This window comes from Mucilaginibacter sp. P2_A4 (assembly GCF_056405015.1).
In genome coordinates, this window is sequence record NZ_JBFUCX010000022.1 from 115,343 (window position 1) to 155,752 (window position 40,410).

Here is a 40,410-nt window from a genome sequence, read left to right on the forward strand (position 1 = left end):
TAAATGAGTAAATGGCTACAAGCGCGGCAATACCAAACACAATGGCCGAGATGAAGAGGAATAACCTTGACCGATTTTTCCTGCTATCGCGCCAGGCCATATTGAACAGCCAGCTTATGTTTATTTTTCGTTTATAATTAACCGGATCTATCCCCATAACTTACCCGTTAATTGTTTTTTCGTTGGATATGAGTTTGCCTCCTTTTATCCTGATGATGCGTTGTGTTTTGGCTGCAAGGTCAAGATCATGCGTTACCAGCACCAGCGTGGTGCCAGCTTCTTTATTGAGGTCGAAGATTAATTTTACTACCTTTTCACTGGTTTCTGCATCCAGGTTGCCGGTAGGTTCATCGGCAAAAAGAATTTTAGGAGCATTGGAAAATGCCCTTGCCAGCGAAACACGTTGTTGCTCGCCACCCGATAGTTGAGAGGGGTAGTGATGGCCACGATCGGCCAGGCCAACTTTATCCAGCAGATCTAATGCCCTTGCTTTTATGTTTTTTTCGTTCCGGAGCTCTAAGGGCACCATCACATTTTCAAGTGCGGTAAGCGTTGGCAATAATTGAAAATTCTGGAATATAAAACCGACAAACTGGTTGCGCACCTGTGCCCGCTGATCTTCGGTTAAGTTACCAAGATTAATACCGTTAAGCTCTACAGAGCCACTGCTTGAGCGATCAAGGCCGGCACATAAACCCAGCAGGGTAGTTTTGCCACTGCCCGATGGCCCAACAATGGCGTTGGTTGAGCCCTCTGTAATATTAAAGTTGATATCATTAAGCACCGTGAGCATACGGCCGGCACTTTGGTATGTTTTACTGAGATTTAAAATATTAAGGATAGTTTCCAAGGGATGATTTTTTTTATGCTATGATGATTTACAAACCAATTTGTTACCGTAAGGGTTTGTATAAATATCCGGGAATTGGGTTATTTATAGGTATAGAATGGCGGATTTTTAATTTAATGACATAGCCGTGGCTTTTGTTTATACTCAAAGGGCAGCTTATACAAACTGTGATTAGGGTTATCTTTTAATGTGATTAGACGTGTTTTTTTAAATAATACCCGTCATTTTTTTATTTGTCCTTATTTAAGATGTTTGTTAATCAGATACTTAAAAAAAAACTGAGCGGTATGAAGATTTTATTTCAGGCTAATCAAATTAAAAAATGCCATATAAATGATCGGGAGTTTGCCGCCATTTATTTACATGCAATTGAAAAAAAATATCAGGAATATTTTACGCAGGCAAATTTATCCATATTAAATTGCGTAGCTATAAAAGGAATCCATAAAGCAAGCGTACACGTGGTCAATAAAGATCTGCCGCCCCAAATACGATATGATATTGAAGAAATGTTTTGGGTTGACTAACAAAATCAATCTTTAATATAAAACAAAACCTTATTTTAATCTCGCTTTCAAATTCTCCTTAACGCCGTTTTCCCATTCTTCTTTTAAAATGCTCAACACAATAGAATCGCGCCGGCCGCCATCTTCCAGCGGCATATTGCTGCGCAAAATACCTTCAACCTGGCAGCCTATGCTTTTCATGGCAGCTATACTGCGCTCGTTGCGTGCATCGGCCCTAAATTCTACCCGGGCCATATTCAATTCCTCAAAAGCAAATTGCAGCAGTAAAAATTTACAGCGTTTGTTTAAGCCCGTTCCCCTGAATTTTTCGGCGTACCAGGTGTAGCCCAGCTGTAAGCTGTTAAGTTTTGGTTGGATGTCGTAATAACGGGTACTGCCAGCATACTGGCCTGTTTGTTTGTCAATAACTACAAAAGCATATTCACGGCCTTCGTTACGGGCGTTAAGAGCGGCCGTTACATATTGTGCCATGCCATCTTCGCCCCGGGCGCTTACGTTGGAGTATCGCCATGTATCAGGCTCATGAATAGCATAAGGCAGCAGATTTTGCAGGTCATCTGCCTCCAGGGGGCGCAGTAAAACTTTTTCATCCTCTAAAATATAGTTGGCGCCAGGGTCAAAATAGGAGATCATAGGTAATGATTTTATTAATGGACATGAAAGTAAATAAACAATTTGTCATCTAACTGATTAAGCCCTGTTAATGCCGTAAAATCTTTCAGGCATGTTAAAATGTATTGCCCTTTTAATCGTCATCATAAATAAGGAATAATTTAATACGATGAAGTTCCTTTAATTTTTACTTTTACTAAACTAATATAAATGCGGCCTGCTTTTGAAATAGTATAGCAGCCAACTATCAAATAAAATATGCAAGCCTCAACTAAACCACAGTCAACCAGTAAACCTCCGGGTGTTTTTAGTCTGCTTAAGCCGTATGTAGGCTTGGTTTCGTTGCTGTTATTGTTCGCGTTATTGGGTAACGGTATCAACCTTTGGTTACCCAAAATCATCGCAAACGGAATTGATGCTTATACCCATAAACAATTTGTGCTGAATGATATTGTTAAAAAATTCACTATAGCTACTTTGCTCATCTTTGTTTTCGGCTATCTGCAAACCATTATACAAACTTATGCTTCAGAGCGCGTGGCAAGAGATCTGCGCCAAAGACTATCGGATAAGATTTCCCGCCAAAGCTATGCCTTTATTGAGCAGGCCAATCCATCCAAGCTATTAACCAACCTTACTGCCGATGTTGAATCTATAAAGCTGTTTGTATCGCAGGCCCTGGTTTCTATCGTATCATCGCTGTTTATTATTATAGGTTGTAGTGTAATGTTGCTTACTATTAATTGGAAACTGGCATTGGCGGTTATTGTTATTATCCCCATTATTGGCGGTACGTTTGCGTATGTTTTAAAACATGTACGGGCCCTATTCATGAAAAGCCGCGGCGTTATTGATCAACTGAACAAGGTAATTAACGAAAGTATCCTGGGAGCGGCGCTCATCAGGGTTATTAACTCTCAGCAACTGGAGTACAATAAATTTTTGAGCGCGAATACCGAAGCCCGCGATTATGGTTTAAAAATATTGGGCTTTTTTGCCGGCTTAATACCCATAGTTACTTTTACCGCAAATATGGCTGCATTAACCATTTTAGTAATGGGCGGCCACTTTGTAATAACCGGCAGTATGAGTTTGGGCAGTTTTGCTGCTTTTAACAGTTACTTATCGCTGCTTATATTCCCCATATTTATTTTAGGCTTCATGAGCAACCTGATAGCGCAGGCCAGCGCATCGTTCACGCGTATCAGCGTTGTTTTGGATGCACCGGATGTGGCCGAAGGCGGTAGTTTGAAAGCAAACCTTCGGGGGGATGTTGAGCTCAAAAATGTATCTGTACTTTACGGGCAAAAGTTTGCATTAAAAAATATATCCCTCAAAGTAACGGCAGGATCAAAAATAGCTATCATTGGGCCAACATCAGCCGGTAAATCACAATTGCTTTATTTGCTCACCGGGCTTATAAATACTACTGAGGGCGAGGTATTGTTTGATGGGAAAAGCATTGCCACCTATGATAGTGAATCGTTCCATAGCCAGGTTGGTTTTGTTTTTCAGGATAGCATCATATTTAATATGAGCATCCGCGAGAATATTGCCTTTAGCGATACCGTAACGGACGAATCATTACAGAAAGCTATTGATACTGCCGAGCTGGGCGATTTTATTGGTAGTTTACCTGAGCAATTAAATACCATCGTATCAGAACGTGGATCGAGTTTATCAGGCGGCCAAAAGCAGCGGATTATGCTGGCTCGGGCCCTGGCTGTAAATCCTAAAGTTTTATTGCTGGATGATTTTACGGCTAGGGTTGATGGCAACACCGAAAAGAAGATACTTACCAATATTCAAAAAAATTACCCTGGTTTAACGCTGATATCTGTAACACAGAAAATAGCCTCAGTTGAGCATTATGATCAGATAATCCTGCTGATGCAAAGCGAAATTGTGGCCAGCGGTGTACATGACGATCTGATGAAAACCAGTCCGGATTATGTACAGATCTTCAATTCGCAGAAAAGTACCAGTAATTACGAATCGGGCGTTGCTCACTAAACACAAAAGCTAAGGCCTAAAAATATTATATAAAATGAACTACGATCTTAACCAGCTTAGTAAAACCGCGCAAAAAACGTCAACCTTTGCGGGGCTAAAAAAGCTGATACAACTCATATCACACGAAAAGCGAACGCTCATCATCGCGGTCGTTGCCATACTCATCAATTCAACATTAAACCTGTTGGGGCCGCTTATTATTGGGCATACTATTGATAATTATGTGCTGCATAAAAATTTTAACGGCGTTATCCATAACGCTATTTTATTGCTGTGTATGTATACTACCGCCCTGTTTACCAGTTACAAGCAAACTACGCTGATGGGTGGAGTAGGGCAACGCATGCTGTTTACGCTGCGTAACTCTATTTTTAACAAGCTGCAACAACTTCCGGTTGGCTTTTTTAACCAGAACAAGGCCGGCGATCTCATATCAAGGGTAAACAATGATACCGATAAGCTCAACCAGTTTTTTTCGCAATCGCTGATGCAGTTTATAGGCAATATATCTACCATGATTGGTGCCGGTATATTTTTATTGCTGATACACCTGGAGCTTGGTGCCGCGGCTTTATCACCGGCCCTGCTTATCCTGTTTTTAACGCTGATATTATCGCAGTGGATCAAAAGCAAAAATGCAGCTAACCTTAAAAGTACCGGTGGGTTAAGCGGCGAAATCCAGGAAAGCCTGAGTAATTTTAAAGTGATCATCGCCTTTAACCGTCGCGATTATTTCAGAAAACGCTTTGATATTGCAAATGGACAAAATTATGAAACGGCCATTGGCGCGGGTTTGGCTAATAATGTTTTTGTGCCGGTTTATGGTTTATTTGCCAGTATTGCACAATTGATAGTACTTGCTTTTGGTATTTACCTTATTGGCCACAGGCAGTTTTCTATGGGGTTATTGGTAAGTTATTTATCATACACCACACTTTTTTATAATCCCTTGCGGCAATTGGCTGCATTGTGGTCGAACTTTCAATTGGCTATGGCGGGGTGGGACAGGATATCGCAGATTTTGGCACTTGAAAGTGATCTGCCGCTGATTGAGGCAGGTATCACAGACCCTAAAGCAGCTTTGCTTGAATTTAGGGATGTGAATTTTAGTTATGACGAAAGCAAAGAAATATTGCATCATATTAACTTTAAATTGGAGCAAGGTAAAACATATGCGCTGGTTGGGCCTACAGGCGGTGGTAAAACCACTACAGCATCATTAATAGCCCGTTTATATGATCCATCAAAAGGATTGATCCTGCTTGATGGCAAAGACATCAGAACCTACACTGCCGAAGAGCGCAGCCTGAGGATTGGGTTTATTTTACAGGAACCTTTCCTGTTTAGCGGTACTGTGAAAGATAATATTTTATACAGTAATGATGTATATGAGCATTACAGTAATGAACAACTGGAGCAGGTTATAAAAGATGCCAACCTGGGCAGCCTGCTGGCCATTTTTGAAAACGGACTGGAAACCCCGGTATTATCAAGCGGAGATAGCATCAGCCTTGGGCAAAAACAATTGATAGCTTTTATGCGGGCCGTTTTACGTAACCCACAAATATTGATATTGGACGAGGCCACAGCCAATATTGATACCATTACAGAGAAGTTGCTGAGTGATATCCTTAATAAACTGCCTGCAACCACAACGCGGGTAATTATTGCCCACCGCCTTAATACCATTGAAAATGCCGACGAGATCTTTTTTGTTAACTCGGGCGAGGTGATCCGCGCCGGATCACTGGATGATGCTATGGATATGTTGTTGAAGGGGAGAAGGGTGAGTTAGGGATACTGCTTTTGGGGGCTCATGTTTTAAGGTGCATTAAAAAGTCTTTTCCTGCCGGGATTGAGTTAAGAGTTTTTCTTAGAAAAAAATAGTTGTCCATTTAACACTAAAAAATTGCATAATTATTTTTACACTTGTAAATAAACTCTTAACTAAATTATGCAGAAGTATAGCGGTCAGAAACGCATTTTGGTGGCAACCGATTGTATTATATTTGGGTTTGATGGCTGGAACATTAAGCTGTTACTTGTACAGCGCGGCCTTGAACCCGAAAAAAATAAATGGAGCCTGATGGGCGGGTTTATCCAGCCGTCAGAATCGGCAGATGATGCCGCTAACCGGGTGCTGGAGTTACGTACGGGGCTTAAAAATGTGTATATGGAGCAGTTTCAGGTGTTCGGTCGCCCGGATCGTGACCCTGTTGAACGTACCTTATCTATTGCTTACTTTGCGCTGATTGATATTCATCAATACGAAAAACAACTAAGTGAAGAGTATCACCCGGAATGGTTTTTACTGGATGAAATGCCTGAACTGATATTTGACCATGCCGAAATGGTAAGGTTGGCCTTAAGGCAACTGCGTTATAAAGCCGCGCTTCACCCTTTATTGTTCCAGTTGCTGCCTGAGAAATTTACCATTCCGCAATTACAGGCTTTGTATGAAGGCGTTTATCAAACAAAATTTGATGACAGGAACTTTAGCCGCAAACTGTTATCCACAGGTTTACTGATAAAACAACCCGAAAAAGATAAGTTATCGTCAAAAAAAGGGGCATTTTATTATAAGCTCGATCAATCAAACTACGCCGAAAATTTTGAATCATTCCTGAACCTGGTGCCAAACCCCGAGAAGTTTTTTTAATAGTAAGGTATATATCAGGTTAAACTTTTGGGTAGCTGTATCTTAAAGGTTGTGCCTTTACCGGGTGATGATATAACATCAATGCTGCCATGGTGCTTTTCAATAATTCCAAATACAATTGATAAGCCTAAGCCAGTGCCTTCGCCTACGTTTTTGGTAGTAAAAAAGGGCTCAAATATGCGATGTTTGGTATCATTGGTCATGCCCACGCCCGTATCTGTAATTTCAATAGCAACATGACCGGTAACATCACGTGTAATAATTGTTATTGTATCATCGTTGGGTTGTTCCTTTGCCTTAATGGCGTATATGCTGTTGGCTATCAGGTTAATCAATACCTGGTTAATACTACCCGGGTAGCATTTTATGGGTTCAATATTATCAAAAACTGTTTTAATTTCAATAAAATAGGGCGTTGTACTTTTTAAAATAAGTATGTTGGCAAGTATGGCTTTATTGATATCGAGCATTTTTAGTTCCTGCCCATCTGTACTGCTAAAGGTAAACAGGCTTTTTACTATTTCGGTAGTACGCCGGGCTCCTTCTTCAATACCATTGAGTAAAATGGCAATTTCCTCTTTTATAAAATCTGGATCAATACTTTGCCTGTAAGTATGGGCAGTTTGACCAAATTCTGTACGATCGGGGTTATTTAGTACCTCTTCGTATTTATTCAGTAATAAAAATAACTCATCAAAATTGAGCCTGAGCGGGTTAACATTTGAACTTACAAAGTTTATGGGGTTATTAATTTCATGGGCAACACCGGCGGTAAGCCTGCCCAACGAGGCCATTTTTTCGGTATCAATTAACCGGTGCTGTGTGCTCTTAAGATCATCAATAGTGGTGGAAAGGTATTTATTGGCATTGATGAGTTCATTGGTGCGTTCTTTAACCTTGTTTTCTAACAGGATGTTCTGCTCTTTAATTAAGCGCTCATTTTCTCTTGCAACCGCAACAACAAAATTTTGAAGGCCCATTTTTTCATTTCGGTAAAAATTGATCTTATCGGCCAATGCAGCCGAAAATAATATGAGCTCAATTACCAAAGCAAAAGGTATAATATTAGCGGTGAAAATATTATAGGGAATAAGATCTTTACTACGTGCAAAGGAAAGTAATAAACCTATTAAGAATAAGCTCCAGGCCAGCATAAATAGTTTGGCCGGTTTAAACCCCTTTAGGTAAAGTAGTGCGCCAATATAGAGCAGGTATATTGCCGTAATACCTATGCTCCAATTAATTAAATTGTAAGCAAAGGCCACAAAATTGCCTAAAATGGCTACAAAAACTACAGCGAATAATGCGTACAACAGTAAATAAATTTTGTATTCCTTATTTAAGGTTTGTTTTAGCTTTAAAAATTCATCGGTAAAAAGTAGTACTGATAAGCCAAAACACATCCTTACCAATGGTATAACATAGCTGTTAATAAAAATTTTGTTGTCGGTGAAGTAATTTCCATACCCACGCAGCAGGGTTTGCGAGGCTCCAAGAAAAACAATGTAAAATACGTAATACAGGTAACTCATATCGTCAACTATAAAAAGCAACAGTAAGTTATAAAATGCGCTGATAAGCAATATGCCCATAAATGCACCATAAACTACGTTTTCAATATTTCTGCTTTTTATAAAGGCTACCTCGCTATACACTATTACTGGTATCACAGCGGGAGTATTACTTTTAATACGCAGATAAATGGTGTTTGATGTTCCCGGTGCAATTGGGCACCTTATATAGGTAATATTTCGGGATTCAAGCTCATTCTGCTGGTCTGCTGCCGTAAAATGATGTATTTGAATGGGTTTGCCGTCAAGATAATAAAGATCAAACTCATCAATAACACTTGGGTCTATACTGATGACGATAAAAGGTTTGTTATCCTTGTTTTTTAAATTAAACCTTACCCATGTTGCCGATTTTGAATATTTTAATAGGGGCAGGGAGGTGCTGCCAGGATGAAAGCCGGTACTTTTTAAAACCTGGTTGATAGATAAATCGGCGCGTGGATCTTCCAATTCATAAAAATAGCGGCTGTTTAACAGTTCCGATCTGTTTTCATGAATAGTCAACGTATCAGTATTGTAGGCATGAGCAATCGTGTTCAGGAATAGTAAATACGCGATTGTCAATATTTTATTCATATTTACATGTTGGAATTTTATACTCAGGCATAATTATAATAAAAATGCGCAAAAATTAAAACTTTCAATACATTTACTTTTATAACCAATTGTTAAAAACCGATTTAATCTAAGTTTATTGCTATGCCCGTAGGAGTGTTGTATGTTGACGATGAAATAAATAATCTGATTAGTTTTAAGGCGGCTTTCAGGAGGAATTTTAATATTTATACTGCTCAGTCGGCTGCGGAAGGGATCCAGGTATTGGCGGCCCATGAAATTGGTGTGATCATTACTGATCAGCGTATGCCGGTTACCACAGGTATTGAATTTTTAGAGTCGATTTTACCTTTATATCCCGATACCATCAGGATACTTTTAACAGGTTTTTCGGATGTTAACGCCGTAATGGACGCTATTAACAGGGGGCAGGTGTATAAATACCTTGTAAAGCCATGGCAAAATGACGAGCTTAAAATTTATATTCAAAATGCCATTGAAATATATCAATTACGAAAAGATAATAAAGAGCTTACCTACAAACTGCAAATAGCCAACCTTGAACTTGAAGCGCTCACAAAAAAAAACAACAGGTATTGAGATTGGCGGCTTTTGAACATAGCCGCGGCATGTAATAGTATCACAAACCAGGCTTCAACTTAGTTTCATATCTCCTATTTATAACATTACGTTTTTTAAAAAAGTAGTTTTATATTTAACGTGTACATAAACAAGACCAAATAAACATTTATATCAGGGTGAAATTTTTACGGGCGATAATTTCGGTCTTTATTTTGCTGTGCTGTAGTTTAGGTGCCGGTGCTCAGGGCGGCTTTTCAAACCAGGGAACCGAGTTTTGGACGGTTTATATGGATCACATTACTCCCCCAACTACAACAGATCCTAATGGTAATGTGAGCAAAATGAACCTTTATATTACTGCAGATGTTAATACCACAGTAAACGTTTCTATTGCCGATGGCTCTTTTTCTGAAAACTATGATGTAACTGCCAGGGGGATACTTACAGTTACCATACCGGCAAGTGCCTTTATTGATCAGCAAGGTTTTTCAACTAAGGGAATCCATATCACTTCACAAAAACCTATAGCCGTATATGCCCATATTTTTGCGCAGAGTGTTTCGGGCGCAACGCTTTTGCTGCCGGTAAATGTGCTTGGTAAGGATTATGTATCTATTAATTACACGCAGTTATCCAATGCTCTCCTAACAGAAAAAAAACCGTCCTATTCCACATTTGCAGTTGTTGGCACCGAGGATAAAACTACCGTTGAAATAACACCCACCACATATTTACTCGACGGAGAGGCCCCGGGAAAACCTTTCACCATCATTTTAAACAAAGGCCAGGTATACCAGGCGCTTGCCGTTAATGATCTTACTGGTACACGCATCCGCACAATAAGCACGCAGGCCGGCTCCTGTAAAAAAGTAGCTGTATTTTCCGGAAGTTCAAAAATACTTATAGGTTGCAACACTGTAAATAATACCTCTGATAATCTTTTTCAGCAGGTATACCCAACGGCTTCCTGGGGGAAGAATTATATAACAGCGCCATTAAAAAGCCGCAATTATGATGTTTTCAGGATTATATTGAGCGACCCAAACACTATTGTAAATTTAAACGGGCGTAATATTTCGCCATCTGAATTTACAGGAGGGCTTTATTACGAATTTAATTCAAATACCCCCAACGTTATTAGTGCCAATAAACAGGTACAGGTTGTTCAGTATGCCGTAACACAATTTAAAACTATTAATTGCGTGGATGCAAACCTGGATACGGGCGATCCGGAAATGATATACCTTAACCCACTTGAACAAACGCTTGATCATGTCACCTTAAATTCAACGGGTAATTTCAGGATCATTTATAATTTTATTAATGTGATTATCAAAACGAGCGCGGTGCCCACTTTTGCGCTCGATGGCAATCCTTATACTAATTTTGTGCCTGTGGCGGGTAATCCTGTTTATTCATATGCACAAATTGAGGTTAATAAGGGCGTACATCATATTAGTGCTTCTGATGGTTTTAATGCCATAGCCTATGGTTTTGGTACAGCCGAATCATACGGTTATGCCGCCGGGGCCAATCTGAAAAACCTCACCGAGTTTATAGCTCTTAAAGATCCTCAAAAAAGTACAACGCAGCTAAATGGGTGTACAGATGCAACTTATAAATTACAGTTAACCCTGCCATTTAAAACAACCAGTATTAAATGGGATTTTAAAAATGGCACCACTTTTCTCGATAATAATCCAATTGTTAAATCAACAACAGTTAAAGGAGATCAAACACTCTACTCGTATGAATATCGGGATGATAAAATTTACGCAACCGGAAATTACAGCGTAGTAGCAACTGTATTTAACCCGGTTGCCGATGAGTGCGGTTCAAATGAGGATGTTGAACTTGATTTTAACATTTCATCGCTACCGATCACAAAATTCAATTTCGTGGGCTCATGTTTAGGTGATGCTACCGTTTTTAAAGATGTATCAGAAACCTTTGGCCGGGAAACCAAAACCTGGCTTTGGGATTTTGGCGATGGGCATTCTGATGTTGTACAAAATCCATCGCACGTTTATGAGCACGCCGGTAATTATAATGTGAGGCTTACTATTACCAACGAAAACGGTTGTGAGGATGTGTCAGATCCGGTGGTTGTTAGCATCACAAATTTACCTGTTGCTAATTTTGATTTTTTGGCCCCCTCCTGCGCAGGGCAGGACATTACCTTCACAGATCACTCTACAAGCGCTGATGGTGTCATTACAAAATGGCTTTGGGATTTTGGCGATGGTGCCGCCATTGTTCAAAAGTCTGATAATAATCAATTTACACATCTTTATGAGGCTCCGGGTATTTATGCCGTGAAATTATCCGTGGTTAATGCAAATGGCTGTGTGGGCTTGCCTCAAACCAAAACAATAACCATAAGTGATTTGGCTGTAGTTGATTTTATTTTGCCTGATGCCTGTGTTGATGATATTGTTCAGTTTAAAGATAATAGCTCCATTACAGACCATAGTGAAGCCGGTTTTACTTATGAATGGAATTTTGGTGATATGCATGCCAGTGCCGCAAATAATTCATCTACCGAAAAAAATCCAAGGCATCATTATACCGAGGCTAGGAGTGACTACCAGGTTACTTTAAAAGTTACAACTAAATATGGCTGTGTGTACACCAAAACCCAAACTTTGGTTGTTAACGGCGATATGCTTAAAGCCAATGTTGTAGTGCTTGATCCTGCCGCTTTGTGCAGCAACAAAGAAGTGTTTTTTGAAAATCGGTCAACGGTTAATTTCGGCAGCATCACCCGGCTCGAAGTTACTTTTGATATGACCAATGCCGCATCATTAAAGGTATATGAACACCCGGCTTTTGGGCAACAGCTGCGGTACACTTACCCACAATTTACTGATGGCAACCATACTTTTAATGTACATGTAGCTGCATATTCTGGTGGTACATGTGCAAATACGCAGGATTTTTCTGTTGTTGTAAAAGCCACACACCTAATAACCTTTGCTCAGTCGCCATCTTTTTGCCCGGAGGATAACCCTTTTCAGCTTAAGCCTTTAACTATTACCGGCCCTGCAGGTAATGGTGTATATATTGGTAATGGTATAAGCTCCGGCGGATTGTTCAGCCCTTCGGTTGCGGGTACCGGCATAGCAAATATCAGTTATATTTATAGTACAGCCAACAGTTGCCCGGATACAGTAAAGCAGCAAATTACAGTTTACGCTTCACCAACAGTAACTACGGATGCCGCCCAAACGGTACTTGAAGGGGGGCAGCTCACATTAAAGGCATCGGCGAGCGGGCATGCTTTAAGTTATAAATGGTACCCTTCAACCGGTTTGGATCATGACGATATTTTAAATCCGGTAGCAAGCCCTACAGAAACCACATCATACAGGCTTACAGTAACTTCGGCTGAGGGATGCTCAAGCTCGGCCGATGTTACCGTTAAAGTATTGAAATATCTGGTGATACCCAACGCGTTTACGCCAAATGGCGATGGTAAAAATGATATATGGGATATTAAATACTTAGATAGTTACCCCAGCAATACGGTTGAAATATTTAACAGGTACGGCGAAAAGATATTTTTTTCCATGGGGTACACCATCCCATGGGATGGGAGGTATAAGGGCACCTATCTTTCTTCGGGCACCTATTATTATATCATAAATCCTAAAAACGGGCGTAAGGCTGTTTCAGGGAGCATTACTATAATCAGGTAATTGTTTTAGAGTCATCATTCCTCACCGGACGTTATATTTGATAAGCCGGCAAAGAATTTACCCGCTCATATAGCTATTATCAGGTAAGGTAAATCGAAATTTTACAAATAATACAGTTGAGGCATAAAACAGATACGGAGAAAGGTTATATTCGTCAGTTGGTTATTATATTCCATAGGGGGGGGCTGGACAAAGAAGATAAACTTCTGTTTGCAACCTGTTATTATGTAATAAATCCTAAAAACGAACGTAGGGTTATTTCGGGATATGTAGCCACCATCATTAGATAAATTAATGAAGAGAATTTTATACGCAATTGTATTTTTTATAGCGGCTGCGCAGTCATCACATGCGCAGCAAAAACCGCAGTACACCCAATATATTTTCAATAACTACCTTTTGAACCCTGCTTTAACAGGTATTGAAAATTATACAGATGTAAAAGCGGGTTATCGCAGCCAGTGGACAGGGCTTGAAGGTGCCCCCGTAACCGGTTATTTAACTATAAATGCACCTATTGGAGATAAGTTTCTGCAGGGTGACGCAACGGCTTTCCCGGCAGGCGGGGGGCTTAATCCATCAAGCAGATCATACACCCAGCAATACCAGGCTGCCGAGCCACACCATGGTATCGGGCTAACTTTGGTATCTGATAAAACCGGCCCTATTACACAAACCAATATTGATGCTACCTATGCTTATCATCTTGGTATTACCAACAGGCTTAACCTGGCGGTTGGTGTATCTGCAGGGGTGAGTCACAATGTGTTAAATCTTTCCCAGGTTCATTTTGCCGATCCAACGGATCCTATATTAAACAATATCAATAATAATCAATGGAAACCCGATTTGGGGATAGGGGTATGGGCCTATGCATCTGATTACTTTTTTGGCGTATCGGTACAACAGGTATTACCGCAAAACCTTTATGTATCTACTTCAACCAGTGCAACACAAAATAAAACCGTACCGCATTACTTCTTTACGGCGGGCACCAAGCTCTTTTTATCAGATGATGTAACGCTTATGCCATCGGTGCTGGTAAAAGTGATACAGCCGGTGCCTACAACGTTTGACTTGAATTTGAAGATGTCATTCCAGGATAAATTCTGGATAGGAAGTTCCTATCGTCGTAATGATTCATTTGCAGCTCTGGTAGGTTTTAACCTTAGCTCATTTGTAAACGTTGGATATTCTTATGATTTTACTACCTCGGCACTAAATACAGTAAGCAACGGCTCGCACGAAATTGTAATCGGTATCCTGCTTAATAACCGTTACAAGGTTACCTGCCCGCAGCACACCTTTTAGTTTGCAGTTAGCAGTTTGCAGTTAGCAGTTAGCAGTTAGCAGTTTGCAGTTTGCAGTTTGCAGTTTGCAGTTTGCAGTTTGCAGTTTGCAGTTTGCAGTTTGCAGTTTTTCAAAAGGACAATCAAGTTCGCAAATAATTCTGGAAATATCTTAAATAAAAATAGCGATGAATCTCAAACTCATCGCTATTTTTATTTAAGTATTTTACTATCTGCCCACTGCTAACTGCCCACCGGCAACTGCCTACAGCTCTCTTCTTAATCTGGCAACCGGGATGTTCATTTGTTCGCGGTATTTGGCTACGGTACGGCGGGCTATGTTATAGCCGGCATCCTTGAGTATGTCGGTAAGTTTTTCATCGGCCAGCGGATGATGTTTGTCTTCATTGCCGATGTGTTCTTCCAGTATCTTTTTAACTTCTTTGTTTGAAACCTCTTCGCCGCTTTCTGTTTGAATCGCTTCAGAAAAGAAGGACTTTAGCAGGAAGGTGCCAAATTCGGTTTGTACATATTTTGAGTTGGCCACACGAGATACGGTAGATATATCCATATTTATCCTGTCGGCAATATCCTTCAGGATCATGGGCTTTAAATTTTTATCGTCGCCGGTAAGGAAAAACTCGTACTGGTACTGCATAATGGCATTCATTGTTTTAAGCAACGTTTGCTGGCGTTGTTTAATGGCATCAATAAACCACTTTGCCGAATCGAGTTTTTGCTTTACAAACTGTACTGCCTCTTTTAATTTTTTATCCTTTTGAGCAGCCTTATCATAATGCTGAAACATTTCCTGGTATGATCTGCTTACGCGTAATTCAGGAGCGTTTTTGGAGTTTAGTGTAAGTATTAACACACTATCATTGTTGATGATATGAAAATCAGGTATAACCTGCATTTGCTTGGTGTTAACTTCATTCGAATCTCCTGGTTTGGGATTCAGCTTTAAAATTTCATTGATAACACCGCGTAACTCGTCAGAGTCCATGTTTAATGATTTCTCCAGCTTGTCATAATGCTTGCGGGTAAATTCATCAAGGTATTGTTCAACAACAATAATCGCTTTTTTTATGATAGGGTCATTGGGGTCCTTTTTACGGAGCTGGATCAGCAGGCACTCCTGCAGGCTGCGTGCACCTACACCGGCTGGGTCAAAACCCTGTATCACCCTCAGCATGTCTTCAACTTCTTCGTCCTCGGCCATTACATTTTGTGAGAAGGCCAGGTCATCAGTAAGCGACATAATGGGTCTGCGCAGATAGCCGTCATCATCTAAACTGCCGATGATCTGTTTACCTATCCTGAAATCTTTATCACTTAAAGGGAGTAAATCCAGCTGTAGCTGCAGGCTTTCAAAAAAAGAGCTTTGAACCGCGATAGGGATCTCTTTACGCTCATCTTCATCATCACCATTTTGATCATAACGGGAGCCGTAATCGTTCACGCTATCATCCTGAAGGTAATCGTCAATGTTAAATTCATCCATCTCTCCCTTTTCTTCGTCACCGTTAAAAGTGTCTTCGTCGGGGTCGCGGTCGGGGTATTCTTCAACAGGATCATTCAAATTAGTTAAACTAAGATCTTCGAGTGCCGGGTTCTCTTCCAGCTCCTCTTTAATACGGGTATCAAGGGAAACGGTAGGCACCTGCAGCAATTTTATAAATTGTATTTGCTGCGGCGAAAGCTTTTGTAAAAGTTTTTGTTGAAGATTCTGTTTAAGCATAGTTAACTAAGTGTTCAAAAATACATCAATTACCATTAACTTTAAAATAACTTATAGTAATTGGGACAATGAAGTTAAATACCGAATGAAATAATTTGTTTGAATACGATAAAAATTTATTTATTACCTTAGATAAACTAAATATAAATCTTATGGCTATCGTAAAAGAATTTAAGGAATTCGCTATGCGCGGCAACGTTGTTGACCTCGCAGTGGGTGTTATTATCGGTGCGGCCTTTGGTAAAATTGTGACGTCATTGGTAACTGATATTATTATGCCTCCCATTGGCATGATGACCGGCGGCATCGATTTTAAAAACCTTAAGTATGTACTTAAACCAGCAGTGGATAAAGTCCCGGAAACCGCTATCAACTACGGTTTATTTATCAACAATGTAATCGATTTTGTGATTGTGGCTTTCTGTATATTTCTTATTGTTAAAGGAATAAATTCCCTTAAAAAACAAGAAGAAGCTGCCCCGGCAGAACCAGCTGCACCAACAAAAGAAGAAGTTTTACTTACCGAGATCCGAGATCTGTTAGCGGCGAAGAAATAAACTGTTGCGGGTGGCGGGGTTCGTGTTGCGAGGGGCGGGATGCGAGGGTCGGCAGATGAAATAAAAATATTTTAAATATCAATCCCCCGAACCTCGCATCCCGCCCCTCGAACCCCGACACCCGCAACCCGAACCCCAATCAAAAGCTCCGCGGCAGCTTCGGATCGGTTAAAATAATGTAATCTGCCAGTTGTTTAAATTTGCTCCAATCGGGGTTGTTAAAATTGTCATCGGCATAGGCTGCTACGGTGATTGACCTTGCATTGGGTGCATATTTTTTTAGCTGGGCCACAGTGCCCAGTTTTTCTTCGCTGTGGAAACCACCATTAAGCTGCAGTATTTTAAAACCTGAATGATTTTTATAAAATTTGGCAATTGACCAGCCCATGGTAGCATCCCAAAGGTTTTGCGATTGATAAATTTGCATACCCGCCATGGCGCTGTGCCCACCCATAACTTTTACAAATTTATCATAATATAAACCTGTAGCTGTATCAATAGGTAGCGGGGCGAGGTAGGTTTTGGCCTGGGCATCCAGTTCCTGTAAGCTGGTTAAACCGCCGCGTGTAACCATATTGGTATACCGGGAGGGTGCGTTAGCTGCTATAACGGGAGCCTCGCTTTGTTTGGCAAGTTCAACAAGCGGCCTGTAATCTTTATAATTAGGCCAGGTGCGGGCATCGCTGATTAAGTTTTTCTCGCGGATGAGGCCTGCCAGGTATTCATTTAACACCAGTTGGCAATCGGTGCTAAACATTTCCATAGATAAGGCCGTTTTATGTGGATATTGTTGTTCCAGCTCTTTAAATAGCTCAAATTCCAATATATGCCCTGTGGAGTCATTGTGTTCTTCGCCAAAAAACAATACATCAGCCTTGTTCATACTGTTAATAATATCACTAACTGTTGCCTGTTTTTGAGTTGATGTGTTATATATTTTATAATGGGAAGCGGCTATTTCCTGCCCCATGGTTATAAAAGGTAGGCAGATAAGTAAAAGGATGCCGGCTGATTTCATATTATGGTTTTAAAACGTTTAATTTACACCAACAAAAACAGAATGACAAATAAGAAAAATAGTGTTTGAAAAGTTTCAAAATATTACTACATTTGCGCTCTTGTTTTTAAAACGACGAATAGAATAAAATAGCCATGAAAAGAACGTTTCAGCCTTCTCAAAGAAAAAGAAGAAATAAACACGGATTCCGTGAACGCATGTCAACTGCTAACGGTAGGAGAATATTAGCAGCCAGAAGAGCTAAAGGCAGAAAAAGATTATCAGTTTCTGACGAGGGTAGTCACAAAGCATAAACCGGTTGCGATGGTTTGCCAGTAGGTAAACCAATGGATACCGATTACCTGCTTAAACCCCGGTTCCAATAAGGCAACTATGTATACTTTTAAAAAAGAAGAACGGTTATGTAATAAAAGGCTTATTGATAAGCTTTTTCATAGCGGCTCTTCTTTTTTGTGTTATCCTTTTAAGGTGTCCTGGTTGTATAATGCCGAGCCACAGCAGTATCCTGTACAGGTATTATTTGCGGTACCCAAACGGCGCTATAAGCGCGCGGTTGATCGTAATTTAATAAAGCGCTGTATGCGTGAAGCGTACAGGCTGCACAAGCAACAAAGTCTTTACCATTTGCTGCAAGCTGCCGATAAAACAATTGTGTTATCGATAGGGTATATTGGTAAGGAGATTGCTCCTTATAGTTTGATGGAGAAAAAGATGCTGAAGCTGCTAACCCAGCTTCAGCAACAATTAGTGGCAACCAATGATACTGTTGTATGATGGGGCTGGTAAGGTTGATTAAAGCACTTATTGGTGGTATTTTTATATTGCTTATAAAAATATATCAATATTTTATCTCGCCCTTAACGGGTGCATCATGCAGGTATACGCCCACGTGCTCCCAGTATGGTGTAGAAGCCATAAAAAAATACGGTGCCTTTAAAGGCGGGTGGTTAACCATAAAAAGGATTGCCAGCTGCAACCCCTGGGGTGGGCATGGCCATGACCCTGTACCATAAAATTAATATGAGCCTCATTTTACAAATTGAAACTGCAACTACATCCTGCTCAGTTGCTTTGGCGGCTGATGGCAAAGTTTTGGCTTTTAAGCAGGTAAATGAGCGCAACAAACACGCCGAAGTAATCACTTTATTTACTGAAGAACTGGTGACCAACGCCGGTTTTACCTATAACGACCTGGATGCCATTGCGGTAAGTTGCGGCCCTGGCTCGTATACTGGCTTGCGTATAGGTATATCAACGGCTAAAGGGTTGTGTTTTGCATTAGATAAGCCCCTTATAGCAATCGAAACGCTTGAAGCTATGGCTTATGGCATTATCAATGATCCCAATATTGTAATTAGCAAAGGCACGCTTTTATGCCCCATGATAGATGCGCGCCGCATGGAAGTTTATTGCGCTGTGTTTAATACCGATGGCGAAAAACTAAGAGCAACGGCTGCAGATATTATTGATGAAAATAGCTTTAATGAACTGCTGAAAGCTCACCAGGTTTTGTTTTTTGGCGATGGCGCCGATAAATGCCAGGTCGCTTTGGGCTCCAATCCCAATGCGCTGTTCATAAATAGTTTTGAAAATTCGGCTGCTTACCTTACCCAAAGGGCCTCCGAAAAATTCAAGAATAATGATTTTGAAGATGTGGCCTACTTTGAACCTTATTATCTGAAAGATTTTATTGCCGGCAAGAAAGCTTTGTAATAGAAGGAGGAGTCAAGAGTTAAGAATCAAGAGTCAAGAGCCGAGAAAAGTCTGGTGAATAATTAGGGCATCGCAGAAAAGGTGGTTAAAACAAAAGTTAGCCATTATGCATTCTTTGTCTTGATTCTCGACTCTCCTAAAATAATTACTTATCGGTTTTAAATATTCGTCCCCATAATCTGCCGAAAAAGCCTTTTTCGCCCATAGGGATATAGCTGGCGTTCATGGGATGCTCAATTACTGCCCCAAATTTCATTGAAAATCCTAAATATATATCCATTCCTGAATAGGGGCCGTAATGGTCTATTTGTGTTTGGTTGCCTAACGCGGCCATTGTAAGTCGTCCGGTATTCAATAATCTTTCCGAGCCTATGTAAAATTCAATGTTGGGGGTTTTGTACATAAATTGCGCGCCGACATTAAATAGCTTCAAATCGTCATAACTGGCAATAATACTGCCTGTATAGTTGTGATATTGCACATGATTAACAAGAGCCGCTGTAAAGCCGGTAAACCATACTTCCTTTGAACCCACAAGTGTCGGTGTGTATTTAAAGTTGTTATCGTAATCTATCCAGTATGTTTTTGCCGCGCTTAACTCAGCTTTAGCATTTGTTTTTGTAGTAAATGACCCTATAGCTCCGTTGCTTTTGAATATATTGAGGCTGTGATCATAAATATTGTCCTCACGATCAGTTGATGCAAGGCCTGTATAAAGGTCGGTATTATTAAAATCAGATATTGTTGATCGGCTGCTCCAATGAATAAAACCAAGGTCTTTAATATTAGCCTGTATGGTTATTTTATCATCTGTGATGTATGATGTGCCTAATGTTATGGATGCACCAGGGCTACGAAACGTTGGTAAGTAATCACGGGCAGATGCTGCCCCCGGTATATAACTTGAATAATAACGGCCTCGCATGGTAATCAGTGCTTCACTGGTAAGTTGATTAAATTGAGCCTGCGAGCCCTCTATATCAAATTTTGAATACTTTATACCCAATAATGCACTCAGCTTAAAACCAAACGCAAACTGTTTATTGATGCGCTCGCGGTATGAAAAGCCTATCTGGTTGTAGGATTGCATCAAAAGATGATTATTGAAAATATTCTGATAGATAGCGCCATCTGCGAATTTTGTACCACCATCAAGCAGGGCTGCGGTTTCATCGGTGAGCGTTCCGCGCGATTCTAATTTTGTCTGGTACGAAAATCCCATTTCAACGTCGCCGTTAAGGCTGGTAAATGATTTAAGCATAATAGCATAGGCATTTACGTTGGCATTGAAATGATTTATCTTCCCTTTGCCTATCGTTACCTTATCAGAATAGTATGAGGGTATAGTGGAAAATAGCCTGCTTTTAACACTCTGTTGGATATCGCCGGTGAGGTATGCGTTGGCATTAAAGTTTGGTATAAAAAAATTGAATGCATATTGCTTGCTTGAATCGGGGATGAATGACCTTACCGAAGGGTTTTCAAACGAATCATAAAGTGTACCCGTGTTGTACTGTGAAAATTGCTGGGCAGAAACCGAGAAGGAAAGGATCAATAAGCAAAAAACAATGTAAATTTTATTCATATATAATATTTCGCCTGGCCTTAGCCTCTTTGATTTTTTAAAGATAAAATGTAAAATTGATTATCAATAAAAAAGAATAAATTAATCAGCAGTTTTAACGTATTTAAGTGCAATGTAGTTGTGTAATGGTACAAATAATTTACTTATTTACCTTTGTTGTATCCACACTGTTTAACTGCATACAAAAATTGGTATAGAAGTTTCTGTCTGATGATGTAAATTGATAGGCAGCTCCATAAAAGTTCTTCCAGCCGGGCTGATTGTTTTCAAAGGCATCATAAACGGAGGTTTTAAGATCACGCTTCAGTATAGGCTGGGCATTTTTAAAGTTCATAAAGAATGCCACATTGCTTCTTTCGGCCAGCAAATCATTAAACTCATTATACCGCGCTGTTTTGCTGATGAATTTACGATTGATGTAAGTATCGGTATAACTTACCAGTTCTGATGGTGTGGCAGCCAGTACCAGGTTGTTATCAATGATCATAAAGTAGGGTTTCCTGAAAATGCTGAAAGCATCGCCCAATAAAAAAAACGGCAATTTTTCATAATTAAACTGCCCCATATTATCATTTATCATGGTGCTTATGTTCATCATTAAAGGCAATAGTTTTGAACCATCTTTAACAGAAACTATAGCATATTTTTCCTGGTAACGGGTAGTTACTATAGCAAATTCGTTGCTTAATAAATGTTCAAATTCGGGTTTTAAAAACATGCCGGTTTCCTGCCTTATTTTGCCAAATAGCAGGTCCTTTTCTTTGCTCACCCCAGCTTTGATATGCCATTGGGAAAGATCGGTGGCAAATTTTTGTGGATCAGATACCGCGAAATTGATACTATAAGCTGTGGTTGCAGGAAATATATCTTTCAATTGATTAATAACCGGCTGTTGGTTGGCAAACAGGTTTAAATAGCTAAAGGTATGGCTATTAAAGCTGGTAGTGCCATTAAACATCAGCGCATCGTTTTTGTAGTTTAAGCTAAGCGCCGCAACGGCAGGCAACAGCCGGAAACTTTTAAAAATATCGGTGTTCTTATTGGTGAAAAACTGATCGAACACGGGCGACAATTGCCTGTAATTGATATATAGATTTGCCAGGGAGTTGGAGTTTTGCTGATCTGGAAGGGGAACAAAAATATTTTTCCCTTTATCGTTACGGTACAATATACTTTGATTGATCAGCGATCTTGAAAAGCTGCCTACAAAAATATTATCCTCTTTTTTAATAATGTAAAAGTGTTTGTTGATAGCTTTTATTAATATATCATACTCCAAACCGATGGCGTTATGCCGGGTAATTAAAGTAAGACCGTTTTTAGGCCGCTTACTTATTTTGGCAAAGGCATCGGGGTCAAAACCTGTAGCTGCAGTAGTAGTCACCAACAGGTCAACGTCATCTGTATTAGTGGGGTGGACGGAAACAAAAACGTTTTGCCCGGAAAAGAATCCATCAGAGAACGGAGACGATAGTAATAGCTTTCTTAGGGTATCAAGATCACTTAATTTAACCTTACCAATAACGCCGCTTAACAGCTGATTGCCGTTAAAAATATCATAAAAACCTTTCTCGTTATTAAACTCAAATACAGCAACAGCGTTATCGGGGATGGTTTGCATCACCTGGTTGTTGCGTACGCCCGGCGGACTTAAATTTTTGAAATAAACAACCGTAATGAATACAGTGGCAACAAGTAAAATTAAGGTGGTAACTATCAGTCGTTTCATTGCGGTTTGCTTTACAAAGATAGAATTTTACCCTGCGCCATTAAAGTAATACTTTCAATTGGTTAACTTAGCTTTTTATATCTGCATGAACAAACAAATAATCATCACCGCTTCGGTTTTAGGTATGTTGGCTGTTATAACCGGTGCATTTGGCGCGCATGGATTAAAAGCGGTTTTATCTGCCAGTCAGCTTGAAGTATGGCATACAGCTGTACAGTATAACTTTTATCACGTATTTGCTTTATTGTTCCTTTCAACCTTTAAGGATACTACAAAAAGTAAGTTGATTTCAGCCTCTTATTACCTGTTCACCTTTGGTATCGTATTTTTTTCGGGATCATTATACCTGCTAAGCTGCCGAAAACTTATTGGCTGGGATTGGCTGATCTACATGGGGCCGATAACTCCGCTGGGAGGCCTGCTATTCATTTTAGGCTGGCTGATGCTGGCCATTGCCGCTTTTAGATATAAATAGGAGTTTTAAATTAGAATGAAGAGCCCAGAACCAAAACCGGAGAGTTTGGATTTAATTGACAATATCATAAGTTTTTAATCTTGATTCCTGACTCTTAATTCTTAATTCTTTTAAAAATACACCATGTTAGAGTTTGCTGAATTTGAGTACACCGATCGTAAAACGCTTTTTGTTGAAGTGATTTTACCGTTGGCTATCTCAAAAAACTACACTTACCGCGTACCCTTTGACCAAAACGATGTTGTGGCTGTAGGTAAAAGGGTAGTGGTACAGTTTGGTAAAAGCAAATTGTACACGGCAATTATAAAAGAGATAACTACGCTGGCTCCGGAAAAATACGAGGCCAAATATATTATTGAGGTGCTGGATGATCGCCCGGTGGTTACTCCCCATCAGTTATACTTTTGGCAATGGGTTGCAGATTATTATATGTGCAACATTGGCGAGGTGATGAATGCCGCGCTACCCGCAGCCCTTAAACTGGCCAGTGAAACCCGTATACAACTTAATAAGGAATTTGACATAGATCGGTCGGCCCTTCATGATAAGGAATTTTTGATTGTAGAGGCGCTGGATATTCAGCCCGAACTTACTATAAGTGATATAGCCAAGCTGCTTGGCCAAAAAATAGTAATGCCTATTTTAAAGGTGATGTTTGAGAAAAACCTCATTCACATCAGCGAGGAAGTGAGCGAGCGATACAAACCCCGCAAACGCACTTTTATTACCCTTAACCCGGTTTATAATAACCCCGAAAACCTGCGCGAGCTTTTTCCGATACTGGAAAAACGAGCGCCCAAACAGGCTGATGCTTTGCTGGCCTATATCAAGCTATCACGGCATCAAAAGGCAATTACTAAAAACGAACTGATTGAGGAAAGCGGTGCAGGGGAATCAAGCATTAAAGCGCTGCTTGAAAAAGATATTCTGTTTGCAGAAGAAAAAAATGTTAGTCGCCTGCATTTTGAGGAGGACCCGGATGCTATTACCAATTTTGATTTAAGCGAACAACAAACCGAAGTACTGGAAAGTATCCGCACCCAGTTTAAGGAGAAGGATGTAACGCTACTGCATGGTGTAACCTCATCCGGGAAAACGCAGATCTATATCAGGCTTATTGAAGAAATGATGCGCGACGACAGGCAGGTGCTTTACCTGCTGCCAGAGATTGCGTTAACAACCCATATTATAGAAAGGCTGCGGATTTATTTTGGTGCCGATATTGGTGTTTATCATTCCCGTTTTAATGATAACGAAAGGGTGGAGGTTTGGCAAAAGGTTTTAAACAATGATTATAAAGTGATACTGGGCGCCCGTTCATCGTTGTTCCTGCCGTTTAATGATCTTGGGTTAATTATCGTAGATGAGGAGCATGAAACTTCGTACAAACAATTTGATCCGGCGCCACGCTACAATGCCCGCGATGCGGCCATCTTTTTGGCCAATACACACCAGGGTAAGGTATTATTAGGTTCGGCCACACCATCATTTGAGAGTTATCATAATGCCAGGATTCATAAATATGGTTTTGCCGAACTAACTGAACGTTTTGGCGGAGTAGAGCTGCCCAATGTTGAGGTAGTGAGCATAGCTGCAGAAACCAAGCAAAAAACCATACAATCACATTTTACCAGTGTATTGATGGCTGGTATAAACGAGGCCCTGGCCAACAAAGAGCAGGTGATCCTTTTCCAAAACCGCCGTGGTTATGCCCCGGTACTGATGTGTAAAATTTGCGCTTTCACACCTAAATGCATCAATTGCGATGTAAGCCTTACCTATCATAAAAGCAGTGGTAAACTGCATTGCCATTATTGCGGTTATAAAGAAGATTCGCCTTCCATTTGCCCGGCCTGTGGTTCAACCCATTTGGAGTACAAAGGCTTTGGTACTGAAAAAATAGAAGATGAGCTAAGCCTTTTATTACCAGAGGCCCGCATTGCCCGCATGGACCTGGATACTACGCGTTCACGCAATTCGCTGCAAACTATATTGAATAATCTGGAAGAGAAAAAGATAGATATATTGGTAGGCACACAAATGGTTGCCAAGGGCTTGGATTTTAGCGATGTTACCCTAATCGGCATCATTAATGCCGATAGCCTGCTTAAATTTCCTGATTACAGAGCCAACGAACGCAGCTTCCAGATGCTTGCGCAGGTGAGCGGCAGGGCTGGCAGGCGGGGTAAGCAGGGGAAAGTGGTTATCCAAACCTATGATCCCTTTCACCGGGTGATAAAACAGGTAATAGCAAACGATTACAGCGATTTGTATTTTACCGAAATGGCCGAGCGTAAAAGCTTCAAATATCCACCATTTTACCGCATCATCAACCTGGATATTAAGCATAAAAATCCCGAGGTACTGTATAATCAGGCTGTATACCTGGCCAATGAACTGCGCAAACATTTTGGCGACCGGGTGGTTGGCCCGGAAGCACCGCTGATCAGCAGGATCCGTAACTTCTACATCAAATCTATCATGCTTAAGTTTGAAAAGGATGGCATCTCCATTGTGAAAGCTAAAGCTATTTTAAAAGATGTAATTGTGCAGTTTCAAACTACCAAACTGAGCAAGGGTAGTATTGTACAACCGGATGTGGATCCTTATTGATATTGCTCTCTAAATCGTTTGAAAGGTTTGTATCCTGAACGGAGTGAAGGACCTATTCACAGACTTTACAGGGCGAAGAAGTATAGCGAATAATAGATCTTTCACTCCGTTCAGGATGACAAAAAGTTTTTTTCAAAAACGTCATCGCGGAGCGCGAAGTAATCTCCTGCCTCGAAATGGTGTTTTTTTGTTAACCGACGGATTATAACAGCTTAAAGTTTTTTTCTTGCTTACAGTTAATGGATTATCCGTTCATAGTAAGAAAGCTATCCCAAAATCCCCAAAATCATGCTAACTTTACTGTGTAATGGCTCAGAAATATATTGATAATTATCGCGAAAAAGGTGCCCGTAAGCGATTGGTGGATATCCTGGAAAAAAAAGGTATCCGGGATGAAGAAGTGCTGAGGGCAATAGGGAAAATACCGCGCCATTACTTTTTTGCTGAAACTTTCTGGAACAAGGCATACCAGGATATTGCCTTCCCGATAGGCGAGGGTCAAACCATTTCACAGCCCTACACCGTTGCTTACCAAACCGAACTATTGCACATCCGCAAGGGCGATAAAGTGCTGGAGATTGGTACAGGATCGGGTTATCAAACCTGTGTTTTATTAGAGATGGGTGCTACAGTATACACCATCGAACGACAAGAGAAGCTGTACGAAAGAACTAAATATGTGCTACCGGAGAAGATGGGTTATAAGCCCCACTTTTTTTGTGGCGATGGCTCCATAGGTATAGCGCAACATGCACCATATGATAAAATTATTGTGACTGCCGGCGCTCCCACTGTACCGGATGTGTTATTAAAACAATTGAACATTGGTGGTATATTAGTTATACCGGTAGGCGATGAAGACACCCAAAAAATGGTTACCATTCTTAAAGTTGGCGAGCACGATTACGAAAAGATAGTGCTGGATACATTTAGGTTTGTGCCTTTGGTAGGGGATAAGGCGTGGTAAAGGAGTCTTTAAGGGGCTAATGTGCAGATTTCAGATGTGCAAATATGCAGATGATGTTTAATCTGCACATCTGAAATCTGCATATCTGCACATCAATGTGCTACCGTTTCATCGCCCTGTCCATCTCTATCTTGGTATCACGCTCTTTCATGGTATCGCGTTTGTCAAAAGTCTTTTTACCCTGGGCAAGGCCTATTTCCAGCTTGGCAAAACCGCGTTCGCTGATGAAGAGGGCAAGGGGGATAATGGTCAGTCCTTTTTCTTCGCCACGGGTTAGTAGTTTTTTTAGCTCCTTTTTGTTGAGCAGTAATACGCGGTCGCGTTTGGCTTCATGATTATAGAATGAACCGTAAGAATATTCGGCTATGTGTAGGTTACGCACAAAAAGCTGATTATTAATGAAAGTGCAAAAAGCGTCATTAATATTTGCCTTACCCTCACGGATGGATTTAATTTCGGTGCCCAGCAATTTAATACCGGCCACGTATTTATCCAGTACGTGGTATTCAAAATAAGCTTTCTTGTTCTTAATATATATTTTATCCTCGGCCATTATATTCTACTGCTAAAGCTGCAAACTTACATAAAAAATTGGCCCCCGCTAAATCACCACAGCGGGGACGGCACAACCTCCGCTTTTTAACTTTGGACTATTGCGGTTTCACTATCAGCACGGGAACATTCACCTTGTGCCGCACAGAATTAACGGTTGTGCCAAATATAAGGTCCTTAATAGCTTTGTGTCCGTGCGAGCCCATCACTATAAAATCTATCCCGTCTTTATTAACTATATCGGCAATGGCACTGGCCGGGTTACCGTAACCAATTTCCGCTTTGGCTTTATAGCCAAGCTTTTTCATTACTTCAACGTATTTATCTAAATTATCAACGTCGCTTTGGGTTTCGTTATCCATCACCTGCCCGCCATAATAACGTGCGCCGGCGGTTTCAACAACGTGAATGAGTGTATAATGCGCGTGTTTGCCGCCCTGCATAATGGCATGGCGAAGGCAATCACTATCATTCTTTGAAAAATCAATGGTAATAGCTAAGTGCTTATAGGTAATGGCATCAAGTTCATTAATAGCAGTTGCAATACCGTGTGGAACAACATAGGCAACCTGGGTGGTATGTTTATAAAGCAGTGGCCTCAGGAAAACATATATAAGCAATACAAAAATGCCAACTACTATGGGTACAACAAAAATATAAATGTATATATCCGATTGCTTGTTTTCCTTTAACCATTCGCCAATTTGATCATATACCAATTTAGCATTAAGTCCCACTATGAGTATAGCGCTGGCCCAGGCCGCTATTTTTACTTTAAGGCTGATGGCAAAATTTCCCATCCTTTTTTTATCAGATGTAAAATGAATAAGCGGAATCACCGCGAAGCCCAATTGAAGGCTTAGCACCACCTGGCTTAATATGATAAGGCTGCCTAATGCATCTTCGCCATAATAAAGTATAGTAAATACGGCGGGTACTATGGCCAGCACACGGGTAAGTAAACGCCTTAACCATGGCTCAATACGCAGGTTAATGTGACCTTCCATGATGATTTGCCCAGCCAGCGTACCTGTAATTGTGGAGCTTTGGCCGGATGCTATCAGCGCAATGGCGAAAAGCACAGGAGCTATTCGTCCAAAAATATGTTCCAGTAATTTATAGGCATCCTGGATCTCGGCAACCTGGAAATAACCGTTTTTGAAAAACGCAGTTGCAGCAAGGATAAGTATAGCAGCGTTTACAAAAAAAGCAAGGTTAAGTGCAATCACTGTATCAAACAGGTTAAACCGGATAGCCCATTTCATGCCTTCATCTGTACGGGTTATCTTGCGGGTTTGTACCAGCGATGAATGCAGGTAAAGATTATGTGGCATTACGGTAGCCCCAATTATACCAATAGCTATATACAGCATTTGCCGGCTGATAGCATCGTTTTTAAACAGGTTGGATGGGATAAAGCCTTTGGCTATATCTACTACATCGGGCGATACTATAAACATCTCTACCAAAAACGACAGGCCAATGATGAAAATCATCGATATAATAAAGCCCTCAAGTTTCCGCATGCCCTTGTTCATGAGGTAAAGCATCAGCACGGTATCGGTTATGGTGAGGGATACGCCCCAAATGAGCGGCAGGTTAAATAATAATTTTAAACCGATAGCCATACCGATGATCTCGGCCAGGTCACAGGCGATAATGGCTATCTGGGCCAGTATATACAGGCAAAAGTTTGCAAAGCGCGGGTAGGCACGCTTAGAGGCTTGTGCCAGATCGAGCCCACGCACAATACCCAGCCTTGCCGCCAATGATTGCAGCAGCAGGGCAATAAGGTTTGATGCAAACAATACCCAAATAAGCTTGTAGCCGAAGGCACTGCCGCCGGCAATATCTGTGGCCCAGTTACCAGGGTCCATATAACCTACGCTAACCAGGTACGCGGGGCCCAAAAAGGCCATGATTCTGCGCCAACCGGTTTTACTTTCGGGGTTAACTGAGCTATGTACGTTACCTAATGAAGGGTTATGTTCGTTTGTATTCATAAGGATATCAGTAAATTATTGGCAACCTCGCGGCTGATATATATTTCTTTTTCGGTTTCGGTTTTTAAGGCCACGGAGTGGTCGTATTCAATAATATCGGTTATTGTCACTTTTTTACCAATGGTTAGTTGCTGTTTTTCGAGATACTGCAAAAAAGGAGATGAGTGATCGCGTACGCCCGAGATTACGCCGCATTGGTTAACTGCTAAAGCCGAGACAGGTTTTAACTCCACTGATTTAAAATTGCCGTTACAATCAGGTATCGGATCGCCGTGGGGATCATGTTTGGGATGGCCCATAAATTCGTCAAGCCTGTCAATCAGTTCCTCTGATGAAATGTGTTCCATTTCTTCGGCCATTTCATGCACCTGGTCCCATTTAAAATTAAGTTTTTCAACCAAAAAGTATTCCCAAAGGCGATGCTTGCGGATAATGCCTATTGCAATTTTTTCGCCGGCATCTGTAAGGCTTACACCCTGGTAACGTGTGTAGTTGATCAAAGCTTTATCAGCCAGCTTTTTCAGCATATCTGTAACTGATGACGCCCTGGTATTTAAGGAAGCTGCAATTTGATTGGTGCTCACTATGCCGGCATCAATTGCCAGGTGATAAATGCACTTTAAATAGTTCTCCTCGGCTAATGTGTTCATTTATACAAATCTAATAAAAAATTTAGACTTATCTAAAATATGAAGTGTTAGGAAATATATTTTTGTTTTACACGTTTTAAGTGAAATTTAATTTCGTGAAATGCGGAAAATATTATATTTGCAAGTACTATGGCTGCTGAATTAGATAAAATAGACCTACAGATACTCAAGATTTTACAGGAAAACGGAAGAATAACCAACCTTCAACTATCAAACGAAATAGGGCTTTCACCGGCACCAACGCTTGAGCGTGTGCGTAAATTGGAAAACGCGGCCTATATAAAAAGTTATCATGCGTTGGTGGATGAGGAGAAACTGGGCCTGGGCATAAAAACCTTTATCCAGATTTCGCTTGATTTTCATCAAAAAAATACCATCCAAACCTTTTTGGATGAAATAAAAACCATCAAAGAAGTTACCGAGTGTCATCACGTAACCGGCCAGTGCGATTTTTTACTCAAGGTTTATGTTCGCGATATTAAATCATACGAGCAACTGATCATGGAAAAAATAAGCCGCATCACGGTAGTAAAAACATTCCAGACGATGATGATCATGTCGACCAGTAAAAAAGAGCCGATTGTGCCGTTGGAGTATTAGGTAGGATAGAGTCAAGGAATTAGAGTCAGGAATCAAGATAAATCTATCTTGCTTTTGACTCTAGCTCAAAGCGCGAAAGATCAGAAACTTTCGCGCTTTGTTTTTGAAGCTGTCTTGATTCTTGACTCTAATTTCTTGACTCTTTTTTAACTTATTTGCCAGTCTATCTCAGCCTTACCTTCTTTTCTTAAAATATCATTCGTTTTTGAAAATGGCTTGCTGCCAAAAAAACCTCTTTCGGCAGAGAAGGGGGATGGATGGGCAGACCGGATGATGAAATGTTTTTTCTCGTCTATCAAGACGGCTTTTGACTGGGCAAAGTTACCCCATAGTATAAATACAATGCCTTCCTTTTTATCAGATATGGTTTTAATCACCTCATCTGTAAACTCTTCCCATCCCTTTTTTTGATGTGAGGCCGAATCGCCGGCTCTTACCGTGAGTGTTGAATTTAATAATAATATGCCTTGTTTGGCCCATTCTTCCAGGTTGCCATGGGCTGGGGTTTTAAAACCTGGAATATCGGCCTCCAGCTCTTTATAGATGTTTTTAAGCGACCGCGGTATCGCAATGCCCATTTGTACCGAAAAGGAGAGGCCATGCGCCTGGTGAGCGCCAGGATAGGGATCCTGCCCTAATATCACCACTTTCACATCCTCAAAGTGCGTGGTGTTAAAAGCGTTGAAGATATCAGCGCTTTTGGGGTATACTACCTGCCCGCTTTCTTTCTCCTGCTGTAAAAAATGTTTCAGTTTTACCATGTACGGTTTGCCAAATTCTTCCTCTAATACTGCAAGCCATGATGGGTGTAATGCATTCGCCATAAATATTTATATAGATGTTGGTTTAGCGTGCAAATAAACAGATATTTGCAGTTAATATATGTATCACAAATTATGTCAAATATAGTTCGTTTAATTGTAGCGTGTGTATTCTTCGGAGCAGCGGTTGCGCTTTGTGCTTTTAGCTTTTGGGGCTGGGGCATCCTGGTATTGTTGTTTGGCGGTATCATACTGCTAAGCTTCTTTTTTAATGAGAATATGATTATATCGCAGTATTTTCTGCGTAAAGAGAATTCGGCTAAAGCCGAGGCGTGGTTATTGAAGATAACCGACTACGAAAAGCAATTACACAAAAATCAGCATGGTTATTATAATCTGTTGATCGGTTTAATCGAATCGCGCAAGGCGCCGATGAAATCTGAAAAATATTTTAAGAAATCATTACAGCTGGGCATGAAAATGTCGCACAATATAGCTTTGGCTAAATTGAGCCTGGCAGGTATCTCAATGGCAAAACGGAATAAACGCGAAGCGCAAATGTACCTGTCCGAAGCATCAAAAGATGATAAGAATAAATTACTTACCGATCAGATAAAGATGATGAAAGGCCAGTTGGCACAGATGGATAAGCAGGTAGTAAGAGGCGGATATCGCCAGTTCTAAGAAAAGAACTACAGGCTTATTTAGGAAAGATACCGGGATAAGGATAAAAGAACAAAAAAATAAAAGGGACCCAAAAATGGGTCCCTTTTATTTTTCGTCAATAGCGCTAAAATAATCAGCAGTGGCCGAATGATTTTGGTAGGGGTGTACTACCACATGGTCGCTATAGGTGTAATCGTTTTCTTCGGTTGGGTTTGACACTTCAACCATTTTCAATAAACTCCTGATAAACGACAGGTTAAAATTGCTCCTGTTCAGCTTTATCAGGTATTCATTTTCGGTAATCTCCAGAATTGAATTCGTCATCATTTTTGTAATTATTGTTTATTACAAGTATAACCATCATTATTAAACCCAAAGTAGTATTTGCTTTAAGCTTTCATTAACAAATTGTTATCGATGATGCAGGGTATTTGCGTTGATTACGCTATGGATTGATTGTCTGAACCCGAATTTATAGAATTAAAGAATTAACAGAATGAATAACTTCAATTCAATAAATTCCTTAATTCGATAAATTCCAGTTTCAGATGAATTTTTCTTACTCAAACCAGGCCATCACCACTTCTTTAGCAGGCATGGTAATATCAAGTTTTAATTTTTTGCGCATTCCGCCCAGGTCATTAAATACTTTATTGGGATTGCCGGCTTTTAGTTCTTCAACAGTGTTAAAGCCCATTTTATTTAATACAGGCACCCACTCTGCAGGTACACCTGCATTAATGAAATCATCAGCGGTAGCAACCCTGGCTTTTTTCTCGGGGCGCATCTGCGGGAAAAACAATACTTCCTGTATAGTGCTTTGATTGGTCATCAACATCACCAGGCGATCGATACCGATGCCTAAGCCCGATGTTGGCGGCATACCGTATTCCAGTGCGCGTAAAAAGTCATCGTCCATCGCCATAGCTTCATCATCGCCACGGCCGGCCAGCACCAGCTGCTCCTCTAAACGCTCACGCTGATCAATAGGGTCATTTAATTCTGAGTATGCATTAGCTATCTCCTTGCCATTTACAAACAGCTCAAAACGCTCAACCAAACCATCTTTTGTACGATGTTTTTTGGCCAGCGGGGTCATTTCTATAGGGTAGTCAGTAATATATGTTGGCTGGATAAGGTTGTGCTCCACCTTAGCGCTAAAGATCTCATCAATCAGTTTTCCTTTACCCATGGTTGGGTTAACCTCTATTTTAAGTTCGGCACAGGTTTCACGCAATGCCGCCTCATCCATAGCAGATACATCAATACCTGTGTATTTCAGGATGGAATCATACATAGATAGTTTTTCGTACGGGCCTGCAAAGTTGATCTCATTATTACCTACCTGTACAACCGGGATACCATGAACGGCTTTGGCAACAGTTTCCAGGCATTCTTCCACCATGGCCATCATCCAGATATAATCTTTATAGGCTACATAAATTTCCATGGCGGTAAATTCCGGGTTGTGGGTGCGGTCCATACCCTCGTTACGGAACATTTTACCAAACTCATATACACCATCAAAACCGGCAACAATTAAGCGTTTAAGGTAAAGCTCATTGGCTATGCGCAAAAACAGCGGCATATCCAGCGTGTTATGGTGTGTAGCAAACGGACGGGCCGCTGCGCCACCATGCACCGGCTGCAATATTGGGGTTTCCACTTCCATCCAGCCCTGCGCGTTAAAATAGTTACGCATGCTGCTGATAACTTTGGAGCGGTTGAAGAAAATTTGTTTGCATGCCGGGTTAACCGTCAAATCCACATAACGCTGGCGATAACGCATTTCTGGATCAGTAAATGCATCATATATATTCCCTTCATCATCCCGTCTTACAACAGGTAGAGGTTTCAAGGATTTTGAAAGCACGATCAGCTCACGTACGTGAACAGAAATTTCGCCGGTTTGAGTTAAAAAAACGTAGCCTTTTACACCTACATAATCACCCAGATCAAGCAATTTTTTAAATACGGTATTGTATAAAGTTTTATCTTCATCAGGGCAAATATCATCGCGTTTCAGGTAGATCTGGATCCGCCCGGTTGAATCCTGGATCTCGGCAAATGATGCACTACCCATGATACGGCGCGTCATGATACGGCCGGCGATAACTACATTTTGGTAGGCCTCGGGTTTATTTGCAAAATTATCGGTAATATCCTGTGCCCAGGCGTTAACATCAAAAGCTTCGGCAGGGTATGGGTTAATGCCCAGTGCCCTTAATTGTTTTAAAGATTCGCGACGAATAATTTCCTGTTCGGATAGTGCAATACTCATGTTTTGAACGGTATTTTAATAAAGGTGCAAAAATAGCGTTTTTAATGAGTTGTAGGCTGTAGAGATGCAATATTTTGCGTCTTCGTCTGTTCAGCGGAAATTTGCGTGAGGGTATTTGTATGCTGAGACACAAAATATTGCGTATTTATATAGGGGGGAGTATTTAGCCGGGCTGTTTGTATTCCCCAAAAAACAACTTACATTAGCTCACCAATTTATGCCTAACCATGAAAAAACTTTCTTTGATCTTATTAAGCCTGATAGCAGCAACCTTTAAAGTATTTAGCCAGGATGCAGCAACCTTATATGATGCTGGTACTAAACCAGTATTGGTATCCAAACAATTCCTGTTTACAGAGGGGCCGGCAGTTAATAAAAAAGGTGACGTTTTTTTTACCGATCAACCTAATGATAAAATCTGGAAGTACGATACCGACGGGAAGCTATCTGTATTTTTAGATAGCGCAGGCCGCAGTAACGGGATGTATTTTGATAGGAAAGGCAACCTCATTAGCTGTGCCGATGCAAAGAACCAGTTGTGGTCTATCAGCCCAAAAGGAAAAATTGAAATTTTGTTGAAAGATTATAAGGGCCTGCAATTTAATGGCCCTAACGATGTTTGGGTACGCCCGGATGGTGGTTTATACATTACAGATCCGTATTATCAGCGCGATTACTGGACCCGTAAAAAATCTGATCTTGATGGTCAAAAACTCTATTACCTGCCCAAAGGGAAACATGAAGCTGTTATTGTTGACGATAAATTGAAACAACCCAATGGTATTGTAGGTACTGCCGATGGCAAATATTTGTACGTGGCCGATATTGGCGACAACAAAACTTACCGTTATGATATCAATAAAGATGGATCATTAACCAACAGGACCCTTTTTACAGCCCAGGGATCTGATGGGATGACGATAGACGAAAAAGGAGATGTTTACCTTACCGGAAAAGGTGTAACCATATTTAATGCCAAGGGCGAAAAAGTTGCCCATATAGATATAGATGAACCCTGGACAGCCAATATCTGCTTTGGTGGTAAAAACAAGGATATGCTTTTTATTACCGCATCTAAGGCGGTTTATACTTTTCAAATGAAAGTTAAAGGGGTAGACTAAGTTTTTTGCTGCAGGTAATTTGCTATTTGCTGTTGCTCATTGCGGGTTAACAGATCGCCCTCGTATTTCCATTGTTGATGGTCGGCCTGCCCAAAAGTGATGGTGCCTAAATAGTCGGGATTGTTTTTATCGGCCAGGTTGGATTGCCCTTCATCTATTTCCAATGTTTCGGTAAATAATGCCGATTCATTATCGATGCTTGTTTTATATATTTTATAAATTCCTTTATCGCTTAAATCGTGTTTTAAAACCGGTTCAACAATAATGTTCCGTAAGCTGCCATCAGCGTGTTTCAAAGCTAAATAAACCGGATTTTTCATAAAGTATTATTTTCATGATAATACAATGTGCTGGCGGCTTTGTTTGTGAAAAATGGTATTCTGCCTGGCTCGCGGTGTTTTGTAAAAACCTATAGAAACAAGAAGCGCCCTCTGATGGGCAGGGGCGCGTTCTAACCAATTATAAACCTAAATTATGAGAAGAGCTGTAAGGGAGGTCTCGAACCATCTGTTGCTGCCGTTCAGCGCCTTACATTTATTACACTACAAATATACAACACATCTTTTATTTTGCAAATGTTTTAAGTTAAATTATCAAATATTAACAATTTGATAATTTAAAAAGTATTTATATGCGATATTGGTAAATAAATAAATGTTGTTATAACATGTTATATGCCTGTATATCAATATATTTATGCAAGGCAAAAATGATACCAATAAAGTTTGTAAAATTGAAAATCCTGCAAACTTTATAAAAAATATTACAAAGTTTACAGGATTTGATATGCCTTATTTGCGGCTATTTAACAGGAAAACTAATTAACCTGGTACTAATTGGCAGGTTCAGTTTTTTTCTTAGCAGCTTTTTTTTCTTTTTTAGCTGTTATTAAAGCATCATACTTAGTTTTCTGCTCGGGAGTAAGTATCGCTTTTAATTTGGCATCAGCCTTATCACGGATCAGCTTATGCGCATATTTTTGTTCTTTTTTATCATTGGTTGTTTTAAGCGCTTTTAAGCTATCAAGGCTTTTATCCTGTTCCAGCAACACCGCGTTTGCCTTTGTAATCTGGCTATTGGTTAGGCTTAATTGTTTGGTTAACTCCTTGGTTTGTTTAGCGGCTTTTAATGCAGGAGTTATGGGAGTTTTGTTTTGCGCATTTGCAAACAGGCCTAAACCGGCTAAAAGCATAATTGTAAATAGTAACTTTTTCATGTTTTATGATTTTGTGCTGGTATGACTTGGCCTTTAACGATTGGTTTAATGCACTAATCTACAACAATTGATAGGAAAGCAACACAGCCCCGCTTTTAAAAGTTTTGGTATCCCTTAGCTTCAGGTTGAGTTGTTTACTTAAGCCGCCGAATATCGGTATGCCGGCGCCCAGCGCTACCGGGTCAACCATAAGCTGAATGCCATCCAATAAGCCCTCATTGGCCAGTTGGGTGATGATACTGCCGCTGCCCAATATGGTCATGTCGTGGCCGGGTGTTTGTTTCAGTTTTTTTACCTCGGCAACCATATTATCAATAACCGTGGTGTTTTGCCAGTCTGCCTTTTTTAAGGTTTTCGAAAAAACAATTTTTTCGGCTTCGTTCATTCCTTTGGCAACTCCGGGCATGCTTTCCATAGCCATTGGCGAAGGCCAGAAACCGGCCATCATTTCATAGGTTATACGCCCGAAAAGTAAAATGTTACCGGCCTGCATATTATCTTCAGAAAACTTTGCACCTTCTTCGCCGTGTATGTGCCAGGCGGTTGAGTTGTTGGCATCTTTATAAAAACCATTCAAGGTTACAAAATTGAATGCGGTTAATTTTCTCATGACATTTAGATGTTTTAAAATTTGACTTTTACACCTATATCAAATGAAATAACAAATATTGGACAAGGGGTTTTAAAGAATTGATCGTTTTTTGAAAATTATTGTAATTTATCGATCATTTATAAAACGTTTTCACAGAATCCCGAAGCTTTGTTTTTCTAAAACTTTCCATCCAATGGCGATGTTATCCTACAAAACATCATTTACCATGAGCCTGGAAAAATATGTAGAAAAGCGGGATTTTAGCAAAACCGCCGAACCAAAAGCGGGAAAAAGCAAGGACAAAAACAGCTTGACCTTTGTTATTCAAAAACATGACGCATCCCGGCTGCATTATGATTTCAGGCTGGAGATGGATGGCGTACTCAAAAGTTGGGCGGTACCCAAAGGTCCATCCACAGATCCTAAAACCAAGCGCCTGGCTATGATGGTAGAAGATCACCCTTATGACTACCGCAACTTTGAAGGTATCATTCCGGAGGGCGAATATGGCGGCGGTACTGTAATTGTTTGGGACGAGGGTACCTATGAGCCTATCGAAGAAATCAAAGGCAAAAAAGAACAGGAAAAGGCATTGTTAAAACAGCTTAAATCGGGTTCGCTTAAAATAAAGCTACATGGCGAAAAACTGGAGGGGGAGTTTGCCCTGGTTAAAACCCATGGCATGGGCGATAATGCCTGGCTGCTGATTAAACACGATGATGATTTTGCATCTAAAAAAGATATCACCAGGGAAGATAAATCAGTGATATCCGGCAAGACCATCGAAACCATGGAGAAAACAGGTGAAAAGGTTTGGCAAGATGGGCACGAAGAGAAGATTGAAAAAACTAAAAAACCTTTGTCAAAAGAAAAAAAAACGGACCCGGTTGAACCTGAAGTAAGCATAGCTGAACCAGCGGATATAAATACTGCCGCCCTGTTGAAAAAAGCGCCCAAAGCCAAAATTCCAACGGGGATAAAACCGATGTTGGCGACTTTGGTTGATGAGCCTTTTGATGACGCTGATTGGGTTTACGAGGTGAAATGGGATGGCTACCGCGCACTTGCTTTTATCAATAAGGGCGAGGTGGAGCTGTTATCCCGCAATAACAAAACGTTTAACCAAAAATTTTACCCTATTTATAAACTGCTGCAGGATTGGAAGATTAATGCTGTACTTGATGGCGAGATATTAGTTTTGAATGATAAAGGAATTTCCAATTTTGGCAACCTGCAAAACTGGCGCAGCGAGGCCGATGGCGAACTGATTTACTATGTGTTCGATATTCTTTGGTACGATGGTAAAAACCTCATGGATATACCGCTTACCGGGCGCCAGGCTATTTTAAAAGATGTTTTACCTTCTGATGATGATCGCATCCGCGTAAGCAAAGTATTTAATGCCAGCGGTACTGAATTTTTTAAGGCCGCCGAGAGGATGGGGCTGGAGGGGATTATAGCCAAAAAAGCAAGCAGTACTTACTCGGCAAACATCAGATCGAAAGAATGGCTTAAAATCAAGGTGCACAAACGGCAGGAAGTTGTAATTGCGGGTTTTACAAAAAATGAAGATACTTCAAAGCAATTCAGCTCTTTATTGTTGGGTGTTTATGAAGATAAAAGTTTGCAATATGTGGGTAAAGTGGGCACGGGGTTTTCTGATAAAGTACAAAAGGAAATGATGGAACAGTTTAAGCCGCTTATTACTGATAAAAGTCCGTTTGATTTGATACCCGATGTAAACAAACCCTCACGTTTCAGGCCAAATCCGCCCAAAGCTAAAGCTACATGGCTTAAACCCGAGCTGGTTTGTGAGGTGGCATTTAGCGAAGTAACCAGCGATGGCGTTTTTAGGCATCCGTCTTTCCAGGGTATGCGGATCGACAAAAAAGCAAAAGACGTGGTACGTGAGATAGCCGAACATACCAAAGCAGCTGTTGAGGACGTACCAGATGCACAAAAAGATGTACATGCAACAGCGATTAAGCCGCCAAAGGGGAAGGAAAGAAAAACCTTGTTAAACCCCACCGACGAAACGCAGGTGCGCAAAATTTGCGGTCACGATTTGATGTTTACCAACCTGAGCAAGGTCTACTGGCCCGAAGATAACGTAACCAAGCGCGACATGTTTAATTATTATTACCAGGTTGCTGAGTATATTTTACCCTACCTTAAAGATAGGCCTATGTCACTTAACCGCTTTCCCGGCGGAATTCACGGGCCAAGCTTTTACCAAAAGGATGTAAAAGACAAAGCGCCAGATTGGGCTAAAACTTTTCCCTACACCAACGGCGAGGGTGAGCATAAAGAATATTTAGTTGGCACCGATGAGGCCAGTTTGTTATGGATGGCTTCGTTGGGTTGCATAGAAATGAATCCCTGGTTTAGTCGTGTGCAATCGCCGGATAACCCGGATTACTGCGTAATAGACCTGGATCCTGATAAAAATACTTTTGACCAGGTAATAGAAGCCGCGCTTGAGGTAAAAAAGGTTTTGGATGCTATTGGTGTGCCTTCTTACTGCAAAACTTCCGGATCTACCGGGATGCATATTTACATACCAATGGATGCCGAATATAGTTATGACCAAACACAAATGTTTGCCCGTATCATTGTAGATATTGTTCACAAACAAATTCCTGATTTTACCAGCCTGGAGCGTATGGTAGCCAAACGTAAAGGGAAAATGTACCTGGATTTTTTACAAAACCGCCCCGGTGCTACTATTGCCGGTCCGTACTCGCTGCGGCCAAAGGTAGGCGCCACAGTATCAATGCCACTGCATTGGGATGAAGTTAAACCCGGCCTTACCATGAAGCATTTTACTATTTTTAATTCTATCGACAGACTAAAAACTGAAGGTGACCTTTTTAAATGTGTTTTAGGTAAAGCCATTGATTTGGAGAAAGCCATTAAAAAGGCGCAAGGGTTATTCAGTTAGCGGTGGGCAGTTAGTAGTTTGCAGTTAGCAGTGGGCAGTTCACAGTTTGCAGTTAGAAGTTTGCAATTATCCTTTATGTCATTGCTGTAAAGGTCAGATAATTCGGTAACAGAATTAGCTTTAACTAATAAAGCTAAAAGTTATGCGGAACATAAACAACGATCTTACCTTAAAGCGAAATTACCTGAGCAAGTACCGTTTTTTAATCGGTGAATATGAACAGGTAAAGCGTGGTGAACATACTATTTTTAGGTTTGCCAAAGATTTCTATTC

At 40.6% G+C, this 40,410-nt stretch carries 36 protein-coding genes (1 of these 36 running past the window's edge); 19 read left to right on the forward strand and 17 right to left on the reverse strand.

Going from position 1 to position 40,410, the window contains the following annotated elements; translation table 11 throughout:
- Together AC1DYB_RS28460 and AC1DYB_RS28465 are read right to left on the reverse strand one after the other, a co-directional pair.
- Nucleotides 1-157, reverse strand: the 5' end (the start) of a protein-coding gene (locus AC1DYB_RS28460) for an ABC transporter permease (protein WP_477440051.1). It extends 2,402 nt beyond the left edge of the window; the window shows 157 of its 2,559 coding nt (coding positions 1-157); the start codon lies at nucleotides 155-157; its stop codon lies beyond the left edge, outside the window.
- Nucleotides 158-160: 3 nt separating this feature from the next.
- Nucleotides 161-850, reverse strand: a complete 690-nt coding sequence (locus AC1DYB_RS28465; RefSeq protein ID WP_477440053.1) for an ABC transporter ATP-binding protein — start codon at nucleotides 848-850, stop codon at nucleotides 161-163.
- A 287-nt stretch (nucleotides 851-1,137) separates the two neighbouring features.
- On the opposite strand from AC1DYB_RS28465, the gene AC1DYB_RS28470 reads away from it, so the two are divergent.
- Entirely contained in the window at nucleotides 1,138-1,377 is a 240-nt protein-coding gene (locus AC1DYB_RS28470; RefSeq protein ID WP_477440055.1) for a hypothetical protein, read from the forward strand.
- 30 nt (nucleotides 1,378-1,407) lie between these two features.
- On the opposite strand, the gene AC1DYB_RS28475 is transcribed toward AC1DYB_RS28470, so the two are convergent.
- Nucleotides 1,408-2,010: a GNAT family N-acetyltransferase gene (locus tag AC1DYB_RS28475; RefSeq protein ID WP_477440057.1), complete on the reverse strand. Its 603-nt coding sequence runs from the start codon at nucleotides 2,008-2,010 to the stop codon at nucleotides 1,408-1,410.
- A 237-nt stretch (nucleotides 2,011-2,247) separates the two neighbouring features.
- On the opposite strand from AC1DYB_RS28475, the gene AC1DYB_RS28480 reads away from it, so the two are divergent.
- The 3 genes from AC1DYB_RS28480 (at nucleotide 2,248) to AC1DYB_RS28490 (ending at nucleotide 6,661) form a co-directional block, all read left to right on the forward strand.
- Nucleotides 2,248-4,002: an ABC transporter ATP-binding protein gene (locus tag AC1DYB_RS28480; RefSeq protein ID WP_477440059.1), complete on the forward strand. Its 1,755-nt coding sequence runs from the start codon at nucleotides 2,248-2,250 to the stop codon at nucleotides 4,000-4,002.
- Between the two features lie 34 nt (nucleotides 4,003-4,036).
- Nucleotides 4,037-5,797: an ABC transporter ATP-binding protein gene (locus AC1DYB_RS28485; protein ID WP_477440061.1), complete on the forward strand. Its 1,761-nt coding sequence runs from the start codon at nucleotides 4,037-4,039 to the stop codon at nucleotides 5,795-5,797.
- Nucleotides 5,798-5,956: 159 nt separating this feature from the next.
- Nucleotides 5,957-6,661 (forward strand): NUDIX hydrolase, encoded by a 705-nt coding sequence (locus AC1DYB_RS28490; RefSeq protein WP_295719441.1) that lies wholly within the window; start codon nucleotides 5,957-5,959, stop codon nucleotides 6,659-6,661.
- Nucleotides 6,662-6,675: 14 nt separating this feature from the next.
- Here the strand turns inward: AC1DYB_RS28490 and AC1DYB_RS28495 are convergent, their stop codons facing one another.
- On the reverse strand, nucleotides 6,676-8,808 hold the full coding sequence (locus tag AC1DYB_RS28495; RefSeq protein ID WP_477440063.1) for a sensor histidine kinase: 2,133 nt from the start codon (nucleotides 8,806-8,808) through the stop codon (nucleotides 6,676-6,678).
- Nucleotides 8,809-8,931: 123 nt separating this feature from the next.
- Here AC1DYB_RS28495 and AC1DYB_RS28500 point away from each other — a divergent pair, with 123 nt between their 5' ends.
- The 3 genes from AC1DYB_RS28500 (at nucleotide 8,932) to AC1DYB_RS28510 (ending at nucleotide 14,378) form a co-directional block, all read left to right on the forward strand.
- Nucleotides 8,932-9,387: a response regulator gene (locus AC1DYB_RS28500; protein WP_295719438.1), complete on the forward strand. Its 456-nt coding sequence runs from the start codon at nucleotides 8,932-8,934 to the stop codon at nucleotides 9,385-9,387.
- Between the two features lie 158 nt (nucleotides 9,388-9,545).
- Nucleotides 9,546-13,067, forward strand: coding sequence for a PKD domain-containing protein (locus tag AC1DYB_RS28505; RefSeq protein ID WP_477440065.1), 3,522 nt, complete (start codon nucleotides 9,546-9,548; stop codon nucleotides 13,065-13,067).
- Nucleotides 13,068-13,361: 294 nt separating this feature from the next.
- A complete protein-coding gene (locus AC1DYB_RS28510) occupies nucleotides 13,362-14,378 on the forward strand; it encodes a PorP/SprF family type IX secretion system membrane protein (RefSeq protein WP_477440067.1) in 1,017 nt (338 codons plus the stop codon).
- Nucleotides 14,379-14,621: 243 nt separating this feature from the next.
- Here AC1DYB_RS28510 and rpoN read toward each other — a convergent pair whose 3' ends face one another.
- Entirely contained in the window at nucleotides 14,622-16,097 is a 1,476-nt protein-coding gene (gene rpoN, locus AC1DYB_RS28515) for an RNA polymerase factor sigma-54 (RefSeq protein WP_295719434.1), read from the reverse strand.
- Between the two features lie 152 nt (nucleotides 16,098-16,249).
- Here rpoN and mscL point away from each other — a divergent pair, with 152 nt between their 5' ends.
- Complete coding sequence (mscL, locus tag AC1DYB_RS28520; RefSeq protein WP_477440070.1) at nucleotides 16,250-16,654, forward strand: large-conductance mechanosensitive channel protein MscL; 405 nt, start codon at nucleotides 16,250-16,252, stop codon at nucleotides 16,652-16,654.
- 139 nt (nucleotides 16,655-16,793) lie between these two features.
- Here the strand turns inward: mscL and AC1DYB_RS28525 are convergent, their stop codons facing one another.
- Nucleotides 16,794-17,672, reverse strand: coding sequence for a ChaN family lipoprotein (locus AC1DYB_RS28525; protein WP_477392623.1), 879 nt, complete (start codon nucleotides 17,670-17,672; stop codon nucleotides 16,794-16,796).
- Nucleotides 17,673-17,806: 134 nt separating this feature from the next.
- Here AC1DYB_RS28525 and rpmH point away from each other — a divergent pair, with 134 nt between their 5' ends.
- The 4 genes from rpmH (at nucleotide 17,807) to tsaB (ending at nucleotide 19,385) form a co-directional block, all read left to right on the forward strand.
- On the forward strand, nucleotides 17,807-17,965 hold the full coding sequence (gene rpmH, locus AC1DYB_RS28530; RefSeq protein ID WP_184542896.1) for a 50S ribosomal protein L34: 159 nt from the start codon (nucleotides 17,807-17,809) through the stop codon (nucleotides 17,963-17,965).
- Between the two features lie 79 nt (nucleotides 17,966-18,044).
- The gene (rnpA, locus tag AC1DYB_RS28535; protein ID WP_477440072.1) at nucleotides 18,045-18,446 is read left to right on the forward strand and encodes a ribonuclease P protein component; all 402 of its coding nucleotides are present in this window, start codon (nucleotides 18,045-18,047) and stop codon (nucleotides 18,444-18,446) included.
- Nucleotides 18,443-18,685, forward strand: coding sequence for a membrane protein insertion efficiency factor YidD (gene yidD, locus AC1DYB_RS28540; RefSeq protein ID WP_477392618.1), 243 nt, complete (start codon nucleotides 18,443-18,445; stop codon nucleotides 18,683-18,685). Before rnpA ends, yidD begins: the two co-directional genes overlap by 4 nt.
- Nucleotides 18,686-18,692: 7 nt before the next feature.
- Nucleotides 18,693-19,385, forward strand: coding sequence for a tRNA (adenosine(37)-N6)-threonylcarbamoyltransferase complex dimerization subunit type 1 TsaB (gene tsaB, locus AC1DYB_RS28545; protein ID WP_477440074.1), 693 nt, complete (start codon nucleotides 18,693-18,695; stop codon nucleotides 19,383-19,385).
- Nucleotides 19,386-19,530: 145 nt separating this feature from the next.
- Here tsaB and AC1DYB_RS28550 read toward each other — a convergent pair whose 3' ends face one another.
- Together AC1DYB_RS28550 and AC1DYB_RS28555 are read right to left on the reverse strand one after the other, a co-directional pair.
- On the reverse strand, nucleotides 19,531-20,970 hold the full coding sequence (locus AC1DYB_RS28550) for a DUF5723 family protein (protein WP_477440076.1): 1,440 nt from the start codon (nucleotides 20,968-20,970) through the stop codon (nucleotides 19,531-19,533).
- Between the two features lie 139 nt (nucleotides 20,971-21,109).
- On the reverse strand, nucleotides 21,110-22,699 hold the full coding sequence (locus AC1DYB_RS28555; RefSeq protein WP_477440078.1) for a hypothetical protein: 1,590 nt from the start codon (nucleotides 22,697-22,699) through the stop codon (nucleotides 21,110-21,112).
- Between the two features lie 85 nt (nucleotides 22,700-22,784).
- On the opposite strand from AC1DYB_RS28555, the gene AC1DYB_RS28560 reads away from it, so the two are divergent.
- From AC1DYB_RS28560 to AC1DYB_RS28570, 3 genes are all read left to right on the forward strand, one after another.
- Nucleotides 22,785-23,174 carry a DUF423 domain-containing protein gene (locus AC1DYB_RS28560; protein WP_477440080.1) on the forward strand — a complete coding sequence of 130 codons (390 nt, stop codon included), beginning with the start codon at nucleotides 22,785-22,787 and terminating at the stop codon, nucleotides 23,172-23,174.
- A gap of 123 nt (nucleotides 23,175-23,297) precedes the next feature.
- A complete protein-coding gene (gene priA / locus AC1DYB_RS28565; RefSeq protein ID WP_477440082.1) occupies nucleotides 23,298-25,787 on the forward strand; it encodes a replication restart helicase PriA in 2,490 nt (829 codons plus the stop codon).
- 307 nt (nucleotides 25,788-26,094) lie between these two features.
- Nucleotides 26,095-26,754, forward strand: coding sequence for a protein-L-isoaspartate(D-aspartate) O-methyltransferase (locus AC1DYB_RS28570; protein WP_295719415.1), 660 nt, complete (start codon nucleotides 26,095-26,097; stop codon nucleotides 26,752-26,754).
- Nucleotides 26,755-26,854: 100 nt separating this feature from the next.
- Here the strand turns inward: AC1DYB_RS28570 and smpB are convergent, their stop codons facing one another.
- The 3 genes from smpB to AC1DYB_RS28585 all read right to left on the reverse strand — a co-directional run bounded on the left by smpB (nucleotide 26,855) and on the right by AC1DYB_RS28585 (nucleotide 29,959).
- Nucleotides 26,855-27,307 carry an SsrA-binding protein SmpB gene (gene smpB / locus AC1DYB_RS28575; protein ID WP_295719411.1) on the reverse strand — a complete coding sequence of 151 codons (453 nt, stop codon included), beginning with the start codon at nucleotides 27,305-27,307 and terminating at the stop codon, nucleotides 26,855-26,857.
- 97 nt (nucleotides 27,308-27,404) lie between these two features.
- Nucleotides 27,405-29,309: an Nramp family divalent metal transporter gene (locus AC1DYB_RS28580; RefSeq protein ID WP_477440084.1), complete on the reverse strand. Its 1,905-nt coding sequence runs from the start codon at nucleotides 29,307-29,309 to the stop codon at nucleotides 27,405-27,407.
- Complete coding sequence (locus tag AC1DYB_RS28585) at nucleotides 29,306-29,959, reverse strand: metal-dependent transcriptional regulator (RefSeq protein ID WP_477392604.1); 654 nt, start codon at nucleotides 29,957-29,959, stop codon at nucleotides 29,306-29,308. Before AC1DYB_RS28585 ends, AC1DYB_RS28580 begins: the two co-directional genes overlap by 4 nt.
- A 129-nt stretch (nucleotides 29,960-30,088) precedes the next feature.
- Here AC1DYB_RS28585 and AC1DYB_RS28590 point away from each other — a divergent pair, with 129 nt between their 5' ends.
- Nucleotides 30,089-30,559, forward strand: a complete 471-nt coding sequence (locus AC1DYB_RS28590; protein ID WP_295719405.1) for an Lrp/AsnC family transcriptional regulator — start codon at nucleotides 30,089-30,091, stop codon at nucleotides 30,557-30,559.
- A 146-nt stretch (nucleotides 30,560-30,705) separates the two neighbouring features.
- Here AC1DYB_RS28590 and ung read toward each other — a convergent pair whose 3' ends face one another.
- Nucleotides 30,706-31,383, reverse strand: coding sequence for a uracil-DNA glycosylase (ung, locus tag AC1DYB_RS28595; RefSeq protein ID WP_477440086.1), 678 nt, complete (start codon nucleotides 31,381-31,383; stop codon nucleotides 30,706-30,708).
- A gap of 72 nt (nucleotides 31,384-31,455) precedes the next feature.
- Here ung and AC1DYB_RS28600 point away from each other — a divergent pair, with 72 nt between their 5' ends.
- Complete coding sequence (locus AC1DYB_RS28600; RefSeq protein WP_295719402.1) at nucleotides 31,456-32,004, forward strand: DUF2892 domain-containing protein; 549 nt, start codon at nucleotides 31,456-31,458, stop codon at nucleotides 32,002-32,004.
- Between the two features lie 87 nt (nucleotides 32,005-32,091).
- Here the strand turns inward: AC1DYB_RS28600 and AC1DYB_RS28605 are convergent, their stop codons facing one another.
- The gene (locus AC1DYB_RS28605) at nucleotides 32,092-32,313 is read right to left on the reverse strand and encodes a hypothetical protein (protein ID WP_295719400.1); all 222 of its coding nucleotides are present in this window, start codon (nucleotides 32,311-32,313) and stop codon (nucleotides 32,092-32,094) included.
- Between the two features lie 232 nt (nucleotides 32,314-32,545).
- On the reverse strand, nucleotides 32,546-34,267 hold the full coding sequence (gene lysS, locus AC1DYB_RS28610; protein WP_477440088.1) for a lysine--tRNA ligase: 1,722 nt from the start codon (nucleotides 34,265-34,267) through the stop codon (nucleotides 32,546-32,548).
- Nucleotides 34,268-34,494: 227 nt separating this feature from the next.
- Between lysS and AC1DYB_RS28615 the strand changes: the two genes are divergently transcribed.
- Nucleotides 34,495-35,388 carry an SMP-30/gluconolactonase/LRE family protein gene (locus AC1DYB_RS28615; protein ID WP_477440090.1) on the forward strand — a complete coding sequence of 298 codons (894 nt, stop codon included), beginning with the start codon at nucleotides 34,495-34,497 and terminating at the stop codon, nucleotides 35,386-35,388.
- Here the strand turns inward: AC1DYB_RS28615 and AC1DYB_RS28620 are convergent.
- The 3 genes from AC1DYB_RS28620 to AC1DYB_RS28630 form a co-directional block, all read right to left on the reverse strand.
- Nucleotides 35,385-35,708: a hypothetical protein gene (locus AC1DYB_RS28620; RefSeq protein ID WP_477440092.1), complete on the reverse strand. Its 324-nt coding sequence runs from the start codon at nucleotides 35,706-35,708 to the stop codon at nucleotides 35,385-35,387. The two genes, AC1DYB_RS28615 and AC1DYB_RS28620, sit on opposite strands and share 4 nt — an antisense overlap.
- 512 nt (nucleotides 35,709-36,220) lie before the next feature.
- Nucleotides 36,221-36,604, reverse strand: coding sequence for a hypothetical protein (locus AC1DYB_RS28625; RefSeq protein ID WP_477440094.1), 384 nt, complete (start codon nucleotides 36,602-36,604; stop codon nucleotides 36,221-36,223).
- A gap of 58 nt (nucleotides 36,605-36,662) precedes the next feature.
- On the reverse strand, nucleotides 36,663-37,214 hold the full coding sequence (locus tag AC1DYB_RS28630) for a dihydrofolate reductase family protein (protein WP_477440096.1): 552 nt from the start codon (nucleotides 37,212-37,214) through the stop codon (nucleotides 36,663-36,665).
- Between the two features lie 208 nt (nucleotides 37,215-37,422).
- Between AC1DYB_RS28630 and ligD the strand changes: the two genes are divergently transcribed.
- Nucleotides 37,423-40,137 (forward strand): DNA ligase D, encoded by a 2,715-nt coding sequence (gene ligD, locus AC1DYB_RS28635; RefSeq protein ID WP_477440098.1) that lies wholly within the window; start codon nucleotides 37,423-37,425, stop codon nucleotides 40,135-40,137.
- Nucleotides 40,138-40,410: the final 273 nt, after the last annotated feature.

What these genes read in the sequence shown, in the direction of transcription:
- AC1DYB_RS28470 (WP_477440055.1), top strand. Translation starts at nt 1,138, where the DNA reads ATGAAGATTTTATTTCAGGCTAATCAAATTAAAAAATGCCATATAAAT.
- AC1DYB_RS28475 (WP_477440057.1), bottom strand. Translation starts at nt 2,010, where the DNA reads ATGATCTCCTATTTTGACCCTGGCGCCAACTATATTTTAGAGGATGAA.
- AC1DYB_RS28480 (WP_477440059.1), top strand. Translation starts at nt 2,248, where the DNA reads ATGCAAGCCTCAACTAAACCACAGTCAACCAGTAAACCTCCGGGTGTT.
- AC1DYB_RS28485 (WP_477440061.1), top strand. Translation starts at nt 4,037, where the DNA reads ATGAACTACGATCTTAACCAGCTTAGTAAAACCGCGCAAAAAACGTCA.
- AC1DYB_RS28490 (WP_295719441.1), top strand. Translation starts at nt 5,957, where the DNA reads ATGCAGAAGTATAGCGGTCAGAAACGCATTTTGGTGGCAACCGATTGT.
- AC1DYB_RS28495 (WP_477440063.1), bottom strand. Translation starts at nt 8,808, where the DNA reads ATGAATAAAATATTGACAATCGCGTATTTACTATTCCTGAACACGATT.
- AC1DYB_RS28500 (WP_295719438.1), top strand. Translation starts at nt 8,932, where the DNA reads ATGCCCGTAGGAGTGTTGTATGTTGACGATGAAATAAATAATCTGATT.
- AC1DYB_RS28510 (WP_477440067.1), top strand. Translation starts at nt 13,362, where the DNA reads ATGAAGAGAATTTTATACGCAATTGTATTTTTTATAGCGGCTGCGCAG.
- rpoN (WP_295719434.1), bottom strand. Translation starts at nt 16,097, where the DNA reads ATGCTTAAACAGAATCTTCAACAAAAACTTTTACAAAAGCTTTCGCCG.
- mscL (WP_477440070.1), top strand. Translation starts at nt 16,250, where the DNA reads ATGGCTATCGTAAAAGAATTTAAGGAATTCGCTATGCGCGGCAACGTT.
- AC1DYB_RS28525 (WP_477392623.1), bottom strand. Translation starts at nt 17,672, where the DNA reads ATGAAATCAGCCGGCATCCTTTTACTTATCTGCCTACCTTTTATAACC.
- rpmH (WP_184542896.1), top strand. Translation starts at nt 17,807, where the DNA reads ATGAAAAGAACGTTTCAGCCTTCTCAAAGAAAAAGAAGAAATAAACAC.
- rnpA (WP_477440072.1), top strand. Translation starts at nt 18,045, where the DNA reads ATGTATACTTTTAAAAAAGAAGAACGGTTATGTAATAAAAGGCTTATT.
- yidD (WP_477392618.1), top strand. Translation starts at nt 18,443, where the DNA reads ATGATGGGGCTGGTAAGGTTGATTAAAGCACTTATTGGTGGTATTTTT.
- tsaB (WP_477440074.1), top strand. Translation starts at nt 18,693, where the DNA reads ATGAGCCTCATTTTACAAATTGAAACTGCAACTACATCCTGCTCAGTT.
- AC1DYB_RS28550 (WP_477440076.1), bottom strand. Translation starts at nt 20,970, where the DNA reads ATGAATAAAATTTACATTGTTTTTTGCTTATTGATCCTTTCCTTCTCG.
- AC1DYB_RS28555 (WP_477440078.1), bottom strand. Translation starts at nt 22,699, where the DNA reads ATGAAACGACTGATAGTTACCACCTTAATTTTACTTGTTGCCACTGTA.
- AC1DYB_RS28560 (WP_477440080.1), top strand. Translation starts at nt 22,785, where the DNA reads ATGAACAAACAAATAATCATCACCGCTTCGGTTTTAGGTATGTTGGCT.
- priA (WP_477440082.1), top strand. Translation starts at nt 23,298, where the DNA reads ATGTTAGAGTTTGCTGAATTTGAGTACACCGATCGTAAAACGCTTTTT.
- AC1DYB_RS28570 (WP_295719415.1), top strand. Translation starts at nt 26,095, where the DNA reads ATGGCTCAGAAATATATTGATAATTATCGCGAAAAAGGTGCCCGTAAG.
- smpB (WP_295719411.1), bottom strand. Translation starts at nt 27,307, where the DNA reads ATGGCCGAGGATAAAATATATATTAAGAACAAGAAAGCTTATTTTGAA.
- AC1DYB_RS28580 (WP_477440084.1), bottom strand. Translation starts at nt 29,309, where the DNA reads ATGAATACAAACGAACATAACCCTTCATTAGGTAACGTACATAGCTCA.
- AC1DYB_RS28585 (WP_477392604.1), bottom strand. Translation starts at nt 29,959, where the DNA reads ATGAACACATTAGCCGAGGAGAACTATTTAAAGTGCATTTATCACCTG.
- AC1DYB_RS28590 (WP_295719405.1), top strand. Translation starts at nt 30,089, where the DNA reads ATGGCTGCTGAATTAGATAAAATAGACCTACAGATACTCAAGATTTTA.
- ung (WP_477440086.1), bottom strand. Translation starts at nt 31,383, where the DNA reads ATGGCGAATGCATTACACCCATCATGGCTTGCAGTATTAGAGGAAGAA.
- AC1DYB_RS28600 (WP_295719402.1), top strand. Translation starts at nt 31,456, where the DNA reads ATGTCAAATATAGTTCGTTTAATTGTAGCGTGTGTATTCTTCGGAGCA.
- AC1DYB_RS28605 (WP_295719400.1), bottom strand. Translation starts at nt 32,313, where the DNA reads ATGATGACGAATTCAATTCTGGAGATTACCGAAAATGAATACCTGATA.
- lysS (WP_477440088.1), bottom strand. Translation starts at nt 34,267, where the DNA reads ATGAGTATTGCACTATCCGAACAGGAAATTATTCGTCGCGAATCTTTA.
- AC1DYB_RS28615 (WP_477440090.1), top strand. Translation starts at nt 34,495, where the DNA reads ATGAAAAAACTTTCTTTGATCTTATTAAGCCTGATAGCAGCAACCTTT.
- AC1DYB_RS28620 (WP_477440092.1), bottom strand. Translation starts at nt 35,708, where the DNA reads ATGAAAAATCCGGTTTATTTAGCTTTGAAACACGCTGATGGCAGCTTA.
- AC1DYB_RS28625 (WP_477440094.1), bottom strand. Translation starts at nt 36,604, where the DNA reads ATGAAAAAGTTACTATTTACAATTATGCTTTTAGCCGGTTTAGGCCTG.
- AC1DYB_RS28630 (WP_477440096.1), bottom strand. Translation starts at nt 37,214, where the DNA reads ATGAGAAAATTAACCGCATTCAATTTTGTAACCTTGAATGGTTTTTAT.
- ligD (WP_477440098.1), top strand. Translation starts at nt 37,423, where the DNA reads ATGAGCCTGGAAAAATATGTAGAAAAGCGGGATTTTAGCAAAACCGCC.